The organism is Synechococcus sp. 63AY4M2 (genome assembly GCF_002760475.1).
Classification (GTDB): Bacteria; Cyanobacteriota; Cyanobacteriia; order Thermostichales; family Thermostichaceae; genus Thermostichus.
In genome coordinates this window covers 1,950,477-1,991,366 of sequence record NZ_AXUX01000001.1, presented here as the reverse complement: position 1 = coordinate 1,991,366, position 40,890 = coordinate 1,950,477, and the positions used below count along the sequence as shown (strand labels likewise).

Sequence of the window (40,890 nt, the reverse complement as noted above, 5' to 3'; positions counted from 1 at the left end):
GTTTCCAATTTCTAGGGATCCCCCCGAAGGGGGAACATCGTAACGCCTACCGGACTGTTGCCCTAATTGTTGTTTCCAATTTCTAGGGATCCCCCCGAAGGGGGAACTCTACCCCTATTAAACCCAAGCAGGGCAAGGAATGCAAGACCCATTTGCGAGGGGGTCGGTCGAAGAGGGCAAAAAAGAGCTTGGGAGAGGGGGGTGAGAGGCCTGAAAGCCTTGTGGCGCAAGGCATCGAGCGGGTCAACGAAAGAATCGGCCTTTGCGGGTTTTGGCGAGGCGCTCGCAAAAGCGTTGATACCGTTTTTGTGTGCTTTTGAGAACATCAAGTACTGAAGTGGGTGGAGAGTTGCTTGAGCTAGACAACGATCGAGTGGGGGGGTGCAGTTAAGGGGGGCCCACCCCAGATTTCCACTTGGTCAAGGGCGTGGCTGGTGAGGGGATAGAAGCGGACGCTGTCCTCATCGGGCTTGACCCTTTTCCGGAGCCGTAGCTTGAGCTCCTCGAACTTGTTCTTGTCGAGGACACACTCGAACACGCTGTATTGCACGCGCTTGCCGTAGCCTTCTAGCAGGTCGGCAATTTTCTTGCGGCGCTTATCACAAGGGGTGTCGTAGGTAACGACATAAAGAAACATCAGCGAATCCGGTAAGGCTGATACAGGTCTTGAGGATTATAGACAGAATGCTTAAATTTCTTAACCTGCTGCGTCAGCAAATCCCAGCGGGGTTGATCCCCATCGGGGGTTTGGATGGATCCCTCCATTCTCTGGAGAAAAGCTTTGAGATACTTCTTTCTGCCAGCATCGCTGAGAAAACAGCCCCCATCTCGATACTCGAAGTCTTCTTGGATATCCATAACACCGCTGTTGACCAGCCACAGTACCAGTGAGTCCACAATAGGCGCTCGGAACTCTTCCAGCAAATCGGAAACCAAAGCAGCGTGGCGTTCGCTGCTGGCATGTAGGCAACCTTGATAGGGATCCAAATCTTGCAGCTCAATTAAGGTTAATAGGTGGTTCCAGAGCACCATGTAGCCAAAGCTGAGCATGGCATTCACTGGATTGGTGGGCGGCTGTCGGGTGCGCTTGATCAAAACAAATCCTTTTTGTTGTAAGCAATTGCCCAATTCGGGAAAATACAAAGCTGCGCCGATCCCTTCAATGCCTCGCAATTGATCCAGCGAAGTAGCCTGCAGAGCTTGAGCGGCCAAGTGTTCCAGGCTGCGCAGGGTTAGATCCCTGGTTTCGCTGGGGCGCTGCCTAAGTTGTCGCATCAACAGCACGCGGCCATTGAGGAGCTTAGCTCGCACTATTTAGGCTGCTGTTTGCAGTCTCCATGCTTCAGGGAGCGCCTGTTGCCAATGGGCCAGGCGGCGGTAGCCCCTTTCAATGGGAATGAGGCGACCGTAGCAATAGCCGAGCCGGGAGAGGTAGGCAATGGGGATATTGCGCTTCAAGCACTCCCTCACAACATCGGTAGTCACCTGAGAGCGGCCAAAGATTAAAATTTGCTCCAGCAAGGGCAGAGGCATCTCTTGCAAGAGCGACTCGCCCAAATGAACCAGCACAAACTCTTGCCTGAGGCTTAGCCTGCACCCTTGCTGGGAAACATACAAGGTTCGCATTATTGATCATCTCGACGCAGACTCTCTGAGCCTCGCCTTGGCTCTATGGAAGTGCTGGTCTTGGATTGGCGCTCTTCTGGCAAAACCTCCACGTCAATTTCAGGGCTTGACAAAAGATCCATGACCATCTCTGTTAAGCTTCCAGAAAAGAAGCTGGCAATGGCAACCAAAATAGTGTTGGTAATCACGGCTGCCAGGCCCAAGGGAGCAATGAGCAAAATGGCCAGTGTAATCGAGCCATTGATTACGGCTGTAACAAGGTTTCTGAGAACTTTGGCATTGATCCTCTTTTTGGACATTTTATTCCTCCAGAGATTCTCCAAGATCTCTACTTCAAGGGCCAGATTATTCCAAAATCATCAGCATTTTTCCTGAGCTGTTCAAGATAACTTTTCCTAGGATTCACCGTTGCCCCAAAAACGGTAACCACTTGGTAATCACCCAAATCGGCAATCCAAACCGGAGAGGGCAGAGCACCTCCCTGTACACCCCCGCACAAGAATTTGTCGTACCGGCCTTCATCTTGTCGGCCTAAGCGATGCAAAGTTGCCAGGGCATAGGGTTTGTTGAAATCTTCCTCGCCGCTGCAGACTACGATCCTGCAGTTGGCATCCACCGCTTGCGGCCATTTATCCCTCTGAACCTGGCCAGCACTTCTTGGGCTATCGGGGTTAATGGCCTGCTTGGTTAGAGTCTTGAGAGCGTCAAAGAAGTTGCCCAGGCGCTTTTGGAAAAGCTTCTGAAACCCGGCCACCGACTCCGCCAGCTTCCAAAAGGCATCCTCCGACCTGGGAATTAGGGTAGAGCCGCGCCACCAGGGAGCCCGCTCCCGGTTCTGGCGGGAGTAGCAGGGTCTTCTAGCTCCTTGACCCACACCTCCCAGATGGAACATCATCCAGGTGAGGTTAGTAAAGAGCTTTTCCACCGCCTCTTGATCTTCCTGGGAAGCATAGTTTTGACACTCGCCAGAAAGACTTAAGATGAGGATCCCTTCTTGTCGGCCTGCGGGTCTATTTCTTCCTTCCCGATTGGGCTCTGGCTCCGGCTGAGAGACTTTGCCATTTAGGAGATCTACATGGATCCAGCCGTGTTTTTGCTGGGGAGTGATGGCCCCAAAAAGTTGCCCTTCCCACTCCTGCACCTGATCGACCGGCAAAACTCCCAGGGCAAAGGTGCGGAACCAATAGCGCAGCATATTCTTAAAGGCTACGGGCCGCACTTCGGCGATGGATCGGTTGTCGTAGCGATTCTTATCGGGCCTCCAGTTGACTACCTGCCGCCCGTGAATGAGTTGGCCTTTTAGCTCAAAGGGCAGGCGCAAGAATTCTCCTTGGCTCTTGTCCAGTGATTTCCCTAAGGGGATCAGCCGACCGTAGCCGGTATTCACCTGGGATCCCACCCCTTGCTCCAGCCCTTGGATCAGCCACTCTTTGACTTGATCCAGCATCTCATCGGTGCAGCCGGGGCCTTTGCGCAGGCCAATTAAAAAAGTGGCTTGCTTGAGAGAAAAGAACAAGTTAGGGTTAGGCGAGTAGTCAAGATTTTTTCCATTCCATTTCCAGATACTATTGGCAATATCTACAGCTAGACCCCCCGTTTTAGAATTATCGGGATCCTCTCGCCGTTGGGGCCGAGTGGGTACCGGGTAGGCATCCAAAAAGATAACCTTGCCGGCCCTGTCTTTTTCGTCAGCTTGTAGGTGCCCAAACCAAGGAGCTACGGCTTTGTCTGCTTGCTCCCAAGATAAATTGCGCTCCTGCATCAGCTCTCGAATGGCCTGGGAGCGGGCCACGCCGCACAGGGTGGAGCTGGGAATGTAAGGGATCCCTAAGGGATCGAAAGCGGGGAGCAACATGCTCTCTGGACCCTTGGCCCCACCGACTCGAATTCGCCAGGGACAAGTAACCTGAAAGGTGTCGCTGGCAATGCGTTGGGTGCGCTCATTCAAAACTTTCAGGCGGGCTCCAAGGTTGATCGTTGTTTCCACTTGGTGCGCCAGCTCCGCTTTGGTGCCGTCTTTAGAAGCATCAAGCGGCGCTCGCATCCAGCGCAGATATTCAATAAAGCCAGCGGTGGGATCCGGCCTGGGCGTGGGATCCAAGGGGTGACCCAGCCAAGGCGAGGGCGGAGGATTGTTGCCTCCTCCACCGCGCGGCTGGTTTCCCCCTCCATTGCCTCCTCTAGGAGAATTAGGGCCCCGATTTTCCTGAGGCGGCCGGCGGCTGGGATCCCCTGGCCTGGGGGGACGAGGAAGCGGCTGAGGAGCGTTGCCAGGACGAGTAGGGCGATTGCCAGTCATGGGATCTTCTCCAAAAGTGGGAAACAGCGTTAGGAATTGCCAAGGGTTTGCCGAAATTTGCGCAACATAGCGCTGGTGCCAATTTCTAGGGCGCGTCGAATGAGTTGAGGTACAAGATTGGGGATGTCGAAGTCTGGAAAAAGCCAGCTGCAGCTTGATTCTACGTAGTCTTCTCCCTGCAGAATAAAGATCCGCAAACTTCGCTCACCCAAGATCCAAACTTCCGGCACGCCGATGGCTCTATAGGCCTCGATAAAAGTTCGGGAAGTAACGTCGGACTCGATGGCCAGATCAGGTGGGGGCAACTGATCGACATCGATCCTGCCCTCGCAACCTCGCACCAACTCCAGGTGATTGACATAGAAGCAGGTGTCGGGCTCCACGCCAGCTCTGCCTGGCTTTTTGAGGGTTGTTGAGCCAAAGTCTTCCCAATCTCTCCCCTGAGCATCTAAGAGAGCCTTTACAATGTCACTGGCAATGCGATGAAGGCGCTCGTGTTTGGATAAAGGAGACATGATCTCAAAAGTGCCATCGTAGTAGGCAATGCGAGTGTGGCGATCTTCGCCCAGCTCCTCCAGAATGCTCTCGCAGTCTTGCCAGGTAAGAGAATGAATAACCACTCGGCTGCCTTCTTGCAGGGAAATCGCTTGCAGGGGGATCGCGACGCCCATTACTCTCCTCCTTTAATGTCGTGGTAGATGGCCATAGCCCAAAAGCCGAATTCCTGAGCCAAAGCCAGACCTAGCCCTGTTAAACCTAGATACTCTTCAACTCCCAATTGCATAAGACGATCCAGGCCGTTGGAGTTAGCAATTCCCTTTTGGCCAGAGATCTCTTCTAGGCAATCAAAAAACTCCTTGACTACTTGTTTTTTCCCTTCCTGGTTGAGGGCATCTTCTTCTGCCTTAAGGCGCAGCAGGCCCCAGGTGGAAAGGTAGGTGTAGAGCTCCACAGTCTGGTTTTTCTGCTCCTTAAGCTTTTCTTGGTCTCTGGTTTGAGCCCTTAACTGGCGAAGGGATTCGTAAACGGGCTTGGCCAACGTGCGGGGATCAAAAGTTTCCATAAAGCCTCCTCAACTAGTTCCAAGACAACTCGACAAAGCCCCGGCCTAGGCTCTCTTGGCCGCCAATTTGTAGAAGTTGGTTCTTCTGGAGAAGCTTCTGAAATTGCTCCACTGCTTCTTGGGAACTGCCGTTGGCCTGGGCTGTTACCCCCCAGGTAAAGTACATCAGGCTATCGGGGGGGATGGCCTCTTCGTAGCGAAAGCCGCCTTCTACAACTTTGTGCTCGCTGAGCTTAACTTTTACCTGCCGCCACAGGCTCATTTGAATAAGGGTGGCACAGTGCTGATCCGGCAAGACAAGGACGCGGCTGATGCTGGAAGATTTGACAAAGCTTTGCCAGTTTTCCCACTTTTTCAGGCCATTTTTTAGGATGGCATCCTTAAGGTAGATGGGTCGGTTTGTCTCCAAGTTGGTGCTATAGGGATCCGGCGCATCCAACTTTTGACCACTTAGCCGCAGCCAGCGCTTGAGCAAGAGGGGGCAGCTAATCCAGACTACCCCGTGGCTGAGGGAAGCCACCGGCACCCACAAGAGGGATCCATCCCCAATCCAAATGGAGCCTTGGGTAAGCTGATCCCCTTCCCCAATTTCGTTGCCAAAGAGCTCGAACTTTAACTCTTTCTCGGCCACGCTGGCCCGCAATTTGCCGCGGATGGTGCTGGAAGGAATGTAGGGCAAGTTGGTGTGGGCCTCGCGGGCAATGCCCAAGAGGTTGCCTTCTTGGGTGGTGCCGCCGGTGTGCAGGGGGGTTAACAGGGTGAGATAAACCAGGTGAAAGCTCATAGAAAAACACTCCTTATCCGTCAAAACAGGACTTCAAAAGTTGACCCAAGGCAGCCAGAGCAACTCGCTGTAGCCCAACAGCCGCCAGCGGTGGAAGACGTTGAGCCGGCCATCTTCCAGCTCCGGCTCGTCCTGGGCAAGGGGAGCCGGCTGCTCCAGGTAGTAGACGCTGCCGGGCGGGGCGGCAAAGACTTGCGGAGCCGGTAGGCTGGTCTTGCGCGGCTCTGTTAGGGAGTCCACCCGCAGGCGACCGCTGATGGGAACTGGCTTGCCGGTGGCCACGCTCACCAGAGGACCGGTGAGGGAGTGGGCAGGATGGGGGGTGACCAAGCGCCATTCCCAAGGCCAGGCGCGGCAGAGGGAGCGCCCCTCCACCTTTTTGATGAACACCCCAGGCGTGACGAGGTAGGCCAGGGATCGCTGGCCTTGCCGGAAGGTCTGCCGGGAGAGCTCCTGCAGCGCTTGCCATTGCTCGCCCAGCTTTGGACAGGGGCTTAAGAGGGCGCCGTGGCCTTCTCCTCCCAGCCGCACCACCACTTCTTGCTTCAGAGGCAAGGGATCCCAAGTTTCGCGATCGGGATCCCAGCACTCGATGGAAAGGGCCAGGCTCCAGCCGGGCTGCAGGCGGATGCAGGTTTCCACAAAGTAGCCCTCGGCCTCCCGCACCTGGCGTTTGCCTGCCTGCAGGGTGTTGTGGGGCCGCACCTCCGCCACCCAGGGGGACTTTACTGCCTGCTCCAGATCCCAGCCCTTGCCCTGCAGTGCAGTTTGCACCGCCTGAAAGGGCAGGTAGCCGGCGGCCTTTTGCTTGGAGCTTGGCCGTTCCTCCTCCGGAGCTGCTGCCACCAAAGGGGCGGGCCGGGTGGGATCCCAACGGTAGCCGTCATAGGAATGGCCCTCTTCCAGCCAGGGGATGGGCACCAGCGGGGATCCCTGGTAGAGGTGCAGAGGGCCGGGGAAGTAAAGCTGCTCATCCCAGCAAAGGAAAGGGCCGCATAGGCGCAGGGTTGCCGGCTGGCCCAGGTGAGCCAGAATGGCGCCGGCCAAGGTGTGGCCGCTGGGGGGAAAGCCGCTATTGGCCCAGGCCCGCTCCCCCGGCGCAAAGGGCTTGGCATCGCGAAACATCCACACATCTAGAGGCGATAGCGTGAACCAACTCATCGACCGTTCCTCCCCAAAGTGACGGTGCGGTTGCGCAGCACAAAGGCCGCCAGCTTGAACCAGTTTTTGATGGCCAGATCCCAGGCCCCCGGCTGGGCGGGCAGGCTGTGCTGCCAAAAGTGCTGGATAAATGCGATTAGCTGGGTCTGGAAACGATCCGTCTGCTCGCTTTCGCCGTGGAAGAGATCCCGGCGGCTGCAGAACAGGCGGGCCCAAGCAGGCACCGCTTCCAGGCTGGGGGCTGGGTGCTGCTCCCAGAGCTGGGCGGCGTGTTCAAATAGGGAGCTTTGATCCTGCTTTTGGCCCAACAGCTTCCAGTCAAAATCCAGCAGGTCTTTCCACTTGTCGAAGGTGTCGAACTTGCAGGTGCTCACCAGTTGGTTGCCGTTGGCAAACAGTACCCGCACCTGGGCGCTGTCTTTGGAGCTGCCCTGGGCATAGGCCTGCTCTTTGGCGCCTTGTTCTGCCTCCCAGAGATTCTCCAGGGCAATGGCCAGGGGCACCGAGTGGTGGGCAATCACCACGCCAAAGCTAATACTGGCCAGGGATCCCAGAGTAAAAAGAGGGCGACGGCTGAGGCCAGCCGGCAACTGCGCCTTTTGCCACTGCCAGTAGTCCCCTTCGTTGGCAAACTCGCGCCAGTCGTCTTCGCCGCCGCGGAAACATTGGCGGATGTCCCAGAGCCAGCCATCCCACTCCCAGAGGTTGGTGTAGGCCAAAACGTCGTCTCCGCCGGCGTAGATAAGCCTGCCGGCATAGCGCTGCTCGGTGAGGTAGGGCACCAACTGGCCGGAAAAATCCAACAGAGCCCGGCTGAGGGCGCTGTGGGTGGCCGGGCCCATGCGCTTGCGGCTGGCTTTGACAAACTCGCCGAAGGCGTCCTTGACCTGGTCGAGCTCTCCGGAGTTGATGACCTGGCCAATGGCGTCCTCTTGTTTATCGGCTAGGCGCTGCAGCGGCTGGGGCAGGTAGTCGTAGTAGGGTCGCATCTTCTCGCCACTCAGCCACTTGCCCATGTCGTCCCCGTCGCCGGCGGCCACCACGTACCAACTGGCGGGGTTGATGCTGGGGTAGTAGCGGCTGAGGGTGGCTTCTATCTCCTGGCGGCAGCGCTTCTGGGTTGCCTCGTCTGCTTCCAGGTCCTCCACCAGCCAGCCGGCGTTGAGCAGGCGGGGGTGGTAGCGCAGGTTTTGCTGGTCGGCCCACGGGATCCCCCACTTGCCGCGCATTTCTCGGATGACCTCCCGAATGGCGGGGTGGATGGCCTCAACGGCGCGGCAGGCCTGCTCGAAGTGCTCCAGCTCGCGTCGCCCGTGGGTTTTCAGGTAGCCGGCCACGCCAGCGGTGAGATCTGGGTAGGAAGCGGCGACCTCGTCTTCGTCGAGGGTGGGGAAGAGCTCCGGCAACACCTTGTCTAGGGCCCGCTTAACCGTTTCGGTGGCGTTGAGCTGCTCGCGGCCATCGAAAAGCCCTGCCTGGCGCTGCCAAAGCCGCCGGCTCTCCCCTTCGCTAATCCAGCGATTCCTGGGGGAAGGGTGAACCACCGGCCCTAGGCCAGAGACGGTGCTGCGCGGCCCAAAGGCCACCGGCAACTGCCAATCGCGGGCCTGTTTGCAGGCAGCCTGCAGCCGGCGCGTCGCCTCCACTGCCGCTGCCCACCAGGAGCCTACGTTTAGCCCTGGCTTGTGCTGGCGGCACTGCTGCCTTTCGGGATCCCAGAAGCTGATCCGCAGGAACTTCAGCTCCGGATCGGCAAAAAGCTGCCGCTCTCCTTTGAGGTGGTAGGTGCGGTTTTGGGTGCTGACCCAGGGATCCCGCTCGATGGACTCCTGGGACCTGAGGATGGCGGTGTCTTTAAGCCTTTGCTGGGGGGATCCCAGGGGCGCCGCCGCCCAGTAGATCTGCCACTGGTGCTCCAGCCATCCCCCCCAGGTGGGATCTTCTGGGCGCAACTGCACCAGCCAGCGGCGCTCCAGTTGCAGGTGCTCCAGCGCTCTTTCCGCCAGGTGGCGCCATTCTTCTTTGAGGGTCTGCTGGGCAAACTGCATGGCCGCCTGCAGCCGCTCTTCGGGCAACAGCAAGAGGATCACGTTGGGGAAGCCGGCGGTGAGCAGAGTGTTGGCAGAAGGCTGCGGGATCCACTCGGCAAAGGGGGGGTACTTCTCCAGCAGCCAAGCGTCGATCAAAGGCTGGCCGTAGAGGCTGGGGTAGAGCAGGCAGTCGGGGCCGTATTTCTCCGCCAGGCGCCAGCAAAGCCGCGCCGAGAGGTAGTGCAACAGCCAGGATCCGGCCCAAAAGTCCCGCATCTTGCGGCTGGCTTTGATCAGCTCCTGGATGGGGTTGAAGGTCAAGCTGGCCAAAAAGGGCCGCGTGAACTTGGGCTCGTCGTAGCCGGCCAAACAGCCCGCCAGAGCGGCCACGACGCTAGTGTGGCTCCACAGGGATCCATCGGGCAGCCGCGTTTCTGCCGGCAAAAGCAGGAGGCTTTCATCGCCAAACTCCCGCGCCAGCGCCTGGGGAAAACAGCGCCAGAACCACCAGAACACCTTCTGGATATCCTCCTGTTCTTGCCAAATCCAGTCGGGAACTACCCTTGCTTCCTGCGCCAGCAAGTACTCGGCGCGGGAGCGGGCCTGCTGCAGGGCCCGGTGCTCCTCTTCGGGCAGTTGCCAAAAGCGCTTGCGCCCCGAAAGGAGATGGCTCATCTCTAAGCCCGGCCCCAGGCTCTGGCCGCGATCCGCTAGCTGGTAGTCGATGGCAACGGGCAGGTGGCCAATGGCGGCCCGATCGCTGGCGGAGGCGACCAGATCCGCATCTCCCACCTGTGCCAGAGGGGATCCCTCTGCCTTGGGCGAGATCCACCCCTGCATCGCTGCTAGGTTTGGCCACAGCCCTTCCTTAGCGCGGCCAGAGGCGTCGTGGAGGGCTTTGAGGGCAGGATCATGCAGCAGGCCCCAGAGCTTTGCTTGCCAGTAGTAGTGATAAGACATGGTGTTTTCGCAGGAAAGATAGGAAAGTTAAGAACTGAACGTGCAAGAAACAAAGTAGACAAAACCCCAGCAGCCACCCGATAGCCGGCTGTAGAAGCTACAAAACAAAGTCCACCGATCCCGACCGGCCCTCAGGTTTTTTCAGTATTTCTCCAGGTCAATAGGACTTGTTCAAGCTCAGCCCCTGCCAACCGCTGGACCGAAATTGAAAACCCAGAACCTGAGGGTGGGCCGACGTTGGTAGCCTACCGAGAATTGGAAGGATCCCCTTCCAATTCCCCCTCTGTTCGAGTCAATTCAGGAAACAGCGCTTCCAGTTTCGGCAGCAGATCCTGCAGCACAAAGCTCTCCAGAACTTCGCTGCGTAGAGATTTGGGTTTCATCTGCACATGGGCCACGTCGTTGCGGTATTCGCTCAGCCGAGACCAGAGCTTGGCTAGCTGCTGCACATCTGGGACATGGGCGGCAATGGGAGGCAGGGACTGAAGCTGCTCTTGGTGTTGGATAAGGGATCCAGTCGCAGGGAGATCTCCCAAGAGCTGCTCTTCCCGCGGGATAAGGGATCCCAACTGGTGTTCAATTCCCTGCCGCGCTTCTCGTTCGAGGTAGTTTTGGATCCCCTCACAGAGGCAAAGGGCAGAAACCACCCACTCGCGAGCCAAGAGAAGGGCTTGGGTGGTGAAGCGCTTTTCCACATACCAGCGCAGCAGTTGAAAGTGCTTTTGAACTTGAGCGCGGGGATCCTCCTTCTGGTCTGCCGGCAGCGCCAGTTGGCTGTAGCTATTTTGAATGCTTTGCAGCAGCAGGCCGAAGGGCTTGGCAAATTGGCCCACCTCTTCTGCCAACTCCTGGGTAGAGTGTCTTTGTAACTTGCGCAAGTCCTCCTGCAGGCTGACCGGCCTCACCAGCTCCAGAGAACGGGAGATGTCGCGGATGGCTTGTCCAAAGCTCTGCAGCCGGGTGGGCCTGGGATCCCCTTTGCCGGGCCTTTGCTGTCGGTAGAAGTCCCGTTGAACGGTGTCCAAAAGCTGGCCCAGCTCTACTGCCGAGCCGGTGCTGATGAACTTGTCGCTGGCCGTCAGCCAGTCCAGAAGCCGAATGGCCGGCGTGAGATCGATGATGGGGGTTTCTGCCTGGCCATGGCGGTAGAGGCCGTAGTAGAGCCCCTGGATCTCGACATTTTTGGCCTTGCGCAAAAGGGCGGCTCCCAAGAGCACCAGCAGCGGGATGGAGCGAAAGGCGTGGGTGATATCAAAAAGCAGCCGGCTGTTGGGCTCGATGCCATCGACCAGCACGTCGAAAATCTCCCAGGTCTCCGCTTCCGTTTTGCCCTCAGGAATGGCTTTGGCCACCTTCTCCACCTGGGGTGGCAAGGACTCCTGCAAGCGGCCCCAGTGCTTGGCGCGGGCCTCCTCCGTCAGCAGGAGGATGATTCTATCAATTTCAAAGAGCTGGCAGAGGGCCTTGGCGACGTAGCAGGTTTTGTCTGCCCTTTGCTCCCCAAAGAAATACGTCGTCTCGGTGTAGTCGCCAGTGCCCAGGGTGGTCAAAAGGGTTTTAGCCATAGGGATCCTCCAGGTGGGTCTGCAACGCATCAAAGCACAACCGCTGGCAAGCTACCGCAACCTGGAAGCCCCCCCTTCCCAAAAACAAGAGGCCTTTTCCCGCGCAGTGAAGGCGAAAAACCCAAAGTTAGCCTAGAACTAGAAAGCAGTTGGCCTCTAGAACGAGAGGGATCCTGGCATGCTATCGACCGAAGAGCTGTCGATTGCTCATCCAAAACTTACTCCCGAACAGTTTCTCGCCTTGCCAGAGGAAGATACTACCTATGAGCTGGTCAATGGACAAGCTGTTCCCAAAGATTTGCCGATGTCTCCTCAGAGATTTCATGCCTCTTTGCAGAAGCGGCTGCTTTTCATTCTGGATGCCTGGTGTCAAGGCAAGGGGGATGTGTACACAGAGCTGGCAGTTGTTTTGCAAAGGCAGGATCAAGATTGGCTTCCTGTTCCCGATTTGCTCTATGTTTCCTTTGAACGCTGGCCAGCGCAGCTTGAGGAAGACGGCCCTTGTCCCGTCGCTCCCGAACTGGTAGTGGAGATTCTTTCTCCCGGCCAGAGTTTTGGGGCTGTACTTCAAAAAGCAGCGGACTATCTGGAAGCTGGGATCCCTCGCGTTTGGGTTGTGGATCCCCAAGCCAAGAGCATCACCGTTTTCTACCCCGATGCCCCGCCGCGGACTTTTACGGGATCCCAAGCCATCCAAGATGAGTTTCTGCCCGGCTTGAAGGTTGTCCCCCAGGATGTGTTTGCCCAAGCGAGGATCCCTTAGTTGTTTTAGCTATCTGAGAGGGCTACCATGATTGAAGCTCTGGAAAGGCTAGCAAAGGAACCTGCCGAAAGCTCTGCAACAGCTTCTCGGAAGATTTGGACTGATGAAGAGTTTATGGCTCTGCCCGATGATGGCAATTGCTATGAAGTTGTCGATGGGAAGCTGATTGCTTTGGGTTCGGCAAGTGCAAGGCATGGATACTATGTAAGTTTGATTCACATCCTCCTAGGTGCCTATGTTCGCAGCCAAAAGATTGGCTTTACTTTTGACTCCGATACTTCGTTTAAGATGAAATCTGGCAATCGCCGCTCCCCAGATTGTTCTTTCTTCTCCAAGGAGCGGCTGCGATCTCTCGGCGGGATCCCCAAGAGCTATATCGAGGGATCCCCAGATTTGGTTGTAGAAGTTCTCTCTGAAGTCAACACAGTGGGAGAGATCCACAATAAAATCGTCGAGTACTTTGAAAATGGATCCCGCCTTGTTTGGCTTATTCATCCCGAAGAAAAGTATGTTTTGGTTTACCGTCAGCCTGAGCCCGCAGCATTGAAGCGGCCAGGAGATATCCTGGAAGGCGAAGAGGTGATCCCTGGGTTTGCCTTGGATTTGTCAGAGTTTTTTGCCGAACCTGAGTTTTAGCTGTTTGCCAAGCTCGCAAGTCTTCCAGGGTTCCGCGGCACCTGGTAAACTGGCGCCAAAAACGGGATCCAATTTCATGAGGCCGGTTTACCTGCAAGTTCTGGAGCGCAACCCCAGACGGCTGCGAATTGCCCTGCAAAGGTTTACCCCTGAGCAACTGGCCTGGCGGGTGGTGGCGGGTTTGGGGCTGTTGGCGCTGGGATCCCAGCTCTGGGGCCGCTCGCCGCTGGTGGGGTTGCTGGCCGTAGCAGCGGGCCTGGGGATTGGGATCCCTTGGGGGCTGGGGCAGATCCTGAGCTTGGATCGGGAGCGGCAGCGAGCGACCCTGACCCGGCTGGGTGGCCCCTGGGGGCTTTGGCGGCAGCAGGTATTCTCTTATCCCCTCGCCCAATTGCAAGGGGTGCGGCTGCAGCGGCTGGGACAGGAGATCTTGGATGAGGAGGCGCGGGAGAGCTTTCAGATCCAAGCTCAGGTGCGGTTGCAGTTTCGCCGCGGCGCTTTTGAACAAAAGCTTGAAGAAAAATTTCAAGAAGAGGTTATTGCTTGCTTCAGCAGCCAATCGGCGATCAAAGAAGGCGAGCCGGAAGCGCTTACCCTGGCACAGCGGCTGGTGGGCTGGATCCAGGACTATCTTAACCTGTGAGGTTCCCTTCTGGGCAATTGCCGAGGTTATATAGAAGTTCGTGAGTTGTTAATTGTGATACTTGGCAATCCTTGGCAAACTGCCGAGAATTGGTGTGGGTTTGAATAGGCACTCTCGCCTATCTTAACAGAATTTTGGCAATGCTAAGCTGTCATGATCATTCCTTGGGAGACCATTGTTGAGGAAGCTTTGGGCAACTGGCCGTGGCTGCTTTTGTGGGCAGCCTGGCTCCTGGCGCTTGTCTTCTGGCAGAGGCGGCGGCCGCATCAGGCCCAGGTTGGTTTTCCCGATGTCATCATGCTGGCGCGGGCGGATACAACGGTGGTGGAGTGTAACGAGGCCTGCCAGAAGGTTTTCGGCAATTGGCAGGGCCGGCGCTGGATCGAGGCCTTGCCGCCAGAGGAGCAAGAGCAGGTGCGGCAGAAGATATCCCAGCTTACTCCTCAGCAGCCTACCTTTGCTTGGGCTCACCCCTTGTTCGATGCGGAAGGAAAGGTGCGGTGGTTTGAGTGGATCAACCAGGGCCTTTTCGACCGGCGGGGCCGCTTGCAGTTTATTCGCGGGGTGGGCCGAGACATTACCGAGAAGAAGCAACTGGAAGAAAATCTGCGCCTGCGGGAAGCCCAACTGAGGGCTCTTCTGGACGCCCTGCCGGCAGCCATATGGGCCAGGGATCCCCAGGGAGTGCTGATTTTGCAAAATGCCACCGACTGCGCCTGGTATGGCGATCTGCTGGGCACTTCTCTGCAAGAGGCAGCGCAGCAACATCCCCACTGGCTGGAGTACACTGGGCAAGCCTTGTCTGACCTGGAGCGGCAAGGGTTTTCCCGATTGGAGAGCAAGGAAATCATCCAAGGCCAAGAGCGCTACACCTATCGCCTGGCTGTCAAGCTGCAGGATGAGTCCAAAGGTTTGGGATGGCTCGGCATTGTCTTGGATATTACCGAGCAAAAGCGGCTGGAACAACAACTGCGAGAACAACAGGAGCGCTTTCGCGCCTTCCTCGACAACAGCCACGACATTTTGTGTTGGATCGATGCCCAAGGCTTGGTTCATACTCTCAATCGCCCGGTTACCGAGAAAGTCTTGGGTCGTTGTCCTGAGGAGGGAGAACCTATACCTCTGGATTGGGTTCACCCGGAAGATCGCCAGATCGTTGCCGACGCCCTTGAACAACTGAAGGCTCGGCCTGGCGAGACGCTCAGCTTTGTCTATCGGATGCAGCATGCCGATGGCCATTGGGTGTGGTTGGAGAGCCGCTGCACCAATCTTTTGCAGGATCCTGCGCTAGGGGGAATTGTCTGCAGCACCCGCGACATTACCCAGCAAAAAGAGGCAGAACAGGCGCTGCGGGAAAGCGAAGCCCGCTTTCGGGAAATGGCCGAGGCTGTGCCGGTTTCCTTCTTTCTCTATTCTCCAGATCTCAGTCAATTGTTTTATAAAAGCCCTCAGTGCGAGCAGATCTGGGGATACAAGCCGGAGGAGTTTTACCAAAAGCCCGATCTGTGGCGAGAAAAGATTCATCCGGAAGATCTGCCGAGGATTTTGCAAGCCGTACCTCAGGTCATCCAAGGAGAGAAGCCGATTACCTATCGCATCATTCATCGAGATGGCCGGGTGCGCTGGTTGCGGACTTCCTGCCGGCCTATTTTCAATGAACAGCAAGAAGTGATCCGCATTGCCGGCATTACCGAAGATATCACCCAGCAAAAAGAGGCGGAGCTGGCCCTGCAAGAAAGCGAAGCCCGTCTCAAAGCTATCCTCGATGGGATCTCTTTTCCCATCTTTGTTAAAGACCTGCAGGGCCGCTACTTACAGGTCAATCGGGCTTACCTGCAGAAAAAAGGTAAACTTCCAGAAGAAGTTCTCGGCAAAGTCGATGCGGAACTCTTCTCGCCAGAGGAAGCTCTGAAGTTTCGCGAGGAGGATCAAAGGGCAATCCAATCTGCTCATCCCATCAGCTATGAGCACACTGTTTGCCGTGATGGGCAAGAACTGGAAAAGTGGATCACCAAGTTTGCCCTGCGGGATCGGCGAGGGGATCCCTATGCCGTTTGCGGCATTGTGGTAGATATCACCCCCCTCAAACAAGCCCAGGATCTGCTGCTGCAAGAGGCAGAGCGAGAGAGACTCCTGGGATCCCTGCTGCGCCGCATCCGCGAGAACTTGGACTTGCAGCCCCTCTTGCAGACCACGGCGGCGGAAGTGCGAGAGTTTCTCCAGGTGGATCGGGTGATGATCTACCAGTTACAGGACGGCATAGGGGGATGGGTAGCTGCCGAGGCGGTGCTGGATCCCTGGCCCAGCCACTTGGGCCGCTCCGTGTGGGATGCTTGCTTTCGCCAGGATCCCTGCTATCGCAAGTACCAACAGGGCTTTGTGCAGGCCATCGACAATGTGGCGACAGCCAGTTTGGATCCCTGCCATCGGCAACTCTTGGAATCCTTTCAGGCTCAGGCCAACTTGGTGATCCCGATTCGGCGGAGGGAGGATCTCTGGGGCCTCTTGGTGGCGCAGCACTGCCAATCCAGCCACCCGTGGCAGGAGTGGGAAATTGAGCTTTTGCAGAAACTGACCGACCAGTTGGCTGTCGCGTTGCAACAGGCTCAGTTGTACGAGCAGATAAAAGCTCTAAAGCAAACGCTAGAAGAAAAAGTGCGGCAGCGCACTGCGCAGCTAGAGCGGGCTTTGCAATTTGAGGCTCTCCTAAGAAGCATTATCAACCGCGTGCGCGATTCTCTCGACGAAGCTGAGATCCTCAGCGCCGCCGTGCGCGAGCTGGGAGAAAGTCTAGATGCCGATGGCTGCGATATCGGCCTTTACAACGCCGATTTCACCCTTGCCACCATCCGCTACGAGTATTGCCCCCGCTCCGATTCTTATCTGAACCTCTCCATCCCTTTGCAGGGAGGGCCTTACGAAACCGTGTATCGACAATTAACTGCAGGGCAGCCTTGTCTATTTTGCTTCTTAGGGCGAGCCTCGGAAAACCGCCAGGTAGTAATGGCTTGTCCCTTGCTAGATAAAGGCCAAGTGCTGGGGGATCTGTGGATCTTTCGCTCGGCGGCGCGTCCTTTCGACGACCAGGAGATCCGACTTATCCAGCAGGTGGCCAACCAATGTGCCATTGGGCTGCGGCAGGCGCGCCTGTTCCAGGCTGCCCAAGAGCAGGTGCAAGCCCTGGAGCGCCTCAACCGTCTCAAAGACGACTTCATCAGCACCGTCAGCCACGAGCTGCGCACTCCCCTGGCCAGCCTGAAAATGGCCCTGAAAATGCTGCAGATAGCTCGCTCAGAGGAGAAACGAGCGCAATACTTCCTCATTGCCGAGCGGGAGTGCCAGCGGGAGATCGAGCTCATCAACGACCTGCTGGATCTGCAGCGGCTGCAGGCGGGGGCCTATGCGCTGGAGGTGCAAGCCCTCACCTGGCGAGATCTGCTGGGGGATCTGCTGACGGTTACCCAAGAGCGGGCCCGCGCCAAGGGGCAAACTTTCCAAGCCAGCGTTCCCCTGGAGAGCTCCCTCACGACAGATCCCTTGCTGTTGCAACGTATCCTGCGGGAGCTGCTGCACAATGCTGTGAAATACACCCCGGCCCAGGGATCCATCCGCCTACGGGTAGAAACCGAAAACCGCCGCAGCATCGTCGAGGTCAGCAATAGCCAGCCGATCCCCGCCGAGGAGTTGACCCGCATCTTTGAGCGCTTTTACCGCATTCCCAGCAACGATCCTTGGAAGGAAGGGGGCACGGGTCTGGGCTTGGCCTTGGTGAAACAGATGGTGGATCAGTTGCGCGGATCCATCGAGGTGAGCAGCGCCGCCGGCTGGACAACCTTTACGCTTCACCTACCTCATCTGCCCCAACTTTGACACAAAAGGATAGCTTGGTAGCCCCGTACTTGAGTGCGGGGCGGAAAAGCCCTTGAGCCACTTTAGTTGCTTCTTTGTTATAGTTAGTACAGAGCTTCTCCAGGAAAACAACCTACTGCGGTGCAAAACCCGCGCGGCAATAACTAACCTAGAGGAACTTAAGTCCGAAGTAAGCAGAACTTTGAGGTTATGCCTCAAAGGACTGTCTAGGGGCGTCTTGACAGCGCCTTCGCGAGTCTATTTGGGTGGGAGTGTCAAATCCCACGCTGAGGTCTCAGGCTTCTGCCATAGTGGAATTGGTCTTTTGTTGCTCCGTCTCTATGCTCAACTACCCGCCCAGCCATCCGGATCCCACTGTTGTCGACTTCTACCATGGGCAAGCGGTGCCGGATCCCTATCGCTGGCTGGAGGATCTGGATTCTGAGCAGACGCGAGCTTGGATCGAGGCGCAAAACCGCCTAACTTTTGACTACTTGCAGCGGATCCCGGCCCGGCAGCGGCTTCTGGAGCGCCTGAGGCAACTGTGGAACTACGAAAAATACAGCCAGCCCTTCAAAGAGGGCAACCGCTACTTCTACTTCAAAAACGACGGCCTGCAAAACCAGAGCGTTCTCTATACCCAAGAAAGCCTGGAGGGAGAGGCGCGGGTTTTGCTAGATCCCAACACCCTCTCGGAAGACGGCACGGTGGCCCTCTCAGGGATTGCCATCAGCCGCGACGGGCGCTACCTGGCCTATGGTCTCTCCCGCTCCGGCTCCGACTGGCAGGAGTGGAAGGTGCGGGATATCGAAACGGGAGAAGACCTGCCGGATCACCTGCGCTGGATTAAATTCTCCGGGGCCAGCTGGACGCTGGACGGGCAGGGATTTTTCTACAGCCGCTACGACGAGCCGGCCCCTGGCAGCGAGTACGAAAGCGCCAACTACTTCCAAAAACTCTACTACCACCGCCTGGGCACCCCCCAGTCGGAAGATCTCTTGGTCTACCACCGCCCTGACCAAAAAGAGTGGGGCTTTGCCGGCGGGGTTACCGAAGATGGAGACTACCTAATCATCTCCGTCTGGCGGGGCACGGATCCCAAAAACCTCCTCTTCTACAAAGACCTGCGGGATCCCAGCTCGCCGGTGGTGGAGCTTATCCGCGAGTTCCAGGCCGAGTACGCCTTTGTCGGCAACGACGGCTCCCGCTTTTGGCTGTTGACGGACCTCCAGGCTCCCCGGCGGCGACTGGTGGCCATTGATCTCGACAACCCAGGTCAGTTGCAAGAGGTGATCCCCGAAGCCGAGGAGACCCTGCAGGGAGTTAGCCTAATCCACAACCAGTTCGTTGCCTTCTACCTCAAAGACGCCCACACCCAGATCCGGACCTTTGCTTTAGACGGCACCTACCTGGGGGAAATCCCCCTGCCGGGGCTGGGATCCGCCAGCGGCTTTGGCGGCAAGCGCCACGACACCGAGACCTTCTACACCTTCACCAGCTTTACCACTCCCCCCACCATCTACCGCTACGACTTCACCAGCGGCCGCAGCACCCTCTTCCGTCAGCCCCAGGTGGATTTCGATCCCCAGGCCTATGAGGTGCAGCAGGTGTTCTACGCCAGCCAAGACGGCACCCGCATCCCCATGTTCCTTGTCCACCGCCGCGGCCTAGCGCGGACAGGGGATCACCCCACCCTGCTGTACGGCTACGGCGGCTTTGGCATCTCTCTGACCCCCAGCTTTTCGGTGGGCCTGGTGGCCTGGCTGGAGATGGGAGGGGTTTACGCCCAGCCCAGTTTGCGCGGCGGCGGCGAATACGGGGAAGCCTGGCACCAAGCGGGCACCAAGCTCAACAAGCAAAAGGTCTTCGACGACTTCATTGCCGCGGCTGAGTGGCTCATGGCCAACGGCTACACCAACCCCTCCAAGTTGGCCATCGCCGGCGGCAGCAACGGCGGCCTCTTGGTGGGGGCCTGCCTGACCCAAAGGCCGGATCTCTTTGCAGCAGCCCTCCCCGCCGTGGGGGTGTTCGACATGCTGCGCTTTCATAAGTTCACCATCGGCTGGGCCTGGATCTCCGAGTACGGATCCCCGGAAGACCCGGAGGAATTCAAGGCCCTCTACGCCTACTCCCCCCTGCACAACCTCAAGCCCGGCACCGCCTACCCCGCCACCCTGATCACCACGGCAGATCACGACGACCGGGTGGTGCCCGCCCACAGCTTCAAGTTTGCCGCCGCCCTGCAGGCGGCCCAGGGGGGATCCCAGCCCATCCTCATTCGCATCGACACCAAAGCCGGCCACGGGGCCGGCAAGCCCACTGCCAAGCTCATCGAAGAGACCGCCGACCGCTGGGCCTTCTTGGTGCAGGTGCTGGGGATCCAAGCGGGCTAGCGACTCCGCGCCGGCAACCCCCTAGGCCCCAGGCCCACCCGACCGGCATAGACGGCCGCTTCCCCCAGCTCGTCTTCGATGCGCAGCAGTTGGTTGTACTTGGCGATGCGCTCGCTGCGGCAGAGGGATCCGGTTTTGATCTGGCCGGCGCGGGTGGCCACCGCCAGGTCGGCGATGGTGGTGTCTTCTGTCTCACCGGAGCGGTGGCTGATGAGGGTGCGAAAGCCCGCCTGAACGGCCAGTTGAATGGTCGAGACCGTCTCTGTCAGGGTGCCGATCTGGTTGAGCTTGATCAAAATGGCGTTGGCAGCGCCGCTGTCGATGCCTTTCTGCAGCCGGGCCGGGTTGGTTACAAACAGGTCGTCCCCCACCAGTTGCACCCGGGATCCCAAGCGGGCGGTCATGGCCTGCCAGCCGGCCCAATCTTCTTCCGCCAGCCCGTCTTCCAGGGAGAGGATGGGATAGTTGGCCAGCAGTTGCTCGTAGTAGTTCACCATCTGCTCGGCGCTGCGGGCTTTGCCCTCGAAGTGGTACTGCCCATCCTGCAGCAGCTCGTTGGCCGCCACGTCCAAGGCCAAGGCGATATCCTCCCCTGGCCTGTAGCCCGCCTGTTCAATAGCCGTCATCAATAGATCCAAAGCTGCGGCGTTGGAGTCGAGGTTGGGGGCAAATCCGCCTTCATCCCCCACCCCCGTGGACAGTCCCCTCTGCCGCAGCACTTGTTTTAGGGCTGCAAACACCTCGGCTCCGTAGCGCAGCGCCTCGCGAAAGCTGGGTGCTCCGATGGGCACGATCATAAATTCTTGAATATCGAGGTTGTTGTCGGCGTGGGCGCCGCCGTTAAGCACATTCATGAGCGGCACTGGCAGCAGGTTGGCAAAGGGTCCACCCAGGTACCTGTACAAAGGCAGGCCCACCGCATTGGCAGCCGCCTTAGCCGTGGCCAAAGAGACCGCCAAGATGGCGTTGGCTCCCAGTTGCGACTTGTTGGGGGTGCCATCCAGATCGATCATCAACTGGTCGATGCGGGCTTGGTTGAGGGCATCTTCCCCTCGCAGCTCCGACTGGATGGGGCCAAGAATGTTTTCCACCGCCCTCAACACGCCCTTGCCGCTGTAGCGCCTGGGATCCCCATCCCGCAGCTCGTGAGCCTCAAAAGTGCCGGTCGAAGCGCCACTGGGCACCTGGGCCAAGCCGGTTGCCCCATTGGCTAGGCCCACCAAAGCTTCTAAGGTCGGCTGCCCCCGGGAGTCGAGGATCTCATGGGCGGTAATCCACTCGATGGCCGTTTCCACAGTTGCACCTCAGCAATTGGCTAGACAGTTCTGGCCGAAGCCAGATTGCCAATAGACTAGTGGATTTTTGCCCCCGGATCCCTTTGGCTTCCGGAAAACTTTAATGGGCACAGGCGGCACAGTTGCTTTCGGTCTGAGCTAGGAACAGGCAGGGAGTAGCTGAGAACATAAAGCCCTATCTCCGTCCACAGCTTCAGATGTCTCGACATCTCCTCTGGGCTCCTTACCCCTTGGCTGGGCCAACTCTGGCTTGATTGAAACTAATCTCAAGAAAAAAGAGATTTTTTATCACTAGCTGCCACGGGATCCCTTGCTTAAACCCGGCCCTTTAGGAACAACTACCGCCTACGAGAGCCGCAGCCTGCGAAGTCAATCCAGCTTTTAACAAAACTTAACCCTAAGTATATTGATATCTTTTCTCAAGAAGCTTAGAGTAGACTACAGCTTAAAGTTGAGATTTACTATCAATAATTGGTTGTATGGCTCGAAAGGATGTGTCCGTGCGGCCAGAGGCAGCTCTGGGGCAAAGTCTCTGGCCTTTTCCTAAAAAAGCTTGTTTAGCAACGCAAAAGGAGCGGGGATGACAGCGACAACATTGAGGGCAAGAAGGGGGATCTAACTTGCAAAAGTAGATCCCCTAGGGGGCGGGCAACGCCCGTTTGACTGATCTTTTTGGCTGCTGGGGGCGCATGTGGCCCATGCAGCGAAAAATGTTTTGCTGTAGCCGAGAACAGCTCCTGGTGCGTATAGCCCAGAGCCTTCTGCCAGCTTCAGAACAGTGGCGAGCGCGCTCACTCTCCTATGCCCTGGCTAAAGATTTAGACACTTCCCCCATACCTCACTCCCTATTTCAGGTGGTAGCGATTCCAACCCAGAAAGTGTCGGTGCCGATGTTGGTTTGCGCCAGCGAGGATGACCCCATTGTGGATCCCGCTTCGCTCGAGAAGTGGGGAAACCACTTAAAGCCAGGGGATCAAATGTGGTTTTGCCCTGGGGGACGACAGTTTTTTCATTATTCTTTTCCAAGTTTGGTCAATCTGAAAATCATGGATTTTTGGCAGGAATTGCGTAAATTTCAGCCCAGCATGGCCTAAGGCGGCTGGAGTTTTGCGGGATGATGGGCATGGCCGCTCATCCCAACAGGAGAGGGGCTCCGTTTGCAGCCCAGGTCGAGCCCCTGACAATAGAAAAACGGGCAGGGGTGGAAGGAGGCCATTGAGCTTCCGGTAAAATTGATTGGTAGAATAGGGCCAGCCCCCGACGTGGATAGGGAAGGGGCGGGCTTAAGTGTGGGATCCGCGACTATGTTCGACAAACTGCTCTTTCCCATCGACAACTCGCGCGAAACTAGCCACGCCCTGCCCTTGGTGGCGGACATAGCGCAGCGCTACAAGAGCCAGGTCTATCTGCTCTCCGTCCTAGACAGCACGGACCTGAGCCCAGAGCAAGCCGAGCAAGCCCGCCAAAGTATCCACAACTTGCTCAAACAGGCTGAGGCTGGCCTCCAGCAGATTGGCATCCAAAATGTCAAGAGCGAGTATCGCGAGGGGAAGGTTCCTTTTGTCATCTGCGACGTGGCGGACGAGCTGGAGATCAGCCTGATCGTGATGGGATCCCGCGGCATCAGCTTGTCTGCCGAGGGACAGAACAACTCCGTCAGCCACCGCGTCATCGACCTCTCCCCTTGCCCGGTGCTGGTGGTGCCTTGAGGAAGGGGATCCCAGCCGACGCCATTCTTGCTGTTTTGTTCTATTCTGTAGAGTGCGTTGAGGCCGGCTCTGGCTGAAGAACCCGAATGTTGCCTTCTGTAACAGCAAGGCGGCTGATATTTGTATTGTCCAAAAGTCTGCAGTACAACGAAGAGCGAGATACAGCTTTTTCCGACTCTGTGAGAATCTTGTGGAGAGGTAGGATCCCTGTCATACAGGAGAAGCATCTGATTTTTATGAGCGTTGGTCAGCGTTGCTGGGAAAAGCTGTAAGCTCCATTGCTATTCACTAGTGCCACCTTTAGGAATCGTCATGGAAAGTCGTGGTTACAACAAGGCCTCCCAGAAGACCTTCGAGGTGATGCGGCATTTCGCAGAAACCTACGCCAAACGTACCGACACTTTTTTCTGCTCTGATCCTACGATTACGACGGCAGTGATCGAAGGCTTGGCTCTCCACAAAGAGCAGTTGGGCGCTCCGCTCTGTCCCTGCCGCTTTTACGAAGACAAAGAGGCGGAAGTGAAAGCCGGCTATTGGAACTGCCCCTGCGTGCCAATGCGCGAGCGCAAAGAATGTCACTGTATGCTCTTCTTAACCCCAGACAACCCCTTTGCCGGCACCAGCCAAACCCTAGAGGAGGTGCCCCTGGAATACCAAACGAAATAATCGGCCAAGTGCCTGTCATTGGAGGGGACGATCGGGCGGGGAGGGGTGACAAAGATCGGTATAGTCAGAGAATAGCTGGGTAGTTGCTATTCGCAGGAGGAGGAAACTCTTTTATGACTCCCTCACTGGCTAACTTTCTCTGGAGCTTGCTGTACGGCGCAGTGGTGCTGGGGCTTCTCTTCGGCGCCATCGTCTTCGTCAGCCAAAGAGATAGGGTGCGTCGTCGCTGAGTCTCCTGCTCGCCAGGGCTTGTCTGCGGATTGCCCACCGCCCTTTATGATCTAAAGCTGATCTGGCGACATCCCGGGAGCGTTGACCCACCCCCTGCACTACTGGCGGCAAAAAAACCGCTACTACCACGAGGATCTGGAGCGGCTGCACCGCTTCTTCGTTCCCCCAGGCCTGCGCATTCTGGAAATCGGCTCCGGCACCGGATCCCTGCTCAACGCTTTGCAGCCCAGTTTTGGGGTGGGGATTGACTGGGACGCAGAGATTGTTGCCCAGGCGCAGAGGCAGTTTCCCCATCTTCACTTTCGGGTGCAGGATGCCCACACGCTGGACAAGCAGGATCCCATCTTAGCGGAGCCTTTTGACGTTATTTTGCTCGTCAACACCTTGGGCTACCTGGCAGACGTTCAGCAGGTTTTTGAGCGGCTGCGCCGTTTTTGTACCCCGCGCACTCGCCTGATCCTCTCGTACCACAACCCCCTCTGGGAGCCGCTGCTAAGCCTGGCGACCGTCCTCAAGCAGCGCATGCCCCTGCCGGCAGCCAACTGGCTCTCGGCAGGCGATGTGGCCAATTTGCTGCACCTAGCAGGGTACGAGGTCATTCAGCAGGGCAAGCGGCTGTTGTTGCCGCGGCGGATCCCACTGCTTTCGACGCTGATTAACCGCTTCATTGCCCCCTTGCCCGGGATCAACGCCCTTTGTCTAACGGAATACACGATCGCCCGCCCCCAGCCCGATCCCGCCTGGGATCCCCCCCTTGAGGAGCAACCTTCTTGCACAGTGGTGATCCCAGCCCGCAACGAGGCGGGCAACATCCGCCGCTGTGTGCAGCAGTTGCCAGAGATGGGATCCCGCACCGAGATCATTTTTGTAGAGGGGCATTCCAGCGACGACACCTGGGCTGAGATCCAGCGGGTTCAGGACGAATACCAGGGGATCCGCACCATCCAGGCTCTCCGGCAAGAGGGCAAAGGCAAGGGAGATGCGGTGCGCAAGGGGTTTGCCGCGGCCAGCGGCGATGTGCTGATCATTCTCGACGCCGACTTGACTGTCCAGGCGGAAGAGCTCCCCAAGTTTTTCCGCGCGGTGGCCTCCGGGCGGTGCGACTTTGCCAACGGCTGCCGCCTCGTCTATCCCCTGAAACCAGAAGCGATGCCGCGCCTCAACCAGTGGGCCAATCGTTTTTTTGCCGCTCTCCTCTCCCACATTCTCGGCATCCGCATCAAAGATTCCCTCTGCGGCACCAAGGCCCTGTGGCGGGAGGACTATTGGCAGATTGCCAAGCTGCGGCAAGAATGGGGGGATTTTGACCCGTTTGGGGATTTCGACCTGTTGTTGGGGGCGGCCAAGCGCACCCTCAAGATCCTGGACATCCCGGTGCGCTACTTCCCCAGAACCTATGGGCGCTCCAACATCCAACATGTGCGGGACGGGCTGCGGCTGCTGCAGATCTGCGCTTTTGCCCTCAGCCGCTTCAAGGGATCCTGAGCCCTAACCCCTTCAACACGGTTTTGATCCAGACGGGCCGCTTCCCCATCCGGATCCCTGCCCAGCCTCCCAGAAGTTGTTACAATAGTTAGCCATTGAAAAATGCATGGATCAGCCCTGAGAAAAACCGCCACAGGAAAAAGCAATGGGGGAATCCGTGTTGAGCAGGCTCGGCCAATGGATCTCAAGTACTCCCCTACGCTCCCTCGATCGAGCCTATGAAGCTGCCCTGCGCATCAAAGCCATCGAAGACCGCTACTTTCAGGGGGGATCCATCGGCAGCAACGGAAACCACGGCCAAAACACCAGCCGCTACTTTCAGATCCAATTGCGCCAGGAATTGCGTCAAATTGATCTTAGTTTAGCGGAGTTCAGGGCCAGTAGCGTTTTTTCTCGCCTGCCGGATCCCGAGCAAAATGGCAGCGGCCCTCCCTTCTCTTCCGACAAAGATCAGGCCAAAGAGGCCCCCGTCGGCCCTTCTGAAAACGACGGTAAAGACGCTGAAAATGGCCGGCAAAGTCGGGATCCCTCGATTTTGGAAAAGCTGGAGTTTATCGATCAGGTGACCTCGCGCTACAAGCGCCCCGCTGCTCAACCCAGGTCCACCTCCCCTCCGCCCAAGTCTCAAGAGCAACCAGAGCCACTGACCTCAAGCCAGCCGGAGCCCTCCGATCCCTCCATCAAGACCAATCTTGCTAAGACAAACCTCGACAACAGCAATGCCCCGGTTGCCTCTAAAACGGCCCTCCTGCCTCGCTCCATCCTGCGTACGGCCAACCAGATCCGCCGTGAGCTGAGTTCGCAGGCAGAAGAAGAGCTGCTCCAGGAGTATCGCAGCCAACGCACGCGCACACTGGTGGCAGTTCGGTTTTTGTTGCTGCTGGCCATTTTGCCGCTGCTTGTCCAGATTTTCTCGAAACACTTCCTGTTCGGGCCGTTGGTGGATCGCTTTCAGCCGCGGGAGCCCACCATCCTGGCTCTGAGCTACGAATTTCAAGAAAAGGCTCTCTCCGAGTTTGAGTTTTTCAAGGAAAAAATAGAGTTTGAGCGGGCTTTACACCACCAATCTCCAGAGCTCGACCTGGAATCCGAAGACCAACTGTCCAAGAAGGCAGAGGAGTTGCTGCAAAAATACAGCCGTAAGAATTTGGAAGGCCTCAAGAACGTCCTTGCCGACGTGCTATCGCTGCTGGTGTTTGGCTGGCTGATCTTCATCGGGCGCGAGGAAATTGAAGTTCTCAAGTCTTTTTTGGATCGCCTGATCTATGGCCTCAGCGACAGTGCCAAGGCTTTCATTATTATTCTCTTCACAGATGTGTTCGTCGGCTACCACTCTCCCCATGGCTGGGAGGTGCTGCTGAGCAGCTTAGCTGCCCACCTGGGTCTGCCAGAAAACCGCAATTTTATCTACGGCTTTATTGCCACTTTTCCGGTTTTCCTCGATACACTCTTTAAGTACTGGATCTTCCGCTACTTGAACCGCGTATCGCCGTCGGCGGTGGCCACCTACCACGCCATGAACGATTGAGGGTTTGCAGTTGCCTTCATCGAGAATCCAGGCCGCTGCCGCCACCATCCACAACCTCAGGGGGAGTTCCCCTCACCCCCGGCCCCTCTCCCTCTGGGAGAAGGGAGCTGGGGATCGACCTAACGAGTTGTTTCGTTGCCCCTGGAAACAGCCCTAATTTGAGTTCCCTGAGTTAGCTGCGCACGCGCAAGGACTGGCGATGGCAAAACCCGCAGACCAACCAACGCTCCAGTTCGGCGGCAGGGGCGGGGCAGCCACAGGCAGGGCAAGGGAACAGGTTTTGCTGAGTTTGTCTCTGTTTCACCAGTCGGGCCCAACGTTCGAAAGCGGCTTTAGCATCGGCGGGAGACGGCCGTGAGCCGGAGCGGCGAGCGGTTGCAGGCTGCTTTTGGGCTGGGGTTGCAGATGAGATGGGGTAAAACTTGCCTACCAACTCCGCATCAGGGTGGGGAGCGGACGGGCTGGATCCCTCGTGCCAAGCGCCGGGGCTGAAGCGAATGTCGCTGAGAGGAGGGTGCAGGCGGCTGTTGAGTTTCCTGAGAATGAGCTGGCGCTGCAGAGTTAAGTTTTGCGCCCAGGACGGGGTAGAGGTGGCCACCTGTAGCACCTGGCGGCGCAGGTTGAGGGGATAGGTTTGCGCTGCTACCGCCTCTCCCACCACTTCCGGCCAGAGCTGTCTTAGGAGCTGCATTTGCTTCAGTTCAGCCCAACACGGATGGCTGCCAAAGCTACCCAGTGCCTCATCTAACCGTTGCAGCATGGTGTCGCTCAGGAAACGCCATTTTGGTCTTCCAACGATTTTGCCGCTTCGCTGAGGGCGGACTGAATGGAAGCGGCATCGGGCAGGGAACGGGATCCGCCGTTTTGACTGGGGGGAGCAAATCCTTCGAGGCTGCGAATGTGAATATCTTGCTGGGGGAAGGGGATGCGGATCCCACGCCGGCGAAACTCTGCTTCGATGGCAAAGTTCAGCTCGCTGATCAAGACAAATTGATCCTGGGGCCGGTTGATCCACACCAGCAGCTCAAAGTTGAGGGAAGAGGGGCCAAAAGACTTGAGCCACACCTGCGGGGCGGGGCTGCTCAGTACCCGCGGATTTTCCTTGGCGGCGCTGAGCAGGGCTTCGGTGACCAAGGTGGTATCGGAGCCGTAGGCCACGCCCACGGGAATGTGGATGCGACAGCGGGGATCCCGGTAGCTCCAGTTCACCACCTTCGACTCGGTGAAGCGGGAGTTGGGCACGATTACAAAGATGCGATCCAAAGTGCGCAGGACGGTGGCCCGCGGGCCAATGCGCTCCACGATGCCGAGCAGGTTGTCCACTTCCACCAGATCCCCGACTTGGATGGGGCGCTCCAGCAGGATGGCGATGTAGCTGATGTAGTTGTTGGAGAGGTTTTGCAGACCAAAACCGATCCCCAAACCCACCGCCCCGGCAATCACCGCCAGGGATCCCAAATTGAGGCCACTGAAGGGCAAGACCAAGAGGATCCCGAACAGGGTGAGGATGTACTTGAAGATGGCCGTTGTAGACTCCTGGGTGCCCAGATCCAGTCCCAGCCGGCTCAGAAACCGCTGCTTAAAGCCAACGCTGACGTAGTGGGCAACGGTGAAGACCAAAGCGGCCAGCACAAAAAAGACCAGCAAGCTGGCGATGGAGACGCTGGAATTGGGCAGCGGTTGGGTGAGGACGCCCAGCGCCGTGGCCACCACGCGCCCCAAGCCCAGGTAAAAAGCGCGCTGAAAAGGCCGCAGGGCAGGTATAAAGCTGATGCCGCGATCCAGAGAGATGCCGGCAATGAGAATTGCCCCCAGGCCTCGCAGCAGCAGCCCTGCGATGTCGATCCAGCTCCCCCAGGCCGGGTCGGCCTTGAGCTCCAACCAACTTTGCAGGCGGACGAGACTGCGGTCGAACAGCCGCCAGAGAAAGAACCCCACTGCCACGGTGGCCAGCCCGGCCAGGATGGTGAGCATCAGCACGCGCGGATCCTGCGCCCGCTGCAGATCCAGCCGATCCTGCCGGTACTCGGCAATGGCTTGCTCCAGCCGCCGCGCCCAAGTGTTGGCCACCAGACGCACGTCGTTGAGGCTCACCTGGCCCAGCGGCACCCTGCGCTCGGCGGCGGCGTCGGCATAGGTGACGGTAAACAGATACCGCTGGGTGGCCTCAAAGCGACCTCTTTCTCCCAGGCGGAGGACGTACTGGCCGTTGGCATCCTGGGCCACCCGTACCTCCGGCTCTGGCAACTGGCCTTCTTCCAAGAAGCGCTCAATGATTGCCCGCACGTTGTCGGCCCGCACATCGCTGGGGTATTCTGCCGTCTGCAGGCGAAACACCGGAATGTTCCCCACCAAGACTTCTGTGCCCTCTTGGCCGGTCAAGGGGATCCGCAGTGGGCTAGAGGTCGGGGAAGGGGATCCCTCAAGAGTTGGCGCTTCGGCAGGAGTGGGGTGGGAAAAGCCGGGATCCCGCAACTCGAGGGCTTGGGCCACCGGGATCCCAGCAGCCTTGGAGACCGGAGCGGGCAGGAGCCAGAGGCCAATCCCGGCTATCAGCCCCACCGCCAGGGCCGCTCCCTTCAGCAGGACAGAGTCTCGAATGGCTCGTTGGACCCGAACGCCCATTGTCTCGGGGATCCCTAGGATGCTGCTGTAAGCCTATGGTGGCATAAGCAAATCCCGATTTTGGCCGATCCAAGCGAGGACCTTAAGTGCTCTGATGGTGGCCCAAAAGGCGTTGGCGCAGCTTTTTAATTTGGTCTCGCAGTTGCGCAGCTTCTTCAAATTCCAGGTTTTTGGCCGCTGCTTTCATCTTCAGTTCCAGTTGGCCGATCAGCTCTGGAATCTCCGAAAGAGGGATTTCGTCTGCAACTGGAAAGGCTTTTTCCAGGTCTTGGCTGTTGAGTTTGCGGGAGATGGCCAAAAAAGACAGAATGGCGTTGCTGTTTTTCTTAATAATGGGCTTAGGAGTGATGTTGTGTTGGCGGTTGTATTGCAATTGAATCTCCCGGCGGCGCTGGGTTTCGGCGATGGCCCGGGCCATGCTGCCGGTCAGGGTGTCGGCGTACATCACCACCGTGCCACGGACATTGCGCGCTGCTCGCCCGATCATCTGAATCAGGGATCGCTCCGCCCGCAAAAATCCCTCTTTATCCGCGTCCAAAATGGCCACCAAGGAGACTTCCGGCAAATCCAACCCTTCCCGCAACAAATTGACCCCTACCAGTACGTCAAAAGCTCCTTCGCGAAAATCTTGTAAAATTTCGATCCGCTCAATTGAGCTGATCTCGGAATGCAAATAGCGAACCCGGATCCCGCGTTCTTGCAAGTATTCTGTGAGATCTTCGGCCATGCGTTTGGTGAGGGTGGTCACAATGACCCGTTCCGGGAGGCCCTGCTGCGAACGTTCCAATCGCAGGTAGATCTCTCCCAACAAATCCTCCACCTGCCCGGCTGTGGGGCGGACATGCACTTCCGGATCCACCACCCCGGTGGGCCGAATGACCTGTTCTATAACCCGACCGGTGCCCGGCACATAGAACTTCAGGGTTTTGCCGTTTTCCACCACCGTTTCAAATTGGGCTCCGCTTTGCTCCAGTTCCCAGTTGCCGGGCGTGGCGGAAACAAAGACGCATTGGTGGACTTTGGCCCAGAACTCCTCGGCTTTGAGAGGGCGGTTGTCGAGGGCGCTGGGCAGGCGAAACCCGTGATCCACCAGCACCTGCTTGCGGGCGCGATCCCCATTGTACATGCCGCGGATTTGCGGCACGGTGACGTGGGATTCGTCCACCACCAAGAGCCAATCGTTGGCCTTGAAATAATCCACTAAACAAGCAGGCGGCTCCCCTTCCTTGCGCCCCGTCAGGTGCCGAGAGTAGTTTTCGATGCCGTTGCAATAGCCCACCTCCCGCAGCATTTCCAGGTCGTAGCGGGTGCGCTGTTCTAGCCGTTGGGCTTCCAGTAGCTTGCCTTGTTTGCGAAAGAAAGCCAGTTGCTCCTCCAGCTCCTGCTCAATGTTGAGGATCGCCTGCTGCAACTGGGCTTCTGGCGTTACAAAGTGGCGAGCCGGGTAGACTCTGAGGGCGCTGAGGCTGGTCAAAATCTCACCTGTAACCGGATCAATCAGGCGAATGGCCTCGATCTCATCGCCAAAAAATTCAATGCGGATCACCCGATCTTCATACGCCGGCACAATTTCCAGCACATCGCCCTTGACGCGAAATCGCCCCCGCGCCAGCTCCAGGTCGTTGCGCTCGTACTGAATGCCGGCCAGATCCCGCAAGACCTCCCGCTGGTTGATCTCCTGGCCGACTTGGAAGGGGATGGAAGCCTTCAGGTATTCCTCCGGCATGCCCAAGCCGTAGATGCAGCTTACCGAGGCCACCACGATGACATCTCGCCGTTCAAATAGAGAGCGGGTAGCGGAGTGCCGCAACATGTCGATCTCATCGTTGATGGAAGAAGACTTGGCGATGTAAGTATCGGTGCTGGGCACATAGGCTTCCGGTTGATAATAGTCGTAATAGCTGATGAAATATTCGACGGCATTGTAGGGAAAAAGCTCTCGCAGCTCGTTACACAGTTGGGCGGCCAAGGTTTTGTTGGGAGCCATCACCAAGGTGGGCCTGCCGACTTGCTGGATAGTATGGGCAATGGTAAACGTTTTGCCGGTTCCGGTTGCCCCCAGCAGGGTTTGAAAGCGATGGCCCTCTAAAATCGACTTCACCAAGCCGGCAATCGCCTTGGGTTGATCCCCCGTGGGCTGATAGGAAGAAACCAGTTGAAACTCCGACATAAGTCTATCCGTTGATCTTTTGAGGATCCATGGTTGAGTGTTCTGGTTAAGACTTTTAATTTAGACAACTGGGCAGTTACAGCCTGCTTGGCCAGAACCTATATCGTCCCATAAGCTAAAACCTTTGTCAGTGGAGTTTCCGTCGGTGCGCTGGATCTCCTGACGAAAGAGCAAGCTGTAGTTGAATTCGGCGGCTACACCTCACAGGCTGTAAATTTGTCCATCGATTAGCAGATGGGTAATGCCTTTCTTCTGCAATTGTGGGCGTACAATCTCCAGAATGTATCCGGGAAATTGGATGACCCGGTAGGGCGGATAGGTGTTGCTGCCACGACGGCTCATCTCGGAAAAGCGCCGAGCCACCTTGTGGTTGTCGAAAATGGGCAGCGTATTGGCGTTTTCGATCCCCTCTACGGGCAGGGATCCCAGCCCCAGAAATTCCTTGAGGGGGCGGGTGGTCAGCTCTTGGTAGCGATCCACCACAACATAACAGGTCTCAGGCAGGTCGAGCTTCTCTAGGGGGAGTACTTGGATGTGATGGACGGGATCCGCCAAGGGATCTTCTGAGGGCACCGCTGCCGCGTCGTCTAAAAAATCGTCGGCATCCTCTTCTTCGTCGTCATCGTCTTCTTCGTCTTCCAGGTCGTTGTCCTCGTCGTCTTCTAGGTCTTCTTGAAGCTCGGCTACGAGCTGGGCCGGCAATTCTTCGGGGGCCAGTTCTGCCACCGTGGCCGTCCTGTCCTCAGGGATCCGCTCCCCTTCGCTGACATCGCTGAGATCGGAGGCGTCGGCAGCCCCCTGTGGGGGCAAGACCTGTTGCCCCTCCATGCCGTCCAGGGGAAGGGTGGGTTCCTCGCCCGTGTCTTTGCGGCGAGCTGCTGAGCGTTTGAGCTGGATCAGCCGCTGGTACTCGTCGGCAGCGATGTTTTCCTTGAGGACACGGGTGATGGTGGTAACGCTTACCCGAAATTGCTCGGCCAATTCGGCGGCAGTGGCTGCCGAGCCGCGGTAGGTGCTAACAATTTGCTGTTGTTCTTGTTCTGAAAGTTTGCTGCGGGCCATCGCGGTTATCCCATCCCAAAACTTGGACTCATGGGCAGGCGGCGGTTGCCCGACACAGCCGGTTGAGGCCGGCGGCCAGCGCTTCCCGCTCTAGTTCCTTGCCGATGAAGACAATTTTTGACCAACGCGGCTCATCGGGATCCCACTCCCGCTCCAAGAAGAGGGTCTGTCGTCGGCCCACCTGATGAAAGATAACCCGCTGCGGCTCGTCCGCAACCCACAGCACCCCCTTGGCGCGAAAAATCGTCTCCGGCAGATCCTGCAGCCAATCGCGGAAGGCCGCCAGATCCAGCGGTTGCTGCAGTTGAAAGCTCAGAGATTGGATCCCGTCTTCTTCCAGATGGTGACTGGGGTGAGCGTGACCTTCAGCCTCGGCAGCGGAGAGCTTGGGATCCCACAGCTCTGGGCGAAAGGCGTGCACATCCAAAATGCGGGCCAGGGGCACCTGGGCGTGGGTGGTGGGCAGACAGGGAGCGTCGGGGTTGTAGCGACGCAGATCTAACAGGATCTTCTCTTGTTCGGCTGGGGTGATCAAATCTACCTTGTTCAGGAGCAAGATGTCGGCGCTGCTGATCTGGTGGGCGGTAGTTTGGGACCGCTGGAAGTTGCGCCAGTACTCGGCCCCATCTACCAGGGTCACCATCCCATCCAGGCGCAGCTCCTCGTGGAAGGTTCTCTGTACAAACAGCTCGGCCACCTGCCTGGGATCCGCCACGCCGCTGGTCTCCACCACCAGGTAGTCCAACGCCTGGGCATGCTGAAGCAGCTCGCGAGCCGCCCGTTCGAGATCCTCCCGCACCGTGCAGCAGAGACAGCCGTTGCTGAGCTGCATCAGCCCTCCTTGGGGCATGTTGACCAGTTCGCCATCGATGGAGATCTCGCCAAACTCGTTGAGGATAACCCCGATGCGCAGCCCGTGTTCCTCCTGCAAGATGCGCTTGAGCAGGGTGGTTTTACCACTGCCCAAAAAGCCCGTCAAAATTGTAACCGGAAGCTGAGCTTTCATACATTCATTACATATCAATCACTCAAGACTCAATCGACAAGCGGCCAACAAACCCTTTTCTCAGGTTCTCTGGAGGCTCTACTAGCTTAGCTCCAGGGCCAGTTTTCCAGGATCTGGACTGAATGGCGGCGCTGCTGGGATCCCTAAGCCAGCAGGTTCGGGTGGACGAGGTGGGCATGCAATCCACCTACCCCGTCTGGGTGGGCTGCGCCGGCAGATCCGCTGGGCCGATGTCGAGCGCCTTGACCTCGCTCCACCAGCCAGGGGGGCCTGTTGACACTCCCACCGTCTAAAGGCGGGGGATTCTTACGCAGTCCACAAAAGAACCCGCAACGGCGTTGTCAAAGCGCCTCTAGACAGTTCCTTAACGCAAAGCCCCAAGGTTCTGCTGACTTTCTTAAGCAGGTTGGCGGCAGCATTTGCCTCAGCCCAGAGGGTCTCCACCCGTCGGGTTTTTCACCATAACTAGGTAGCTCATCTCCATCTAGGAAGCTTGCCTGCGAGCTGTACGCCTCCTCTACCTCAATAAACTCCATGCCATAATGCTGACATAATTGCACGATACGCTCCTTGAACCGACCTGTTGGGACGAAAACAAAGTTTTGGTTAAAACCGCATTCTTGTTTTTGTTCTTTGTTCCAACCTAAATAAGCGATAGTGCGAGAGGAAAGTCAACGGTACAATCACTACAACCATGGTGTGGGGCTAGCGGTTGTTTATCTTATTTTTTGGCCAAAGAGAAAGAAAGAGGTCTTGGTGGGAGAAGTCAGGAAGAGGTTGTTTGAGCTATGAAACTATATCAACGACCCCCATCATGGGTAAGCGACTAAAGTGGCTAGCGGGCTTTTCCGCCCCGCACTCAAGTGCGGGGCTACCAAGCTATCCTTTTGTGTACTACCTGGTCAGCGGCCCTATGTCCAGCCTTGGATGGACAGGCTGCTGGGGGTTTGCCCTGTTGCTCTTGCTCTGGATGGGATCCTGGCCTTCTGGGTTTGGATGGGGAGCTAGCTCCAGCGGGGCAAGTAGCAGGAAAAATCCTGTTTTTTAACAAACCGAAAGGGCCCGGAAAGGGATCCCCAGACCACCTGATCTGTTTCGGGATCGCGCCCCTGATCCAGGCTGTGGAAGTAGTCGGCCCCGATTTCAAACTCGCTATAGAGGTAGGTGGTTCTGCCCTTGCGCTCGACGATACAGCCCTTGCCGGGTACGCTGCGGCCCCGGTAGCAGGATCCCGTCCATTCCACCTGAACCGCGCAGCCGGGCAAAAGCTCCAGCTCTGCCGCCGCTAGGCTGGCCAGTTTTCCCAGATCTCGGCCAGCACATTTGTAGGCCTCCGGGGATCCCAGGGCGTAGTTTTGAATGCGGATCCCGTCTGGCGTCTCGAAAAGGTGGATGACCCGCTGCCGGTAGGGCTGGTCGGGGTAGATATCGTACAGTTGCTCCACGTAAAACCCTATCCCCTGAAACACCGACCACGGCAGAGGGCATTGGTAGACGTGAATGTTGGCGAACCAGACCGGCTCGGCTATAGCCTGGTGCAGATTGTTGAAATGTCCGGCCATCCAGGTGGCCAGTTGGGCCAGTTGCGGCGAAACCGACATAGCGCAAGTGACATACTCCCGTCTCTCACCCTAAAGCGCTCTGCGCCGCTGACGCGAACGGGTAGAGAGCAGGCTTCTCGCTTCGAAGGACTCCGTTCCGCTAGCGCGAACGGGGAGCTATTGCAAGAACCCTCTGCAAGCAGCCACGGAATGCCCTATCGCAGGGCTGTACCAGATTCCGGCAACGCCGTTTTGTACAGCCAATCTGATTTTACGATATTTTTTGCGGGGGTGGCTGTATCCCGACCCTGACTGCCCCCCAGTCGGATATAGGGGGGTACAGGGCGGGGCTTATCCACCCCCGCACCCCCAGAAGCGTAAGCGTGCAAGCCTATTATCCGGGACGGCAGGCCCGCTTGCCAAAACCAGCTCTAGGGATCCAGTTTGGCCGACAGGCTAGAGTAGAGAAGCTCGATCCCCTCCGCTTGGGATCCGATTTGCCTTTCAATGGATTTGCGAACGGCGCTATGTCTGCCCCACCCCTTCCCCTGCTTGGGCAATCCCTAGCTGCCTTGAAAGACTGGGCGGTTGAGCAAGGGCAGCCGGCCTACCGCGGCCAACAACTGCACACCTGGCTCTACCACAAAGGGATCCGCTCCCTGCAGGAGGTGACGGTCTTTCCCAAGGCCTGGCGCGAGGCGCTGCAAGAGTATCCCGTGGGGCGCTCCCAGGTGGTGCAGCGGATAGAATCCCGCGATGGCACGGTCAAGTTTTTGCTGCAGTTGGCGGATGGGGAGTTGATCGAGACGGTGGGGATCCCGACCGCCAGGCGGCTGACCGTCTGCGTCTCCTCCCAGGTGGGCTGCCCCATGGCCTGCAACTTCTGCGCCACCGGCAAGATGGGCTACCGGCGCAACCTCAAGCTGCACGAAATTCTGGATCAGGTGTTAACGGTGCAGGAGGACTTTGGCCGCCGCGTCAGCCATGTGGTCTTCATGGGCATGGGCGAGCCCCTGCTCAACCGCGACACCGTGGTGCAGGCCATTCGCAGCCTCAATCAGGATATTGGCATCGGCCAGCGGCACATCACCCTCTCGACAGTGGGCGTGCCCCGGCAGATCCCCTGGCTGGCCCAGCAAAAGCTGCAGATTACCTTGGCCGTCAGCCTGCATGCCCCCAACCAGGAGCTGCGGCAGCAGTTGATCCCTTCCGCAGCCCACTACCCCCTGGACGCCCTTATTCAAGATTGCCGCGACTACATGCTCTGCAGCGGGCGGCGGATTAGCTTTGAGTATACGCTGCTGGCCGGGGTCAACGACCTGCCCATCCATGCCCGCCAACTGGCCCACCTGCTGCGCCAGGCCAGCCAGGCGGGGGCACGCCTGCACGTCAACCTAATCCCATACAACCCCATTGCCGAGGCCAACTATCAGCGCCCTCACCCAGCGCGGGTGGCGGAGTTCGTCCGCCTGCTAGAGGAACACCACGTCCAGGCCAGCGTGCGCCAGACCCGTGGCCTAGATGGCAACGCTGCTTGCGGTCAGCTGCGGGGATCCTTTTTGCGCGCTTCCCCTGAGCCGGCCCCTGGCCGTTCCTAGGCGCTGCCGGCTCTAGAGAGGTCTTTTGCCGCCGCCGGAGCGGGATCTGGGCTTTGGGGGAGCCAAACGCGGAAATGGGTCCATCCTTCCAGGCTGCTGACGGAGATCCGGCCCCCCATGTGCTCCACCAGTTGCTTGACCAGGGACAGCCCCAGGCCGGTGCCGCCGTGCTCCCAGCGATCCGCCTTCGGGATCCGATAGAACTTTTCAAAGATGCGGGGCAGCTCCGCCTCTGGGATCTCGCTGCTGTTGCTGCAGACGAAGAGGATCCCTTCTCCTTCCTGGGCCACCCGCAGGTGGATGGATCCCTCGGGGGCGGTGTACTTGATGGCATTGTGCAGCAGCTCGCGCAAAATGCGGCCCAGAGCCGTGGGATCCGCCTCAAGGGGTGGGATCCCCTCTTCCAGGTGCAGTTGCAGGTTTTGCTGTTTGCTCTGTGCCAGGGGCTGAGCTGCCGCCACCAGATCCCGCAAATAGCGCGGCAGGAAGATCTCTTCCGGCTGGAGCAGATACTTCTCGGCTGCCAGCCGCTGCATGTCCAGCAGGTCGTTGATCAGCTCAATTTGTCGGTTACACTCCTTGAGGGCAATGGCGAAATAGTGCTGCTGTTTCTCGGAGTTATTGTGGGCTATTTGCAACATTTGCAGGGCCATGCGCACATTGGCCATGGGGGTGCGCAGCTCGTGGGAGACGGTGCTCAAAAAATCGTCCTTGAGCAGGTTGAGCCGCTCCAATTCCTTCACCTGGGCCTGGGCCGCCTCATACAGACGGGCCTGCCGCAGGGCCAGAGCACACAAGTTGGCCACCTGGTAGGCCAGTTGCCTTTCGGCTTCCGAAAACTCCTGCTGTCGCTCCACCAGCAACACCCCCAGCCGCTCTTGCTTGTCCCAAAGGGAGCAGGCCAAAAGCTGCACCCAGTGCCCGCCTTTTTCCTTTTGACAACAGCAGTGGACTTCCCAGGGCTGCTCGAGAAAAGCATGGGAGTGCAGCAGGTGCACCAGCTCAGGGTCGTTGAGATAGACGGGATCCGCCTCCTCCGGAAACGAGCAAGCCGGGATCCAGCCTGACCCCCCGGCGCCGGTCAAGAGAATGTGGCAGCCGCTTAGGTGGAGGGCTTCGGCCAGGCTCTTGACCACCTCTTCCAGGATCTCCCCCTCGTTGAGGCTGGCCACCATCTGGCCGCTGAGGGAGCGCAGCACCGCCTCAAAGCACAAAGCCTGCTGCAGCTTAGCGGTGCGCAGCGCCACTTGCGCTTCCAGCTCGCGGTTGAGGGCTTCTAGCTGCTGTTGGGCCCGCTTTTGCTCGGTGATCTCCCGCCCCACCGCCAGGATCTCCACCAATTGGCCTTGGCTGTCGAAAATGCCCTGATCCACCCAGCTCACCCAGCGGGACTGGCCACTTTCGCCGGGGTACTCCCGCTCGCTGCGGTAGAAAGGACGTTCAGGCGTAAGAGCCGCAAGAGACTGCAGCACCGCCTCCCGTTCTTGCGGCGGCAGAGAGTCCACCCAGCGCCTGCCTATTGTTTCTTCTGCCGAACAACCAAAAAAGCGCAGGTAGGCAGGGTTGACATAGGTAATGCGGCTATCGGGCAAAGAGCGACAGATCAGCTCCGTCTGCTGCTCCACCACAGCGCGGTACTGCTGCTGCTGTTGCCAGAGGCGATCCAACAGCGCCTGTTGGCTGGCCGCCGCCTGTTGCCAAGCCTTGGCCAGGGTCTGCACCTCCCAGATGGGGCCGGGATCCACAGGGGGCCAGGCCGGGATCCCAGTTTGCACAAATTGCTCCGCTATTTGGGTCAGGCGGCGCAGCGGGCGAGAGAGGGCTTCACTGAGGAGGATCCCAGCTCCCAGAAAGCCCAGCAGCAGCCCCCCGCCCAAGAGGGCCGCCTGCTGAGTGCTGCGATAGACAGGGGCGAGAAGGATCTCCTCCGGGATCCCCTGTACGAAATAGAAACTCAGCCCCCCTTCATCCTGAATGGCCGTCACCTGTGCCAGATAACGGATCCTGTCCACCCTAAGGCGCAGCAGATCTTGCGAGGCCGCCGTCTCCCAGGATCCCACCTGCGCTTGCACAGCCAGCAGCAGCGGGTGGGGGGAGAGCTCCTCCGTGCCGGCCACCACCTGGCCCTCTTCATCCAGCAACCAGCTCACCCCCGGATACCCCAAGCTGACCTGCAGATCTTCCAGAAAAGCCTGCAGTTGCTGAGCCGAGAGAGCAGCCACCAGGCTGCCGTAAACCCCGCCCTCCCCATCCGCCAAGGGCAGCGCCCTCAGGACCAGCCGCTCCGGCCTTTGATGGGGAGACTCGACAAAAAAGTTGCTCACCACCCAGGTACGGCGGGCCCCTTCCTGTTGCAGGACTGCGGGAAACCAAGACAGCCGCCGCAGATCCACAAAGCCCAATTGCCGCGTCAAGCCGGTGGGATCCCCGCTTTCCGGATCCCGTTGGCGGCCTTGGACGGATCCCGGCTTCAGGCCCGGCGTGTGGTAAGTCCAGATCGAGCCATCGGCGTGGCGGCGGGCCGTGATAAACCCCCCCTGCTCAGAGACAAAGCCGACATAGCTCAGCTCGGGAAACTGCTGCAACTGGCGGGCAAAATACGCTTCCAAGACTTCCAGATCGGGAGGCTGAGGAGCGGCCAGATTGGGCAACAGCCCCCAGCGCACCGCTCCCTCAGTGAGGGCATTGACCTGCAGGGGGGCCTGCAGATACCGGTGTAGGTTCTCCTCGGCTCGGTGGTTAACCTCACGCTTCAGGTGCTCGGCCAACTGCAGCGCCATCTGCCGCCCGGCTCGCCAGGAGAGGTAGCTCACCCCGCCCGCCCCCCCGGCCACCGCCAACAGCAGCGGCAACAGCAGCGCCACCTGCAAAGGGATCGACCGAGAAGCCAGGGAGGGCAAGCGCATCCGGGAAGCAATCGAGGAAAATAGCATGGGATCCCTAGGCTTGAGGAGGTTCTAGCGCTCGCTGCACAGCGCCGAGGACAACTTCGGCACCCATGGCCAACAGCGCCACCGGGATCGCCCCCACCAGCAGGATGGCGGTGTCGTAGAGGGCAAACCCCAGCGTGATAAAGCTGCCCAGCCCGCCCGCCCCGATAAAGGCCGCCAACGTGGCGCTGGCAACCACCTCAATAGTAGCGGTTTTAACGCCGGCCAAGATTACCGGCAACGCCAAAGGGATCTCCACATAGCGCAGCACCTGGGCAGGGGTCATGCCCATGCCCAAGGCGGCTTCGCGTAGGGCCGGATCCAGGCTGCGGAAGGCCACGTCGGTGCTGATTAAAATGGGGGGCAAGGCCAAGATCGTCAGGGCAATGGCCGCCGAGCGGAAGCCAAGGCCAAAGTAGGGAATGGCCAAAAACAAAATCGCCAAGCTGGGGATCACCCGCAAGCTGCTAAAAGCATTGATCACCACCAGAGAAACCACCTGCGAGCGGGAGCTGCCAAAACCCAGCGGCAGACCCACCAGCAACGCGATCCCCAGCGGCACCGCCACCAGTTGCAGGTGTTGGAGGAAAGCTTGAAGTAGCAGGTCGCTGTTGCTTTGAGCATAGTCCAAGGAGCGGGCCAGGAGGCTCATCGAGAGCATGACTTTAGTCAATGATATGCTGGACTATACTGAAAATAATGTACAGTATGTTCAGTATGGCTGCTTGGTATGGCTAGGTATGTAAAACCGAGAGAAGCGGCGGATTATTTTGGGGTGTGTCTCCACACCTTGAGGCGATGGGAACAGAAGGGCTGGATCCATGCAGTACGTACTCCATCTGGTAGGGCGAGAAGGTATGACCTCGACAGCTACATCAGAGCGCCCAAGAAGGCCAAACGAGTCGTTTTGTACGCCCGAGTCAGCAGTCGAGGGCAGAAGTCAGACTTGGAGAGACAGATTGCAAGACTGGTTGACCTCTATCCTGGAGCCGAAGTGGTCGGAGAGATTGGCGGCGGTCTCAACTTCAAAAGACCAAAGTTCCTTGCCTTATTGGAACGAGTTCGTGCGGGAGATGTCGGAACGATTGTGGTCGCTCACCGGGATCGACTCTGCCGGTTTGGATTTGAGTTCGTTGAGTGGTACTGCCGTCAATACGGATGCGAAATCTTGGTTCTCGATGACGATCACCTCTCTCCCCAGCAGGAACTGGTTGAGGATATCCTCACCATCCTGCACTGCTTCAGCAGTCGGCTCTACGGACTCAGAAAATA

Annotated in this window: 32 protein-coding genes and 2 pseudogenes; 15 read left to right on the top strand and 19 right to left on the bottom strand. The window is 58.1% G+C overall.

Going from position 1 to position 40,890, the window contains the following annotated elements:
- Positions 1–358: 358 nt before the first annotated feature.
- The 10 genes and pseudogenes from cas2 to csx2 form a co-directional block, all read right to left on the bottom strand.
- Positions 359–637: a CRISPR-associated endonuclease Cas2 gene (cas2, locus tag SYN63AY4M2_RS08865; RefSeq protein ID WP_099887328.1), complete on the bottom strand. Its 279-nt coding sequence runs from the start codon at positions 635–637 to the stop codon at positions 359–361.
- Positions 637–1,626, bottom strand: a pseudogene (gene cas1 / locus SYN63AY4M2_RS08860) (CRISPR-associated endonuclease Cas1). Before cas1 ends, cas2 begins: the two are co-directional and overlap by 1 nt.
- Positions 1,626–1,925, bottom strand: coding sequence for a CRISPR-associated protein Csx18 (gene csx18, locus SYN63AY4M2_RS08855; RefSeq protein WP_099887327.1), 300 nt, complete (start codon positions 1,923–1,925; stop codon positions 1,626–1,628). The pseudogene cas1 and the gene csx18 overlap by 1 nt, the downstream one beginning before the upstream one ends.
- A gap of 29 nt (positions 1,926–1,954) precedes the next feature.
- Positions 1,955–3,925: an RAMP superfamily CRISPR-associated protein gene (locus tag SYN63AY4M2_RS08850; RefSeq protein WP_099887326.1), complete on the bottom strand. Its 1,971-nt coding sequence runs from the start codon at positions 3,923–3,925 to the stop codon at positions 1,955–1,957.
- A gap of 29 nt (positions 3,926–3,954) precedes the next feature.
- Positions 3,955–4,596, bottom strand: coding sequence for a Uma2 family endonuclease (locus SYN63AY4M2_RS08845; RefSeq protein WP_099812779.1), 642 nt, complete (start codon positions 4,594–4,596; stop codon positions 3,955–3,957).
- Positions 4,596–4,988, bottom strand: coding sequence for a hypothetical protein (locus SYN63AY4M2_RS08840; RefSeq protein WP_099884683.1), 393 nt, complete (start codon positions 4,986–4,988; stop codon positions 4,596–4,598). The genes SYN63AY4M2_RS08845 and SYN63AY4M2_RS08840 overlap by 1 nt, the downstream gene beginning before the upstream one ends.
- 13 nt (positions 4,989–5,001) lie before the next feature.
- Positions 5,002–5,772 carry a type III-B CRISPR module RAMP protein Cmr4 gene (cmr4, locus tag SYN63AY4M2_RS08835; RefSeq protein WP_099884681.1) on the bottom strand — a complete coding sequence of 257 codons (771 nt, stop codon included), beginning with the start codon at positions 5,770–5,772 and terminating at the stop codon, positions 5,002–5,004.
- A 33-nt stretch (positions 5,773–5,805) separates the two neighbouring features.
- Positions 5,806–6,933 carry a type III-B CRISPR module-associated protein Cmr3 gene (locus SYN63AY4M2_RS08830; RefSeq protein ID WP_099887325.1) on the bottom strand — a complete coding sequence of 376 codons (1,128 nt, stop codon included), beginning with the start codon at positions 6,931–6,933 and terminating at the stop codon, positions 5,806–5,808.
- Complete coding sequence (cas10, locus tag SYN63AY4M2_RS08825; protein ID WP_099887324.1) at positions 6,930–9,923, bottom strand: type III-B CRISPR-associated protein Cas10/Cmr2; 2,994 nt, start codon at positions 9,921–9,923, stop codon at positions 6,930–6,932. The genes SYN63AY4M2_RS08830 and cas10 overlap by 4 nt, the downstream gene beginning before the upstream one ends.
- 245 nt (positions 9,924–10,168) lie before the next feature.
- Positions 10,169–11,488, bottom strand: a complete 1,320-nt coding sequence (gene csx2 / locus SYN63AY4M2_RS08820) for a TIGR02221 family CRISPR-associated protein (protein WP_099887323.1) — start codon at positions 11,486–11,488, stop codon at positions 10,169–10,171.
- A 178-nt stretch (positions 11,489–11,666) separates the two neighbouring features.
- Here csx2 and SYN63AY4M2_RS08815 point away from each other — a divergent pair, with 178 nt between their 5' ends.
- The 5 genes from SYN63AY4M2_RS08815 to SYN63AY4M2_RS08795 all read left to right on the top strand — a co-directional run bounded on the left by SYN63AY4M2_RS08815 (position 11,667) and on the right by SYN63AY4M2_RS08795 (position 19,772).
- A complete protein-coding gene (locus SYN63AY4M2_RS08815) occupies positions 11,667–12,251 on the top strand; it encodes a Uma2 family endonuclease (protein WP_011431342.1) in 585 nt (194 codons plus the stop codon).
- 27 nt (positions 12,252–12,278) lie between these two features.
- Entirely contained in the window at positions 12,279–12,887 is a 609-nt protein-coding gene (locus tag SYN63AY4M2_RS08810) for a Uma2 family endonuclease (protein WP_099812772.1), read from the top strand.
- Positions 12,888–12,963: 76 nt separating this feature from the next.
- Positions 12,964–13,530 (top strand): hypothetical protein, encoded by a 567-nt coding sequence (locus SYN63AY4M2_RS08805; protein WP_099812771.1) that lies wholly within the window; start codon positions 12,964–12,966, stop codon positions 13,528–13,530.
- Between the two features lie 153 nt (positions 13,531–13,683).
- The gene (locus tag SYN63AY4M2_RS08800; RefSeq protein ID WP_240530518.1) at positions 13,684–17,400 is read left to right on the top strand and encodes a PAS domain S-box protein; all 3,717 of its coding nucleotides are present in this window, start codon (positions 13,684–13,686) and stop codon (positions 17,398–17,400) included.
- A gap of 320 nt (positions 17,401–17,720) precedes the next feature.
- Positions 17,721–19,772, top strand: a complete 2,052-nt coding sequence (locus SYN63AY4M2_RS08795; RefSeq protein ID WP_011431346.1) for a prolyl oligopeptidase family serine peptidase — start codon at positions 17,721–17,723, stop codon at positions 19,770–19,772.
- On the opposite strand, the gene eno is transcribed toward SYN63AY4M2_RS08795, so the two are convergent.
- The gene (gene eno / locus SYN63AY4M2_RS08790) at positions 19,769–21,067 is read right to left on the bottom strand and encodes a phosphopyruvate hydratase (RefSeq protein ID WP_099887322.1); all 1,299 of its coding nucleotides are present in this window, start codon (positions 21,065–21,067) and stop codon (positions 19,769–19,771) included. The genes SYN63AY4M2_RS08795 and eno overlap by 4 nt on opposite strands.
- Before the next feature lie 659 nt (positions 21,068–21,726).
- Here eno and SYN63AY4M2_RS08785 point away from each other — a divergent pair.
- From SYN63AY4M2_RS08785 to pxcA, 6 genes are all read left to right on the top strand, one after another.
- A complete protein-coding gene (locus tag SYN63AY4M2_RS08785) occupies positions 21,727–22,161 on the top strand; it encodes an alpha/beta hydrolase (RefSeq protein ID WP_240527803.1) in 435 nt (144 codons plus the stop codon).
- A gap of 210 nt (positions 22,162–22,371) precedes the next feature.
- Entirely contained in the window at positions 22,372–22,776 is a 405-nt protein-coding gene (locus SYN63AY4M2_RS08780; RefSeq protein WP_099812768.1) for a universal stress protein, read from the top strand.
- Between the two features lie 312 nt (positions 22,777–23,088).
- Positions 23,089–23,442, top strand: coding sequence for a ferredoxin-thioredoxin reductase catalytic domain-containing protein (locus SYN63AY4M2_RS08775; protein WP_099812767.1), 354 nt, complete (start codon positions 23,089–23,091; stop codon positions 23,440–23,442).
- A gap of 113 nt (positions 23,443–23,555) precedes the next feature.
- Positions 23,556–23,672, top strand: a complete 117-nt coding sequence (locus tag SYN63AY4M2_RS08770; RefSeq protein ID WP_011431350.1) for a photosystem II reaction center X protein — start codon at positions 23,556–23,558, stop codon at positions 23,670–23,672.
- Between the two features lie 82 nt (positions 23,673–23,754).
- Positions 23,755–25,158, top strand: coding sequence for a glycosyltransferase (locus SYN63AY4M2_RS08765; protein WP_011431351.1), 1,404 nt, complete (start codon positions 23,755–23,757; stop codon positions 25,156–25,158).
- 157 nt (positions 25,159–25,315) lie between these two features.
- The gene (gene pxcA, locus SYN63AY4M2_RS08760; RefSeq protein ID WP_240530517.1) at positions 25,316–26,686 is read left to right on the top strand and encodes a proton extrusion protein PcxA; all 1,371 of its coding nucleotides are present in this window, start codon (positions 25,316–25,318) and stop codon (positions 26,684–26,686) included.
- Between the two features lie 172 nt (positions 26,687–26,858).
- Here the strand turns inward: pxcA and SYN63AY4M2_RS08755 are convergent, their stop codons facing one another.
- The 5 genes from SYN63AY4M2_RS08755 to SYN63AY4M2_RS08735 all read right to left on the bottom strand — a co-directional run bounded on the left by SYN63AY4M2_RS08755 (position 26,859) and on the right by SYN63AY4M2_RS08735 (position 33,549).
- On the bottom strand, positions 26,859–27,446 hold the full coding sequence (locus SYN63AY4M2_RS08755) for a DciA family protein (RefSeq protein ID WP_011431354.1): 588 nt from the start codon (positions 27,444–27,446) through the stop codon (positions 26,859–26,861).
- Positions 27,447–27,454: 8 nt separating this feature from the next.
- The gene (locus tag SYN63AY4M2_RS08750) at positions 27,455–29,311 is read right to left on the bottom strand and encodes a mechanosensitive ion channel domain-containing protein (RefSeq protein ID WP_099887320.1); all 1,857 of its coding nucleotides are present in this window, start codon (positions 29,309–29,311) and stop codon (positions 27,455–27,457) included.
- Positions 29,312–29,393: 82 nt separating this feature from the next.
- Complete coding sequence (gene uvrB, locus SYN63AY4M2_RS08745) at positions 29,394–31,481, bottom strand: excinuclease ABC subunit UvrB (RefSeq protein ID WP_011431356.1); 2,088 nt, start codon at positions 31,479–31,481, stop codon at positions 29,394–29,396.
- 201 nt (positions 31,482–31,682) lie between these two features.
- Positions 31,683–32,543 carry a hypothetical protein gene (locus tag SYN63AY4M2_RS08740; protein WP_011431357.1) on the bottom strand — a complete coding sequence of 287 codons (861 nt, stop codon included), beginning with the start codon at positions 32,541–32,543 and terminating at the stop codon, positions 31,683–31,685.
- Between the two features lie 28 nt (positions 32,544–32,571).
- Positions 32,572–33,549 (bottom strand): GTP-binding protein, encoded by a 978-nt coding sequence (locus SYN63AY4M2_RS08735; RefSeq protein ID WP_011431358.1) that lies wholly within the window; start codon positions 33,547–33,549, stop codon positions 32,572–32,574.
- A gap of 122 nt (positions 33,550–33,671) precedes the next feature.
- On the opposite strand from SYN63AY4M2_RS08735, the gene SYN63AY4M2_RS13805 reads away from it, so the two are divergent.
- Both SYN63AY4M2_RS13805 and SYN63AY4M2_RS08725 read left to right on the top strand, forming a co-directional pair.
- A complete protein-coding gene (locus SYN63AY4M2_RS13805) occupies positions 33,672–33,842 on the top strand; it encodes a hypothetical protein (protein WP_011431359.1) in 171 nt (56 codons plus the stop codon).
- Between the two features lie 364 nt (positions 33,843–34,206).
- A pseudogene (locus tag SYN63AY4M2_RS08725) lies at positions 34,207–34,338 on the top strand (IS200/IS605 family transposase); the annotation flags it as partial.
- Between the two features lie 215 nt (positions 34,339–34,553).
- On the opposite strand, the gene SYN63AY4M2_RS08720 reads toward SYN63AY4M2_RS08725, so the two are convergent.
- Positions 34,554–35,150, bottom strand: a complete 597-nt coding sequence (locus tag SYN63AY4M2_RS08720; RefSeq protein WP_011431360.1) for a chromophore lyase CpcT/CpeT — start codon at positions 35,148–35,150, stop codon at positions 34,554–34,556.
- A 467-nt stretch (positions 35,151–35,617) separates the two neighbouring features.
- Here SYN63AY4M2_RS08720 and rlmN point away from each other — a divergent pair, with 467 nt between their 5' ends.
- Positions 35,618–36,688, top strand: a complete 1,071-nt coding sequence (gene rlmN, locus SYN63AY4M2_RS08715) for a 23S rRNA (adenine(2503)-C(2))-methyltransferase RlmN (protein ID WP_099836005.1) — start codon at positions 35,618–35,620, stop codon at positions 36,686–36,688.
- Here rlmN and SYN63AY4M2_RS08710 read toward each other — a convergent pair.
- Both SYN63AY4M2_RS08710 and SYN63AY4M2_RS08705 read right to left on the bottom strand, forming a co-directional pair.
- On the bottom strand, positions 36,685–39,621 hold the full coding sequence (locus tag SYN63AY4M2_RS08710) for an ATP-binding protein (RefSeq protein ID WP_099835750.1): 2,937 nt from the start codon (positions 39,619–39,621) through the stop codon (positions 36,685–36,687). The two genes, rlmN and SYN63AY4M2_RS08710, sit on opposite strands and share 4 nt — an antisense overlap.
- A gap of 7 nt (positions 39,622–39,628) precedes the next feature.
- On the bottom strand, positions 39,629–40,270 hold the full coding sequence (locus tag SYN63AY4M2_RS08705; RefSeq protein WP_011431363.1) for an ABC transporter permease: 642 nt from the start codon (positions 40,268–40,270) through the stop codon (positions 39,629–39,631).
- 78 nt (positions 40,271–40,348) lie between these two features.
- Here SYN63AY4M2_RS08705 and SYN63AY4M2_RS08700 point away from each other — a divergent pair.
- Positions 40,349–40,890: IS607 family transposase (locus SYN63AY4M2_RS08700; protein ID WP_099887319.1), on the top strand; the 542-nt coding region annotated here is incomplete at its 3' end.

Bases quoted from the DNA above. Each gene is read 5' to 3' on its own strand.
- SYN63AY4M2_RS08810 (WP_099812772.1), top strand. From the start codon at position 12,279: ATGATTGAAGCTCTGGAAAGGCTAGCAAAGGAACCTGCCGAAAGCTCT.
- SYN63AY4M2_RS08755 (WP_011431354.1), bottom strand. From the start codon at position 27,446: ATGCTGCAACGGTTAGATGAGGCACTGGGTAGCTTTGGCAGCCATCCG.
- SYN63AY4M2_RS08770 (WP_011431350.1), top strand. From the start codon at position 23,556: ATGACTCCCTCACTGGCTAACTTTCTCTGGAGCTTGCTGTACGGCGCA.
- csx2 (WP_099887323.1), bottom strand. From the start codon at position 11,488: ATGGCTAAAACCCTTTTGACCACCCTGGGCACTGGCGACTACACCGAG.
- rlmN (WP_099836005.1), top strand. From the start codon at position 35,618: ATGTCTGCCCCACCCCTTCCCCTGCTTGGGCAATCCCTAGCTGCCTTG.
- SYN63AY4M2_RS08840 (WP_099884683.1), bottom strand. From the start codon at position 4,988: ATGGAAACTTTTGATCCCCGCACGTTGGCCAAGCCCGTTTACGAATCC.
- SYN63AY4M2_RS08720 (WP_011431360.1), bottom strand. From the start codon at position 35,150: ATGTCGGTTTCGCCGCAACTGGCCCAACTGGCCACCTGGATGGCCGGA.
- SYN63AY4M2_RS08780 (WP_099812768.1), top strand. From the start codon at position 22,372: ATGTTCGACAAACTGCTCTTTCCCATCGACAACTCGCGCGAAACTAGC.
- SYN63AY4M2_RS08710 (WP_099835750.1), bottom strand. From the start codon at position 39,621: ATGCTATTTTCCTCGATTGCTTCCCGGATGCGCTTGCCCTCCCTGGCT.
- SYN63AY4M2_RS13805 (WP_011431359.1), top strand. From the start codon at position 33,672: ATGGCGGCGCTGCTGGGATCCCTAAGCCAGCAGGTTCGGGTGGACGAG.
- csx18 (WP_099887327.1), bottom strand. From the start codon at position 1,925: ATGTCCAAAAAGAGGATCAATGCCAAAGTTCTCAGAAACCTTGTTACA.
- SYN63AY4M2_RS08830 (WP_099887325.1), bottom strand. From the start codon at position 6,933: ATGAGTTGGTTCACGCTATCGCCTCTAGATGTGTGGATGTTTCGCGAT.
- cas2 (WP_099887328.1), bottom strand. From the start codon at position 637: ATGTTTCTTTATGTCGTTACCTACGACACCCCTTGTGATAAGCGCCGC.
- SYN63AY4M2_RS08815 (WP_011431342.1), top strand. From the start codon at position 11,667: ATGCTATCGACCGAAGAGCTGTCGATTGCTCATCCAAAACTTACTCCC.
- SYN63AY4M2_RS08845 (WP_099812779.1), bottom strand. From the start codon at position 4,596: ATGGGCGTCGCGATCCCCCTGCAAGCGATTTCCCTGCAAGAAGGCAGC.
- SYN63AY4M2_RS08750 (WP_099887320.1), bottom strand. From the start codon at position 29,311: ATGGGCGTTCGGGTCCAACGAGCCATTCGAGACTCTGTCCTGCTGAAG.
- SYN63AY4M2_RS08775 (WP_099812767.1), top strand. From the start codon at position 23,089: ATGGAAAGTCGTGGTTACAACAAGGCCTCCCAGAAGACCTTCGAGGTG.
- cmr4 (WP_099884681.1), bottom strand. From the start codon at position 5,772: ATGAGCTTTCACCTGGTTTATCTCACCCTGTTAACCCCCCTGCACACC.
- SYN63AY4M2_RS08740 (WP_011431357.1), bottom strand. From the start codon at position 32,543: ATGGCCCGCAGCAAACTTTCAGAACAAGAACAACAGCAAATTGTTAGC.
- cas10 (WP_099887324.1), bottom strand. From the start codon at position 9,923: ATGTCTTATCACTACTACTGGCAAGCAAAGCTCTGGGGCCTGCTGCAT.
- uvrB (WP_011431356.1), bottom strand. From the start codon at position 31,481: ATGTCGGAGTTTCAACTGGTTTCTTCCTATCAGCCCACGGGGGATCAA.
- SYN63AY4M2_RS08795 (WP_011431346.1), top strand. From the start codon at position 17,721: ATGCTCAACTACCCGCCCAGCCATCCGGATCCCACTGTTGTCGACTTC.
- SYN63AY4M2_RS08805 (WP_099812771.1), top strand. From the start codon at position 12,964: ATGAGGCCGGTTTACCTGCAAGTTCTGGAGCGCAACCCCAGACGGCTG.
- SYN63AY4M2_RS08705 (WP_011431363.1), bottom strand. From the start codon at position 40,270: ATGAGCCTCCTGGCCCGCTCCTTGGACTATGCTCAAAGCAACAGCGAC.
- SYN63AY4M2_RS08850 (WP_099887326.1), bottom strand. From the start codon at position 3,925: ATGACTGGCAATCGCCCTACTCGTCCTGGCAACGCTCCTCAGCCGCTT.
- SYN63AY4M2_RS08800 (WP_240530518.1), top strand. From the start codon at position 13,684: ATGATCATTCCTTGGGAGACCATTGTTGAGGAAGCTTTGGGCAACTGG.
- SYN63AY4M2_RS08735 (WP_011431358.1), bottom strand. From the start codon at position 33,549: ATGAAAGCTCAGCTTCCGGTTACAATTTTGACGGGCTTTTTGGGCAGT.